The sequence below is a fragment of the Halomonas sp. TP35 genome, from assembly GCF_052375975.1.
GTDB lineage: Bacteria > Pseudomonadota > Gammaproteobacteria > Pseudomonadales > Halomonadaceae > Vreelandella > Vreelandella citrativorans.
Map to the genome: position 1 here is coordinate 1 of NZ_JBQSUZ010000022.1, position 46,774 is coordinate 46,774.

General features: G+C 54.4%; 39 protein-coding genes and 2 pseudogenes. 10 read left to right on the forward strand and 31 right to left on the reverse strand.

The features are described 5' to 3' along the window. Positions 1-15: 15 nt before the first annotated feature. On the reverse strand, positions 16-873 hold the full coding sequence (pssA, locus tag ACT3RU_RS16985) for a CDP-diacylglycerol--serine O-phosphatidyltransferase (protein ID WP_087107270.1): 858 nt from the start codon (positions 871-873) through the stop codon (positions 16-18). Between the two features lie 509 nt (positions 874-1,382). On the opposite strand from pssA, the gene ilvY reads away from it, so the two are divergent. Further along, a complete protein-coding gene (gene ilvY, locus ACT3RU_RS16990) occupies positions 1,383-2,270 on the forward strand; it encodes an HTH-type transcriptional activator IlvY (RefSeq protein ID WP_192528562.1) in 888 nt (295 codons plus the stop codon). An 85-nt stretch (positions 2,271-2,355) separates the two neighbouring features. Here the strand turns inward: ilvY and ilvN are convergent, their stop codons facing one another. The 5 genes from ilvN to rluD all read right to left on the reverse strand — a co-directional run bounded on the left by ilvN (position 2,356) and on the right by rluD (position 9,496). Further along, positions 2,356-2,847, reverse strand: coding sequence for an acetolactate synthase small subunit (gene ilvN / locus ACT3RU_RS16995; RefSeq protein WP_087107274.1), 492 nt, complete (start codon positions 2,845-2,847; stop codon positions 2,356-2,358). Then, positions 2,847-4,571: an acetolactate synthase 3 large subunit gene (locus ACT3RU_RS17000; RefSeq protein ID WP_192528563.1), complete on the reverse strand. Its 1,725-nt coding sequence runs from the start codon at positions 4,569-4,571 to the stop codon at positions 2,847-2,849. The genes ilvN and ACT3RU_RS17000 overlap by 1 nt, the downstream gene beginning before the upstream one ends. A gap of 471 nt (positions 4,572-5,042) precedes the next feature. Continuing rightward, positions 5,043-7,640 (reverse strand): ATP-dependent chaperone ClpB, encoded by a 2,598-nt coding sequence (gene clpB, locus ACT3RU_RS17005; protein ID WP_087107278.1) that lies wholly within the window; start codon positions 7,638-7,640, stop codon positions 5,043-5,045. 141 nt (positions 7,641-7,781) lie between these two features. Continuing rightward, on the reverse strand, positions 7,782-8,540 hold the full coding sequence (gene pgeF, locus ACT3RU_RS17010; RefSeq protein ID WP_441679375.1) for a peptidoglycan editing factor PgeF: 759 nt from the start codon (positions 8,538-8,540) through the stop codon (positions 7,782-7,784). Then, positions 8,537-9,496, reverse strand: coding sequence for a 23S rRNA pseudouridine(1911/1915/1917) synthase RluD (rluD, locus tag ACT3RU_RS17015; RefSeq protein WP_444628740.1), 960 nt, complete (start codon positions 9,494-9,496; stop codon positions 8,537-8,539). Before rluD ends, pgeF begins: the two co-directional genes overlap by 4 nt. A 158-nt stretch (positions 9,497-9,654) precedes the next feature. Here rluD and ACT3RU_RS17020 point away from each other — a divergent pair, with 158 nt between their 5' ends. Continuing rightward, positions 9,655-10,455: an outer membrane protein assembly factor BamD gene (locus tag ACT3RU_RS17020; protein WP_172118945.1), complete on the forward strand. Its 801-nt coding sequence runs from the start codon at positions 9,655-9,657 to the stop codon at positions 10,453-10,455. Positions 10,456-10,547: 92 nt separating this feature from the next. Here ACT3RU_RS17020 and ACT3RU_RS17025 read toward each other — a convergent pair whose 3' ends face one another. After that, positions 10,548-12,182, reverse strand: a complete 1,635-nt coding sequence (locus tag ACT3RU_RS17025) for an NAD+ synthase (protein ID WP_193054711.1) — start codon at positions 12,180-12,182, stop codon at positions 10,548-10,550. Between the two features lie 133 nt (positions 12,183-12,315). On the opposite strand from ACT3RU_RS17025, the gene ACT3RU_RS17030 reads away from it, so the two are divergent. After that, entirely contained in the window at positions 12,316-12,588 is a 273-nt protein-coding gene (locus ACT3RU_RS17030) for a PP0621 family protein (protein WP_193054712.1), read from the forward strand. Here ACT3RU_RS17030 and thiO read toward each other — a convergent pair. After that, positions 12,585-13,685, reverse strand: a complete 1,101-nt coding sequence (thiO, locus tag ACT3RU_RS17035) for a glycine oxidase ThiO (protein WP_444628739.1) — start codon at positions 13,683-13,685, stop codon at positions 12,585-12,587. The two genes, ACT3RU_RS17030 and thiO, sit on opposite strands and share 4 nt — an antisense overlap. A 101-nt stretch (positions 13,686-13,786) precedes the next feature. Between thiO and ACT3RU_RS17040 the strand changes: the two genes are divergently transcribed. Then, a complete protein-coding gene (locus tag ACT3RU_RS17040; RefSeq protein ID WP_444622207.1) occupies positions 13,787-14,317 on the forward strand; it encodes a GspH/FimT family pseudopilin in 531 nt (176 codons plus the stop codon). A 33-nt stretch (positions 14,318-14,350) separates the two neighbouring features. Here ACT3RU_RS17040 and trxB read toward each other — a convergent pair whose 3' ends face one another. Further along, positions 14,351-15,301: a thioredoxin-disulfide reductase gene (gene trxB / locus ACT3RU_RS17045; protein WP_087107294.1), complete on the reverse strand. Its 951-nt coding sequence runs from the start codon at positions 15,299-15,301 to the stop codon at positions 14,351-14,353. Positions 15,302-15,526: 225 nt separating this feature from the next. Between trxB and acnA the strand changes: the two genes are divergently transcribed. Beyond that, the gene (acnA, locus tag ACT3RU_RS17050; protein ID WP_172118940.1) at positions 15,527-18,274 is read left to right on the forward strand and encodes an aconitate hydratase AcnA; all 2,748 of its coding nucleotides are present in this window, start codon (positions 15,527-15,529) and stop codon (positions 18,272-18,274) included. A gap of 60 nt (positions 18,275-18,334) precedes the next feature. On the opposite strand, the gene ACT3RU_RS17055 is transcribed toward acnA, so the two are convergent. The 3 genes from ACT3RU_RS17055 to ACT3RU_RS17065 form a co-directional block, all read right to left on the reverse strand. Further along, positions 18,335-20,011 carry an NAD-dependent malic enzyme gene (locus tag ACT3RU_RS17055; RefSeq protein WP_172118939.1) on the reverse strand — a complete coding sequence of 559 codons (1,677 nt, stop codon included), beginning with the start codon at positions 20,009-20,011 and terminating at the stop codon, positions 18,335-18,337. Positions 20,012-20,179: 168 nt separating this feature from the next. After that, positions 20,180-21,391 (reverse strand): YeeE/YedE family protein, encoded by a 1,212-nt coding sequence (locus tag ACT3RU_RS17060; protein ID WP_483392920.1) that lies wholly within the window; start codon positions 21,389-21,391, stop codon positions 20,180-20,182. Between the two features lie 120 nt (positions 21,392-21,511). Next, positions 21,512-22,399, reverse strand: coding sequence for an AI-2E family transporter (locus ACT3RU_RS17065; RefSeq protein ID WP_483392921.1), 888 nt, complete (start codon positions 22,397-22,399; stop codon positions 21,512-21,514). A 60-nt stretch (positions 22,400-22,459) separates the two neighbouring features. Here ACT3RU_RS17065 and ACT3RU_RS17070 point away from each other — a divergent pair. After that, positions 22,460-23,754: pseudogene (locus ACT3RU_RS17070) on the forward strand (IS1182 family transposase); the annotation flags it as partial. Positions 23,755-23,984: 230 nt separating this feature from the next. On the opposite strand, the pseudogene ACT3RU_RS17075 reads toward ACT3RU_RS17070, so the two are convergent. Next, positions 23,985-24,179 (reverse strand): annotated as a pseudogene (locus ACT3RU_RS17075) (tryptophan--tRNA ligase); the annotation flags it as partial. Between the two features lie 554 nt (positions 24,180-24,733). On the opposite strand from ACT3RU_RS17075, the gene ACT3RU_RS17080 reads away from it, so the two are divergent. The 3 genes from ACT3RU_RS17080 to ACT3RU_RS17090 all read left to right on the forward strand — a co-directional run bounded on the left by ACT3RU_RS17080 (position 24,734) and on the right by ACT3RU_RS17090 (position 29,492). Beyond that, entirely contained in the window at positions 24,734-26,530 is a 1,797-nt protein-coding gene (locus ACT3RU_RS17080) for an NAD-dependent malic enzyme (protein WP_444622213.1), read from the forward strand. Positions 26,531-26,676: 146 nt separating this feature from the next. Further along, complete coding sequence (gene fumC, locus ACT3RU_RS17085) at positions 26,677-28,134, forward strand: class II fumarate hydratase (RefSeq protein ID WP_193054720.1); 1,458 nt, start codon at positions 26,677-26,679, stop codon at positions 28,132-28,134. 221 nt (positions 28,135-28,355) lie between these two features. Continuing rightward, positions 28,356-29,492, forward strand: a complete 1,137-nt coding sequence (locus ACT3RU_RS17090; protein WP_444631752.1) for a cupin domain-containing protein — start codon at positions 28,356-28,358, stop codon at positions 29,490-29,492. 81 nt (positions 29,493-29,573) lie between these two features. Here the strand turns inward: ACT3RU_RS17090 and ACT3RU_RS17095 are convergent, their stop codons facing one another. The 12 genes from ACT3RU_RS17095 to rpsT form a co-directional block, all read right to left on the reverse strand. Further along, positions 29,574-30,596 carry a tryptophan--tRNA ligase gene (locus ACT3RU_RS17095; protein WP_483392922.1) on the reverse strand — a complete coding sequence of 341 codons (1,023 nt, stop codon included), beginning with the start codon at positions 30,594-30,596 and terminating at the stop codon, positions 29,574-29,576. Between the two features lie 64 nt (positions 30,597-30,660). Then, the gene (locus ACT3RU_RS17100) at positions 30,661-31,170 is read right to left on the reverse strand and encodes a PilX N-terminal domain-containing pilus assembly protein (RefSeq protein WP_193054739.1); all 510 of its coding nucleotides are present in this window, start codon (positions 31,168-31,170) and stop codon (positions 30,661-30,663) included. Beyond that, the gene (locus ACT3RU_RS17105) at positions 31,167-31,643 is read right to left on the reverse strand and encodes a PilW family protein (protein WP_483392923.1); all 477 of its coding nucleotides are present in this window, start codon (positions 31,641-31,643) and stop codon (positions 31,167-31,169) included. Before ACT3RU_RS17105 ends, ACT3RU_RS17100 begins: the two co-directional genes overlap by 4 nt. Further along, positions 31,633-32,076 (reverse strand): type IV pilus modification PilV family protein, encoded by a 444-nt coding sequence (locus ACT3RU_RS17110; protein ID WP_483392924.1) that lies wholly within the window; start codon positions 32,074-32,076, stop codon positions 31,633-31,635. Before ACT3RU_RS17110 ends, ACT3RU_RS17105 begins: the two co-directional genes overlap by 11 nt. Then, a complete protein-coding gene (locus tag ACT3RU_RS17115) occupies positions 32,077-32,481 on the reverse strand; it encodes a type IV pilin protein (protein ID WP_483392925.1) in 405 nt (134 codons plus the stop codon). A 37-nt stretch (positions 32,482-32,518) separates the two neighbouring features. After that, a complete protein-coding gene (gene ispH, locus ACT3RU_RS17120) occupies positions 32,519-33,496 on the reverse strand; it encodes a 4-hydroxy-3-methylbut-2-enyl diphosphate reductase (protein ID WP_193054742.1) in 978 nt (325 codons plus the stop codon). Positions 33,497-33,557: 61 nt separating this feature from the next. Beyond that, a complete protein-coding gene (gene fkpB / locus ACT3RU_RS17125) occupies positions 33,558-34,004 on the reverse strand; it encodes an FKBP-type peptidyl-prolyl cis-trans isomerase (protein WP_172118959.1) in 447 nt (148 codons plus the stop codon). 80 nt (positions 34,005-34,084) lie between these two features. Continuing rightward, entirely contained in the window at positions 34,085-34,615 is a 531-nt protein-coding gene (gene lspA / locus ACT3RU_RS17130; protein ID WP_172118960.1) for a signal peptidase II, read from the reverse strand. Next, the gene (gene ileS, locus ACT3RU_RS17135; RefSeq protein WP_483392926.1) at positions 34,608-37,439 is read right to left on the reverse strand and encodes an isoleucine--tRNA ligase; all 2,832 of its coding nucleotides are present in this window, start codon (positions 37,437-37,439) and stop codon (positions 34,608-34,610) included. The genes lspA and ileS overlap by 8 nt, the downstream gene beginning before the upstream one ends. Positions 37,440-37,446: 7 nt before the next feature. Beyond that, positions 37,447-38,529, reverse strand: a complete 1,083-nt coding sequence (ribF, locus tag ACT3RU_RS17140; protein ID WP_483392927.1) for a bifunctional riboflavin kinase/FAD synthetase — start codon at positions 38,527-38,529, stop codon at positions 37,447-37,449. A 160-nt stretch (positions 38,530-38,689) separates the two neighbouring features. Beyond that, positions 38,690-40,279, reverse strand: coding sequence for a murein biosynthesis integral membrane protein MurJ (gene murJ / locus ACT3RU_RS17145; RefSeq protein WP_483392928.1), 1,590 nt, complete (start codon positions 40,277-40,279; stop codon positions 38,690-38,692). Between the two features lie 110 nt (positions 40,280-40,389). After that, entirely contained in the window at positions 40,390-40,656 is a 267-nt protein-coding gene (gene rpsT, locus ACT3RU_RS17150) for a 30S ribosomal protein S20 (RefSeq protein WP_009097974.1), read from the reverse strand. Between the two features lie 517 nt (positions 40,657-41,173). Here rpsT and cls point away from each other — a divergent pair. Further along, on the forward strand, positions 41,174-42,631 hold the full coding sequence (gene cls / locus ACT3RU_RS17155; RefSeq protein WP_483392929.1) for a cardiolipin synthase: 1,458 nt from the start codon (positions 41,174-41,176) through the stop codon (positions 42,629-42,631). 63 nt (positions 42,632-42,694) lie between these two features. Here cls and ACT3RU_RS17160 read toward each other — a convergent pair whose 3' ends face one another. From ACT3RU_RS17160 to ACT3RU_RS17185, 6 genes are all read right to left on the reverse strand, one after another. Then, complete coding sequence (locus ACT3RU_RS17160; RefSeq protein WP_441679804.1) at positions 42,695-43,267, reverse strand: PIN domain-containing protein; 573 nt, start codon at positions 43,265-43,267, stop codon at positions 42,695-42,697. Further along, on the reverse strand, positions 43,267-43,722 hold the full coding sequence (locus tag ACT3RU_RS17165) for an excisionase family DNA-binding protein (protein ID WP_441679806.1): 456 nt from the start codon (positions 43,720-43,722) through the stop codon (positions 43,267-43,269). The genes ACT3RU_RS17160 and ACT3RU_RS17165 overlap by 1 nt, the downstream gene beginning before the upstream one ends. A gap of 106 nt (positions 43,723-43,828) precedes the next feature. Beyond that, positions 43,829-44,584, reverse strand: a complete 756-nt coding sequence (locus tag ACT3RU_RS17170; protein WP_172118966.1) for an amino acid ABC transporter ATP-binding protein — start codon at positions 44,582-44,584, stop codon at positions 43,829-43,831. Further along, a complete protein-coding gene (locus tag ACT3RU_RS17175; protein WP_172118967.1) occupies positions 44,581-45,249 on the reverse strand; it encodes an amino acid ABC transporter permease in 669 nt (222 codons plus the stop codon). The genes ACT3RU_RS17170 and ACT3RU_RS17175 overlap by 4 nt, the downstream gene beginning before the upstream one ends. Before the next feature lie 80 nt (positions 45,250-45,329). Then, positions 45,330-46,106, reverse strand: coding sequence for an amino acid ABC transporter substrate-binding protein (locus tag ACT3RU_RS17180; protein WP_483392930.1), 777 nt, complete (start codon positions 46,104-46,106; stop codon positions 45,330-45,332). A 247-nt stretch (positions 46,107-46,353) separates the two neighbouring features. Then, on the reverse strand, positions 46,354-46,774 hold a 421-nt coding region (locus tag ACT3RU_RS17185), incomplete at its 5' end, for a hypothetical protein (RefSeq protein WP_483392931.1).

The window sequence follows — 46,774 nt, forward strand, 5'->3', positions numbered from 1 at the left end:
GCTCAGTTAAAAAGCTCAGCTTTTAGGTTTTGCCTTGCGCATAAGCGCATAAGCCGGGCCTGAGAGCACATAGGCACCGAACAGCAAGAGTAGCATTACGGACGGTTCGACCGAAATCATGACAAACCCCAACACAACGGCCAGCAACACCACAAAGGGTACAGGCTTTCTAAAGTCGAGATCTTTAAAGCTGTAATAGCGGATGTTGCTGACCATCAGAATGCCGGCGGCGGCCACAACGACCAACATTAGCAGCTTGAAGCCAAACGCATCCGCATCAAAGCTGTGGAAGGTCCAAACACACGCAGCCACTAGTGCAGCCGCTGATGGGCTAGGAAGGCCGATAAACCACTTCTTATCAACACTTCCGTTTTGTACATTAAAGCGTGCCAAGCGAAGTGCCGCGCAGGCGACATAGAGAAACGCGACCACCCAGCCGGTCTTACCGATATCTTGCAAAATCCAGGTAAACGCGACAAGCGCAGGCGCCATACCAAAGGAAATCATATCGGCCAGGCTATCGTACTCAGCCCCAAATTCGCTTTGCGTATTGGTCATACGCGCAACGCGGCCATCCAACCCATCCAGCACCATGGCAATGAAAATAGCGACTGCGGCCGACGTAAAATCACCGTTAATACCGGCGACAACGGCAAAGAAGCCTGAAAACAGAGCGGACGTAGTAAACAGATTGGGCAGTAAGTAGATTCCCTTGCGGCGAACTTTCTTGCCATCCTCTACCGCATCTTCGACGATCTCTGTGTCGCGTAGAAAGGCGGCAGCTAAATCCTCATTGTCGACCTTTTGAGTCTGGTCGTGGTTTTCGGGCTGGGGTGTACTGGCCTGCTCTTGATCGCGAGCGTCCTGAATCATAGGTGTCATCCGTTTAATAAAAAGCCACAAATAGTGAACACTTTCATTCTACACGGTGAGCTTTAGTCAGCCAGTCAATTACCGCACGTAGACAAAAATGCATGACGGCTAGCCCTATAAAACAAAACGGGGTGCGCCAAAGCGCACCCCGTTCACCAAGTTAATAAGCACCTACTGCTTGAAAACACTAACGCCTGGATTTGTCGACCAGCTGGTCGTGATCCAGAGCATCATGCAGTTTAGGGCTTACCTGGCAATTTCATATGAAGTGACTTTTGGTCTTAAACCGGAAAAGGTCACCATTTTTATCGTGACAACCGCGTAAGCGAGGTTTCAGAAAACCATTATTAAGTCATTACGTTGTTATAGTAGCGTGTCAGCGCTGATGGCCACCGCGCCGTCTAGTGCAGCGCTGGTAAAGCGTCAAGCAACTTTACGTTACACGCACCTTTGCGTAAAACGCTGTATTTGCAACAAACTATTTCACATATTGAAATGACGGTACTGGCATGGATTTTCGCTTACTGAAGCACTTTGTCACGCTTTCTGACACGCTCCATTTTGGCCGCGCCAGCGAGTTGAGCCACATTAGCCCATCGACGCTTAGCCGCTCTATTCAGCAGTTGGAGGAGGAGTTGGCCACTCGGCTATTCGAGCGTGACAACCGCCATGTCGCACTGACTCCCCAAGGGCTCAGTTTTCAGCACTACGCACGCGAAACGTTAGAACAGTGGGAAATGACCAAGCGTAGCCTGGCCAATGAAGCGACCATGCTGAGCGGTGAGATCAGCATCTACTGCTCAGTAACTGCCAGTTACAGCTTCCTGTATGAGCTATTAAGCGATGTACGAACACGTCATCCCGGCATTGAGTTAAAGCTGCATACCGGTGATCCGGCGAATGCCATGAAAAGAGTGATGGAGGGTGACGATGATATGGCGATTACGCCGCGCCCCCGTATCCCCCCTAATGCGCTGGCGTTTAAGTCATTAACACGTTCACCGCTGGTATTTATCGCGCCAAACGAACCGTGTGATTGGCTACCCAGCTCCCCTGAAAGCTCAACGGCAGCGCAGTGGCAGCAAGTGCCCATGATTCTTTCTGAAGCAGGCTTATCGCGGGAGCACGCCAACACCTGGTTTAAAGCGATGGGTATCACGACACGAATCTACGCACAGGTGGCCGGGCACGAAGCAATTGTTAGTATGGTGGGCCTGGGCTTTGGCGCAGGCGTGGTTCCCAAAATCGTGTTGGATAACAGCCCGCTTGCCAACCGCGTCCGCATATTAAACGTAAAACCTGAGCTGCCCCACTATGACGTGGGCCTTTGCGTTCTAAATCGGCGTTTAAAAAATCCGATTATTGAGGCGCTTTGGTCTGCGATTAGCGAACGTTAATCAATTATAAAAAAGCACCGCCTCGGTGAGGCGGTGCTTTTGGGTCGAGCAATACGACCTGGCTAAACGTGCGGTGAGCAAGTACTTAAATCGATAGCACCTTGTCACCACGCGCAATACCAGAAACGCCGGTACGTGCCACTTCAAGAATCCCCACTGGCGCCATGGCCTGCAGAAAGGCGTCCAGCTTGGCGGCATCACCGGTAATCTGCACGGTATACAGATTAGGTGTGACATCGACGATCTGCGCCCGAAAAATATCCACGGTACGCTTCACTTCATCGCGGGCAGCCCCCAATGCCTTTACCTTCACCATCATCAGCTCACGCTCAATGTGGCTGCCTTCGGTCAAGTCAACCAGCTTCACCACATCAATCAGCTTGTTAAGGTGCTTGGTGATCTGCTCAATGACGCGATCATCGCCAACCGTGGTCACCGTCAACCGCGAAAGCGACGAATCTTCCGTAGGCGCTACGTTAAGCGTTTCAATGTTGAAATTACGCTGGGAAAACAGGCCGACCACACGTGACAGCGCACCCGGTTCGTTTTCCAACAGAATCGAGATGATATGTCGCATCAGGTACGCTCCGTTTTAGACAGCAGCATGTCGCGCATGGAGCCTAACGGCACCTGCATCGGGTAGACGTGCTCGAAAGGATCCACCTTCACGTCAAGGAACACCAGTTCGTGCTTGTCGGCAAACGCACGCTCAAGCGCTGGCTCAAGCTCATCCTGAGTAGTGACGGTAATCGCGGTAAACCCATAAGCCTCAATCAACAGATGGAAATCAGGCAGTGATTCCATATAAGAGTGCGCATGACGTGACTTGTAGTTCAGATCCTGCCACTGACGCACCATGCCTAGCGAGGCATTGTTCAGATTGAGAATTTTGACACCTACGCCGTACTGCTTACAGGTGGAGAGTTCCTGCATCATCATCTGGAAGCTGCCTTCCCCGGTGACACACACGACGTCGTCGTCCGGGTAGTTCTGCTTGATCCCCATGGCGGCCGGGAAGCCAAAGCCCATGGTGCCAAGACCGCCTGAGGTAATCAGCCGGTTGGGCTTATCAAACTTGTAGTACTGAGCCGCAAACATCTGGTGCTGACCTACATCGGTCGTGACAAATGCTTCACCGCGCGTTATCCGGCACAGCGCTTCAACAACTTCCTGCGACTTTAACGCTTCGCCTGGCTTGGATGGCTCGTAAAGTTTGCCTTTACGCTCGGCACGCCAGCCGTCGATCTTTTCCCACCATTCAGCAAGTGCTTCAGGATGCGCAATGGGATGGCCCTGAATCAGGCTAATCATCTCATTAATAACGCTACCGGCAGGCCCTACGATAGGGACATCAGCACGCACGGTTTTAGAGATAGAGCTGGGATCAACATCGACATGAATAATTTTCGCCGTGGGGCAGAACTTTGATGTGTTGTTGGTAACCCGGTCATCAAAGCGTGCGCCAATAGCGATAATCAAATCAGCGTGGTGCATGGCCATGTTGGACTCATAAGAGCCGTGCATGCCCAGCCAGCCAAGGCTTTGACGATCACTTTGCGGATACGCGCCAATGCCCATCAGCGTGGTGGTAATCGGGAAACCCAGCTTTTTGACCAGATCGGTTAAGCCTTCACTGGCCTTACCGGTCACCACACCACCACCGGTATAAAACACCGGGCGCTTGGCTTTAAGCATTAGCTCAATGGCTTTTTTAATCTGCCCTGTATGGCCACGTGTCACCGGGTTGTAGGAGCGCAGCTTGACCTTTTTCGGGTAGATATACTCGTAGCGCTCGGTCGGCGCGGTCATATCCTTGGGAATATCGACCACCACAGGACCGGGGCGCCCAGTAGAAGCCAGATAAAATGCTTTTTTAAGCACTTCCGGAATTTCAGACGGATGGCGGATCGAAAAGCTGTGCTTCACGATAGGCCGGGTGACACCCACGATATCGGTTTCCTGGAAGGCATCTTCGCCAATCAGATGGCTGGCCACTTGGCCGCACAGCACCACCATCGGAATGGAATCCATATAGGCAGTCGCAATACCGGTAACGGCATTGGTAGCGCCAGGCCCTGATGTAACCAGCACCACACCCGGTTTACCCGAGGCGCGAGCGTAACCGTCGGCGGCATGCGTGGCCGCTTGTTCGTGACGCACAAGAATGTGCTTCACATCGTCCTGGCGAAACAGCGCATCATAAATATGCAGCGCCGCACCGCCGGGATAACCATAAATGTACTCAACGCCCTCATCTTTCAAGAAGCGGGCGATCATATCTGCGCCGGAAAGCAGTTCCACTGTATTTCTCCCCTAGAGGTCTCGAGTGCGATCCGCAGGACATCCTGCGGTGTCGAGTGCGGCGGTATGCCGCTGCCGGCCCATGCCGGCACCTGATGCCAAACCCTGGCATACGGCCCGGTTAGGGCCTGCACTCTCTGAGAGGCACTGATCCATGACGACATACATCAGTGACTCTCTTTCACGGCTGATTGCCGTGTCGGGGCGTTGGCCAGGCTGAGCGGTTAGCTCAAACCCGGAAGTCCTTCGGCGGGTAAAGGCTTACGCCTACCCTTCGCGCGGTGAAAAGGGGTTACCCGTAGGTCCGCGCCCGCAAATCAGGAACAGATAAGATTCCATTAGGCTCTTGGCATGTCAACCATCAATGCCCGATGAATGTGTAAAGAAGCGGTTTGAGACAAAAAAGCCCCGCCGGCAAGGCCGAGCGGGGCATATAGTTATAACCAGGAACGCCTGATTATCAGTGAGCGCTTAGCTATTAAACACAAGCTTACCGTCCGAGGCACTCACCCGAATGACATCGCCTGGTGAAAACTTGCCTGCCAGCAAGTCTTGCGCCAGCGGATTCTCGATCCGACTCTGAATAGCACGCTTGAGTGGCCGCGCGCCATAGACAGGGTCAAACCCAATAACCGCTAGCTGCGCCATGGCGTCATCGCTCACCTCAAGGCCTAAATCGTGCTCAGCCAAGCGGGCTCTCAAGCGCTCCAGCTGAATGCCTGCAATTGCCTGAATTTGCTCCTGCCCCAAGGCGTGGAAGACGACCACTTCATCTATCCGGTTGATCAGCTCAGGGCGGAAGTGATTACCCACCACCTCCATGACCTTGTTTTTCATGTCCTCATAGGCGCTTTCTTTATCAGCGCTGACGTCACCGCCCATGCGCTGAATAATGTCTGAGCCCATGTTGGAGGTCATCACGATCACGGTATTGCGAAAGTCCACCGTGCGGCCCTGGCCATCAGTTAACCGACCATCTTCCAATACCTGCAGCAGAATATTGAAGACATCTGGGTGGGCCTTTTCCACCTCATCCAGCAACAGCACGGAGTAAGGTTTACGACGCACCGCCTCGGTTAAATAGCCGCCCTCTTCGTAACCTACATAGCCGGGAGGCGCACCGATCAACCGCGCCACGGAGTGCTTCTCCATGAATTCCGACATATCGATACGCACCATGGCCTCTTCGGTGTCGAACAGGAAGTTGGCCAATGACTTGCAAAGCTCGGTTTTACCCACCCCAGTAGGCCCAAGGAACAGGAACGAACCGTTCGGCCGGTTAGGGTCGGACAACCCCGCACGTGAGCGCCGCACGGCGTTAGCAACAGCTTCAACTGCCTCATCCTGGCCAATTACGCGCTCATGCAAGGCATCTTCCATACGCAACAATTTATCGCGCTCGCCTTCCAGCATTTTGGACACCGGAATGCCGGTCCAGCGCGATACCACCTCTGCTATCTCCTCTTCCGTCACGTTGGAGCGCAGCAACTGGTGCTTGGTAATATCGGCTTCACTTTCACCGCTTTCGGCAATTTTCTTTTCCAGCTCAGGGATTTGCCCGTACTGAATTTCCGACATGCGTCCTAAATCGCCCTGCCGTCGTGCCTGCTCCAGATCAAGGCGCGCCTGCTCCAGTTCTGCCTTGAACTGAGCCGAGCCTTGGATACTGGCTTTTTCTGCCTTCCAGACTTCATCCAGGTCGGCATACTCGCGCTCAAACTCATGAATCTGGTTGTTAAGCGCCTCAAGGCGTTTTTTAGTCGCCTCGTCGGTCTCTTTTTTAAGCGCTTCCCGCTCCATCTTGAGCTGGATTAAACGCCGGTCCAGGCGGTCCATTGCTTCAGGCTTGGAATCAAGCTCCATACGAATCCGCGAAGCCGCCTCATCAATCAGATCTATCGCTTTATCGGGCAACTGCCGATCAGTGATATAGCGAGTGGAAAGCTTCGCCGCAGCAATAATCGCCGAGTCGGTAATATCCACGCCGTGGTGAACTTCATAGCGCTCTTTTAAGCCGCGCAGAATGGCCACGGTATCTTCTTCCGTCGGCTCATCGACCAGCACTTTCTGGAATCGACGCTCAAGTGCCGCGTCCTTTTCAATATATTTGCGATATTCATCCAGCGTGGTCGCGCCTACGCAGTGCAGCTCGCCCCGTGCAAGCGCAGGTTTGAGCATATTGCCCGCGTCCATGGCGCCTTCCGCCTTACCGGCGCCGACCATGGTGTGCAACTCATCGATAAACAGAATGACCCGCCCCTCTTCCTGGGCAAGCTCTTTGAGAACCGACTTTAAGCGCTCTTCAAACTCACCACGGAATTTGGCACCGGCTAAAAGCGAGCCCATATCCAGCGACAGTACGCGTTTGTCTTTTAAGCCTTCCGGCACTTCACCATTAACGATACGCTGCGCCAACCCTTCAACAATCGCCGTTTTACCGACGCCAGGCTCGCCAATCAGAACCGGGTTATTTTTGGTACGGCGCTGTAGTACCTGAATGGTGCGGCGGATTTCATCATCACGGCCAATCACCGGGTCAAGCTTGCCATCCAGCGCACGCTGAGTAAGGTCAAGGGTGTACTTGTTGAGCGATTCCCGTTGATCTTCAGCGTTAGGGTCATCAACGCTTGCCCCACCGCGCAGGCTATTAATCGCCGCCTCAAGGGACTTCCGGTTAACGCCCGCCTCTTTCATTAACTTGGCAAGCGGGCCATTCATTTCCAGCGCCGCCAGCAGCACGAGTTCGCTGGCAATGAACTGGTCGCCACGCGCTTGTGCTTCACGGTCGGTCAGGTTGAATAATTTAATGAAATCCCGTGATGGCTGCACTTCGCCATCGAACTGGCTTACTTTAGGTAAGTTATCAAGCTGCTGCACTAACCCATCACGCAGACGCGAGCTTGAGCCTCCGGATTTTTCGATCAGGGCTTTAATGCCCGTATCCTTGGTATCCAGTAGCGCAAGAAGAAGATGGGAAGGGTCTAACTGGTTATGGCCGCGGCCAACGGCCAAGGATTGCGCTTCAGCAATAGCGGCCTGAAGCTTGGCAGTAAACTTATCAAAACGCATAGTGAGCCTCTTGGATTAGCCCTGCGCCCGAACGCACGGCGTTTCGGAAAAAAATGCTGTCCACTTTCCTAATAAATATTAGCTTTGTAAGTTAAATGGTGCTAGTTCCGCCGTTTTCAAGAGGAGATAATGCCAACCTGGTTATTTTTTGACCCAGATCACACTGGCCATGCGCCCCGTCGTACCGCCATCACGACGATAAGAGTAAAAACGCGATTCGCAGGCAGTACAGAAGTGCCCACCGCTAATATGTTCAACACCGAGCGCTTCCAAGCGAAACCGCGCCAGCCGGTACAAATCGGCCATGTAGTGCCCCATTCGATAGGGACTATGGTCAAACGCTTCCGCCGTTTCTGGGTGTACGGCAACAAAGGCGCCATACACTTCCGGCCCAACTTCAAACTGAGCATTGGAAATAGCCGGGCCTAGCCATACGAGAATATCCTCGGGCTCGCTATTCATGGCGGCCACCGTCGCCTCTAAAACGCCTCCAGCCAGCCCCCGCCAACCGGCGTGAGCAACGGCCACCTGCGTCCCGGCTTGATTACAAAACATCACCGGCAGGCAATCTGCGGTCAGCACGACACAGGCGTATTCATTGGAGGTGGCGACGGCAGCATCGGCCTCTGGCACGTCGGCCTGGTAGCCCTGCTGAACGCGTGCGCCATGCGTTTGATTTAACCATAGCAGCGGGCGCTCATCGCCAATCTCTTTTTGCATCAAGCGGCGGCAAAGCGCCACATGCTCAGGGTTATCACCGACGTGAGAGGCGGGGTTAAAAGCGGCAAATTCTTCTTGGCTAGGGCCCGTTTCCCGGGTGCTCACAAAGGCCTGCACATTATCAGGCGCAGGCCAATCCGGTATTAGTAGCGTTGGCCGTAAATCAATGGCATCACTCATTGCATGGTCTCACTGTCTTCGCGCAGGTAGTCCAACAACATTAGTAGATCATCGGGCAGATCAGCGTGAAAAGTCAGCGTTTCGCCGCTCACCGGGTGCACAAAGCTTAGCTCGCGGGCATGCAGCGCCTGGCGAGGGAACTCACGCAGGATTTCCTTAAGCGGCCCGGCAGCGCCAGGTGGCAGCTTGGCGCGTCCGCTATAGAGCGGATCGCCAATCAACGGGTAACGGGCATGAGACATATGCACGCGAATCTGATGCGTGCGTCCGGTTTCCAGCTTACAGCGAACGTGCGTATGCGCGCGAAAACGCTCCACAACGCGAAAATGGGTCACGGCAGGTTTACCAGCGTTGGTGACAGCCTGGCGTTTACGGTCTTTAGGATGGCGGCCAATAGGCGCATCAATGGTGCTGCCTGCCACAGGCTTACCGATCACCACCGCATCATACTGGCGTGATACGCTGCGTGCCTGCAGTTGCTCAACCAGGGCCGTTTGCGCTTGAATAGTTTTAGCCACCATCATCAAGCCAGTAGTATCTTTATCCAAGCGGTGAACAATCCCCGCGCGAGGCACTTCAGCAAGCGCCGGGTGATGATAAAGCAGCGCGTTGAGCAAAGTGCCATCACGATTGCCCGCCGCAGGATGCACCACCATATTGGTGGGTTTGTTGATCACCATCACGGCATCATCTTCATAGACAATGCTCAGCGGTATGTCCTGCGCTTCAAAACGCAGATCTTCTTCAATGGTGGCCTTTAACACCAGCATTTCATCACCGTGCAGCTTCGCTTTCGGCTTGGCCTGGACGCCATCGATGGTTAGCTCACCCGCGTTGATCCATGCTTTCAGGCGCTCGCGTGAGTAATCGCTGAATAACTCCGCCGCTGCTTGATCCAACCGTGCACCTGCAAGTGTTGCGGGCACGCGCTGCATGGCTTCAACTATCCGGGGCATGACGTTATTTCCTTTGACAACACTCGACAAAACGCCACTAAGCCTGCGTTTTGCGTCGAGGTGATTTATAGTGGGCTTACTGCGACCTATTCTACCATTTCTACTTATGGCCATCGTCGCTTTTCGGTGATTGAGGCTTGTTTGCAACGAGGATGATGATGCGCGTTTTTTCTGCTGCCAACCGCTTTGGTGCCCTTGCTTTAAGTCTTGCCTTATTGGCAGGCTGCGCCAGTAATGACACGACCCCGGAAGAAGAAGATGAGTTTTCCGGAGTGCAAGAGCGTGAGCTCTACGAACTTGCTCGCACCGCGCTGGATAGCAACCGCTACCCCATTGCGATTGAGCGGCTGGAAGCGTTGGATACACGCTATCCTTTCGGCCCGCATGCTGAACAGGCGCAACTAGAGCTGGTGTACGCCTACTATGAAAACGGTGACTGGGAAGAAGCACGCGCCGCCGCCAGTCGGTTTATTCGCCTGCACCCCGACCACCCGCAGGTTGATTATGCCTACTACCTGCGCGGACTTTCTGCCTGGCAGGCGGGTCGTTTCAGCCTTGAGCGCCTTCGCTTAATTGATATTTCCAAGCGCGACATAGGCGCCTCGCGTGATGCGTATAACGACTTCCGTGAACTGATCCAGCGCTACCCGCAAAGTGAATACGCCCCGGATGCGCAGCAGCGCATTATTTATTTGCGCGACTTGCTGGCCCAGCATGAACTGCATGTTGCCGACTATTACCTGCGCCGTGGGGCTTACCTGGCCGCTGTCGAGCGTGGGCGTTGGGTGATCGAAAACTACCCCGAATCCAATGCCACCCGCGACGCACTGGCCGTTATGATCGAGGGTTATCAGGGTTTGGGCATGAACGATCGCGCTCAAGAAGTCATCATTGTACTGCGTGAAAATGCTCCCGACCACGAGCAACTTCAAGGCGACCGCTTTGTACCCAAGCACTAAAATGAACGCAATGGACTGATGACAGTACGGTTTACCCTCCCAAAAAACCACGCCTCGGCGTGGTTTTTTAGTTGGCGTTACGCTAATACCTGTTAATCGCCCGGCTGCCAACCGTTAACAATCGGGTAACGGCGATCACGTCCAAAGCCGCGCGATGTGACGCGCACGCCCACCGGGGCCTGGCGACGTTTGTACTCACAACGGTCTACCAGCTTGACCACTTGATAGACATCTTCATGGTCATAACCCGCTGCGATGATCGCTTCAGCACTCATGTCACCTTCGATATAGCACATGAGGATAGCGTCCAACACATCGTAATCCGGTAGCGAATCGCTATCCTGCTGGTCAGGCGCAAGCTCTGCGCTGGGCGGACGCTCAATGACGCGCTCAGGAATAGCAGGAGACTGCGTATTACGCCAGCGGGCCAAGCGGTATACCCAGGTTTTATAGACATCCTTGATGGCGTTATAGCCACCCACCATGTCGCCATACAGCGTGGCATAGCCCACCGCCATTTCACTTTTGTTGCCGGTGGTCAGTACCATCAGGCCTTTCTTATTGGAAAGTGCCATCAGCAGTACGCCCCGACAGCGCGACTGAAGGTTCTCTTCGGTGGTATCACGCTCAGTGCCCGTAAAGCTTTCCGAAAGCGTCGCCATAAAGGCATCGACCATGGACTCGATAGGCAAAACGTCGTAATGCACGCCAAGCATTTCTGCCTGAAGGGCAGCATCCTGCCGGGAGATATCCGCAGTGTAGTGGTACGGCATCATCACTGCCTGAACGCGCTGTGGGCCCAGTGCGTCTACCGCAATCGCCAAGGACAGCGCCGAGTCGATTCCGCCGGAAAGACCCAGCACCACGCCTTCAAAGCCACTTTTATTGACGTAATCACGCAGCCCCGTTACCAGCGCACAGTACAGGCTCTCTTCTGGCTCGGCATCCGGCTCAATTTCACCTGACTGCGGCTCCCAGGTAGAGGCGCTGGTTTGCAGCAGTTGCACCGGCATTAAGCCTGCCTGCCAATACGGAGCAAGCACTTTTAGCTGGCCCTGTGCATCCACACAACTGGAACCGCCGTCGAACACCAACTCATCCTGGCCACCAATGGTATTCACATACACAATCGGGCGGCTTACATCTTGCGCGCGCAGCTCCAGCAAGCGGAGCCGCTCGTCTGGTTTATCCTGATGATAAGGGGAGGCGTTCAGGCTAATCAGCACTTCCGCCCCGGCGGCGGTGGCAGCCCGTGCAGGCGCGCCTTCCCACAGGTCCTCACAAATTAAAAGACCGAGCTTGGCCCCCTTATGCTCATACACCAACGGCTCTGTGCCTGGGGTAAAGTAGCGCTGCTCATCGAAAACCTGGTAATTGGGTAGCGCTTGCTTGGCGTATTCGGCCTCCCACTGGCCGTTATACAGCACGCCCGCCATGTTATAGCACTTGCCTTCACGGGTCCCCGGATAACCAATAATCACCAGCACGTCGCGGGCGACCTTTTCTGCCATTTTGGCCCGCGCTTCGCGCAACCGTGCTTCCATGGAGGGGCGCAGCAATAAATCTTCCGGTGGGTAACCGGACAAAAACAGCTCAGGGAAGATAACAATATCTGCCCCATGCTCAATGCGCGCTTCGCGCACGGCTTCAATAGCGCGCGCCGCATTACCGGGAATATCCCCGACAAGCGGATCGAGTTGGGCCATTACCAGCGTTAAATCTTGCATGGGCGTTAAAATCTCTTGAGAATCCTTGGAACATTATTACCTGCGTCAATGCATTGTCCCGCAAGGACTGCCTGCTGGCAAAGCCCGCATGCGCATTGATCGTTTTCGGCTCCGTTTAGGAGGACTGGCAAGGATGAACCTTTTGATTATTCGCTTGATAATTTTCGCTGTGCTGTTTTACGCAGGCCTAAAGCTTTACGGCATGTATCGGCAGCACAAACTCGACCGCGACGCAAAGCGCAATGCCTTGAACCGTCACGAAGGCGGCCAAATGGTGCGCTGCCGCTGGTGTGAGGTCCATGTCCCGGAAAGCGAGGCACTGCGCGACCACGAACAGTGGTTCTGCTGCAGCGCCCATCGCGACCGTTATCTTCAAGAACAACAGGATAAAAACGACGGCGCTTAACTCTTTAACCGTGCTTGCGTCGGCAAGTAGGGCGTAGGGTCAATCAACGGCATCCGATCAAGCAGCTGGTCCACCAGCAAGTGGGTAGAAGCAGGCGCCAGTACGAGCCCATTGCGGTAATGCCCGGCGTTTACGTAGACGTTGGGCTGCTCTGGAAGTGCGCCAATAAACGGGATGCCATCGGGTGAGCCGGGGCGCAGGCCTGCCCAGTGATAAGCAACCGGGCAGTCCGCCAGCGCGGGAACAATACGCTCAGCGCTCTGCTTTAACGAGGCCAGCGCCTCCTCATCGGTAGCTTTATCAAACCCGGTGTCTTCCAGGGTGGAGCCGACAAGCAGCAGACCGTCGCTACGCGGAATTACATAGCGACCATCTTTCAAGACGACCCGCTGCACAAGCCCGGCAGGTGCCTGGTAGGCGATCATCTGGCCTTTCACTGGGCGTACGGGTAACGCCACGTCAAGCGTAGCCAAAAGCCCTGCACTCCAGGCACCACCGCACACGACCAACCGCCCCGCCTCCACCACGCCTTGCGAGGTGTTAACACCCACCACCTGGCCGCCACGGCGTATCACGCCATGCACCTCGCACTGCTCCCGTAGCGTTACATTGGGCATGGCGAGTAATTTAGCGCGCAGCGCCTGGCCAAGCCGTGGGTTTCGCACACTGCCAAGGGTTGGCATCCACAAGGCATTTTCATGGGCAATGGCAACATCGGGTTCTTTTTGTTGCACGAAATCAGCGTTAACCTGCACCAGCGGTTTGCCTAGCTGACGCGCCCACTGCAGTGCTTTATCGTCATCATCGACATTTAAATAGAGCAATCCCTTTTGACGATACTCAGGGTCAATGCCAGTTTCTTCCAGCAAACGTAGCGCAAGCGTTGGGTAAACTCCTTCCGACCAGCGAGAAAGTTGCGAAATGGGCGGTGCGTAACGCCACGGATAGAGCGGTGATACAATGCCACCACCCGCCCAGGAGGCCTCTTTGCCACACATGCCGCGCTCAACAAGAGTGACGTGTTGACCGGCATCCGCTAACTGCAACGCGGTCAGCATACCGATCACACCGCCGCCAATAATTAGAAAATCGCTCACAGGCATTGCCTACTCTGGCTTACTTGATGACCGGCCCAGGCCGGATACGGACAGTGAGCATAGCGAGGAGGCCGAGCAGGTCAAGTCACAGGGAAGACTGCATGACGCACAAGCACAGCGAATATCCAACCTACCTTCAAGGGTTTACGCTCATTGAGCTGCTGATTGTGCTGATTCTGGCAGGCATATTGGCGGCTTGGGGCATACCCGGCCTTCAATCACTGAGTGAGCGTACTGCAGTTACCAGCGAAGTGAACCGACTACAAACCGCACTCACGTTAGCTCGCAGTACCGCCATTACTCAGCACCGCGATATTACCTTGTGCCCCGCGACGGCCGACCGCAGCGCTTGTGCGCGTGATTGGGGGAATGAACTGATGGTGGTTAGCGCCGACAAGACCCGAGGCATCCATAAAGACGAGATAATCCGGGTGTTTCCATCCACCAACGGCGTTAACGTTAGCAAGAACGGTCATGCGCGGATCAAATACACCCCGCTCGGGCATGCCACGGGGTTTAACAGTACGTTCTCCATCTGCCCTGCCAGCACACACAGCAGCACTGAGGGGGCAAGCCTGGTACTCAGTACGCTTGGCCGGGCTCGTATTGCAGAGCCGCCTGCCAGCTGTTAGCGGCAGGCGGCTTTCCCTTCTTGAGCAGCTTAATTAGGCGATACCGTCCAGATAACGCTCGGCATCCAGCGCAGCCATACAGCCACTGCCCGCCGAAGTAATGGCCTGACGATAGATGTGATCCATCACATCGCCACACGCGAACACACCCGGCACGCTGGTGGCGGTAGCATTTCCTTCAAGCCCTGAATTCACCTTGATATAGCCGCCGTTCATAACCAGCTGGCCTTCAAACATCCCGGTGTTGGGGTGATGGCCGATGGCAATAAAGAGGCCTGGCGCCTGGATTTCTTTTACCGTGCCATCCCGTGTTGATTTCAACCGTACGCCGGTAACGCCAGTGTTGTCGCCCAGTACTTCATCAATTTCCTGGAACCACTCCAGCGCAATAGTGCCTGCTTCGACTTTTTCGAACAGTTTGTCTTGCAGGATCTTTTCCGCACGAAGGGAGTCGCGGCGGTGTACCAGAGTAACTTTCGACGCAATATTAGAGAGATACAGCGCCTCTTCCACGGCCGTATTGCCGCCACCCACTACAATGACTTCCTGGTTACGGTAGAAGAACCCGTCGCAGGTGGCACATGCTGAAACACCTTGGCCCATAAACTGCTGCTCAGACGGTAGCCCGATATAGCGAGCACTGGCGCCCGTGGCCACAATCAGCGCGTCACAAGTGTAAATACCGCTGTCGCCCTTGAGGGTGAACGGTTTTTCATCAAGGCTGACTTCATTGATATGATCGAACAGCACCTCGGTATTAAAGCGCTCGGCGTGCGCTTTCATCCGCTCCATCAGCTCAGGGCCTTGTACCCCTTGGGCATCGCCTGGCCAATTATCAACGTCTGTCGTGGTGGTTAACTGGCCACCCGCTTGCATTCCGGTGATCAGCAAAGGCTTTAAGTTAGCCCGTGCTGCATACACGGCCGCTGTATAACCTGCCGGGCCGGACCCAAGAATAATCAAACGTTCATGACGCGTTTCCATGACACCACCTTGTAAATGTCTAGCTGATAAAGTCGCAAAGAGTTTGCCTGAAATGGTGCCAAGTACAAGCTATTGCAAGGTTAAGTATTGACTATTAGGCGAAGACACCTTGAATCAACCTTTATAAACACCCATGTCCTACTACTATGTAAGCCATACTAAAAAGGAAGACTGTGACCGTTTCGCGGCGTGACATACCGTGCAACGCAATGAGAGGAGAAAGGCATGAGTAATACACCCGATACGCTTCAAACGTTGGAAGTAGGTAGCAAGCAGTACCGCTACTACAGCCTTCCCAAGGCGGCCGATGCGCTTGGCAACATTGACCGACTCCCCAAATCGCTCAAAATTTTACTCGAAAACCAACTGCGCTTTGCCGACGATGAAAGCGTTGAACAAGACGATATGCAAGCCCTTGTCGATTGGCAGAAAGAGGGCAAATCCAGTCGTGAAATCGGTTATCGCCCGGCGCGCGTATTAATGCAGGATTTCACCGGCGTACCCGGTGTGGTCGATTTGGCCTCCATGCGCGCAGCAGTAGAAAAACTGGGTGAAGACCCGGCCCGCATCAATCCTCTTTCTCCGGTTGACCTGGTGATTGACCACTCGGTCATGGTCGACAAGTTTGGTAACGCGACGGCGTTTGAAGAGAACGTCGAAATTGAAATGCAGCGCAACCGTGAGCGTTATGAGTTTCTGCGCTGGGGCCAACAGGCCTTTAATAACTTCAGCGTGGTGCCGCCCGGCACCGGCATTTGTCATCAGGTAAACCTTGAGTACCTGGGCCGAAGCGTGTGGACCAAGGAAGAGGACGGCACCACATTTGCCTACCCGGATACCCTCGTGGGCACCGACTCCCACACCACCATGATCAACGGCCTGGGCGTGCTAGGCTGGGGCGTGGGCGGTATTGAGGCGGAAGCGGCCATGCTCGGCCAGCCAGTCTCCATGCTGATTCCAGAAGTTATCGGCTTCAAACTGACCGGCAAACTGCGAGAAGGCATTACCGCCACCGACCTGGTACTCACCGTGACGGAGATGCTGCGCAAAAAAGGGGTTGTGGGTAAGTTTGTCGAATTCTACGGCGATGGCCTAAAAGACCTGCCGCTTGCTGACCGCGCCACCATTGCCAATATGGCCCCGGAATACGGCGCTACCTGCGGCTTCTTCCCGGTCGATGACGAAACACTGAACTATATGCGCTTAACCGGGCGCGAAGATGACCAGATTGCGCTAGTAGAAGCCTATAGCAAAATGCAGGGCTTATGGCGTGAGCCGGGCGATGAGCCGGTGTTCACCGATGCCCTGCACCTTGATATGACCGAAGTGGAAGCCAGTCTCGCTGGCCCTAAACGCCCGCAGGATCGCGTTGCCTTAAAAGACATGGCCGCCGCCTTTAATAAAGTCATGCAGGAGGATGCCAAGGCACAGCCCAACGCGGAAAAAGGCAAGTTCGACTCAGAAGGCGGCCAGACAGCCGTGGGCATTGAGCGCAGCCTTGAGGGGGACTTCAAGCACGCCTCCAGCCAGAAAGTCACCATTGACGACCAGGATTTCAGCCTAGACCCAGGCGCGGTGGTCATTGCTGCCATCACCTCATGCACCAATACGTCCAACCCCAGCGTGATGATGGCTGCAGGCCTGCTGGCGCGCAAAGCGCGTGAAAAAGGCCTAACCACCAAGCCCTGGGTGAAAACCTCGCTGGCGCCTGGCTCCAAGGTCGTCACCGACTACCTGGCCGCGGCCAACTTGAACGAGGATTTGAATGCGCTGGGCTTTAACCTGGTGGGTTATGGCTGCACGACGTGTATTGGCAACTCAGGCCCACTGCCTGAAGCGATCGAGAAAGCGGTAAACCAGGGAGATTTAACCGTCGCCTCGGTCCTTTCAGGCAACCGTAACTTTGAAGGCCGTGTTCATCCGCTGGTCAAAACCAACTGGCTTGCCTCCCCCCCCTTGGTCGTCGCTTATGCGCTGGCGGGCAATGTACAGCGTGATTTAACCCAGGAGCCACTCGGCCAGGACAGTGATGGCAACCCGGTTTATCTAAAGGATATTTGGCCCTCTCAAGCCGAAATTGCCGAGGCCGTCGAGAAAGTAAATACCGATATGTTCCGTAAAGAGTACGGTGAGGTATTTAAAGGCGATGAAACTTGGCAGGCAATTGACGTTCCTGAAAGTCAGGTCTACCAATGGCCCGAATCTACTTACATCCAGCACCCACCCTTCTTTGAAGGCATGGGACGCGAACCAGATGCGATCGAGGACGTCAGCAATGCCCGCGTTCTGGCCATGTTGGGCGACTCGGTGACCACTGACCATATTTCCCCCGCAGGCGCGATCAAACCGGATAGCCCCGCAGGCCGCTACCTGCAAGAACATGGCGTTAAGCCGGTCGACTTTAACTCCTACGGCTCGCGCCGGGGGAATCATGAGGTCATGATGCGCGGCACCTTTGCCAACGTACGTATCAAAAACGAGATGCTGGACGGTGTGGTCGGCGGCGAAACGCGCTATGTTCCCAGTGGCGAGCAAATGGCGATTTACGATGCCGCCATGAAATACCAGGAGGCTGGCACACCGCTGGTCGTTATTGCTGGTAAAGAGTATGGCACCGGCTCTTCGCGTGACTGGGCAGCCAAAGGTACCCGCTTGCTAGGCGTTCGCGCGGTTCTCGCGGAATCCTTTGAGCGTATTCACCGCTCCAACCTGATCGGCATGGGCGTGGTGCCGCTGCAGTTCCCGGAAGGTGAAACCCGCGAAACGCTGGGATTAACCGGCGATGAAGAGATATCCATTGCGGGATTAAGTGATTTAAGCCCCGGTAAAACGGTGCAGGTAGTGATTAAAACCGGTGAAAAAGAGCATACCGTTGATGCCAAGTGTCGAATTGATACGGTCAATGAGCTGGCTTACTACCGTCATGGTGGTATCCTTCACTACGTGCTGCGCAAAATGATCGGCGCCGCATAAGTAATACCTACCAATGCTTGTATGCCCCCACCTCGGTGGGGGTTTTTTATGAGCGCTCGTTTAAACGGCGCGGCGGCGATAGGTACGATACTCAGGTGACCAGCTTGCTTTCTCGATGTCTTCGCGCAGTTTGGTGCCACTGGTCGTTAGCGCAACGCCGTTATGCTGAGCAGTGGCGGCTACTTCAAAGGCAATCGACTGGCTGATTTCACGAATACGCGAAAGCGGCGGTAACAGCGCACCTTTACCCTCTTTAACGATGGGTGCTTCACGCGCCAGCGCACGAGACGCGCTCATCAACATCTCATCGGTCACCCGATTTGCATTCGAAGCAATGACGCCCAACCCGATGCCCGGGAAGATATACGCGTTGTTGCACTGGGCAATGGGGTATGTGCGCCCGTTATATACCACAGGAGCAAACGGACTACCGGTGGCGACCAGTGCTTGGCCGTCGGTCCAGCGGATCACATCGTCAGGAACAGCTTCTGCCTGAGACGTTGGATTAGAGAGCGGCATAATCACCGGATGCTCACAGCCTGCATGCATGGTTTTAACCACCTGCTCGGTGAATATCCCACGCTGACCGCAAACACCGACCAGAATAGTCGGCTTCATCTGGGCAATGGTTTCTTCCAACCCTTGGCCATTCCAATCCGCGACCAGCGCAGGATCGTGGGCCAAACGGCGCTGAAAATCGCGCTGCCACTCTTGATCCGTCGTCATCAAGCCTTCGCGGTCGACAACAAAAATACGCGCACGCGCTTCATGTTCGGAGAGTCCTTCGGCCTCCATGGCCACCACGACCTGCTCAGCGATACCACAGCCGGCTGAACCACCGCCAACGAACACCACGCGTTGCTGGGCAATGCTCTCTTCACGCGCCTGACAGGCTGCCATGAGCGTTCCCACGACAACGGATGCCGTACCCTGAACATCATCGTTAAAGCAGCACAACTCGTTGCGATAGCGCTCAAGCAGCGGTACGGCGTTGGCTTGGGCAAAATCTTCAAACTGCAGCAAAACATTCGGCCAGCGGCGCTTCAGCGCTGAGATGAACGCTGCCATAAAGGCGTTGTACTCTTCCTGACCCACGCGTTTATGGCGCCAGCCCATGTACATGGGGTCATCCAGCAGCGCCTGATTATTAGTGCCTACATCAATCACGATGGGTAGCGTATGGGCCGGACTAATACCGCCACAGGCGGTATAAAGCGCCAGCTTACCAATGGGAATCCCCATACCACCGATCCCCTGGTCACCCAGCCCTAAAATACGTTCGCCGTCAGTGACTACGATAACTTTAACGTTATCCTTAGTGGCGCTGCGCAGAATATCGTCCAGATGATCGCGGTCCTGGTAGCCGATAAACAAGCCCCGGTGATTGCGATAAATATTGGAAAATTCCTGACATGCCTGGCCAACGGTTGGCGTATAGATGATCGGCAGCATCTCTTCAAGATGCTCAGATACTAGGCGGAAGTAGAGCGTTTCATTGTCGTCTTGAATGGCGCGCAAATAAATATGGCGCTCAAGATCACTATTGCACTGCTGGTACTGCCGATAAGCGCGCTCTAGCTGATCATCAATGGTTTCGACATTTTGCGGCAGCAAACCAATCAAGTTAAACGCCAAACGCTCCTCTTGAGTAAACGCGCTGCCTTTGTTCAATAGCGGCATTTCAAGTAAGGAAGGACCGGCGTAAGGAATATATAAGGGGCGCTTACTCGTCGTCATAGGGGCTCTCTTCTTTTCCATTACCGCTGCATCGCAGCAATTTCAAGCGTTTACGGTTTATCGACATAATGTACCATGTCACTACGACAAAGGTGGCACAGTCATACTTCTCTAGCCAAAAAAATGCCCCGACATTTGCCGGGGCAGCTGAAAATCAATACGTTATAATTAGCAGGTTTTTGCCGCTGGCTGGCGCCCCGCCTCACCGGTAAAGAACAGCGGACGCAGCTTCACACCGACAATATTGCCCGCAAAGGCAGCCACCAGCCACACCCAACCGTGCAAGCTACCCGACGCGATACCACTGAAGTAAGCACCGATGTTGCAACCAAACGCCAGGCGCGCGCCATAACCCAGCATTAGGCCACCAATTACCGCAGCCACCACCGAGCGCAGAGGGATTCTAAAATTAGGCGCAAACCGACCGGCCAAATGTGCAGCCATTAAAGCGCCCAACATAATACCGACGTTCATGACCGTCGTCATATCACTCCACACGCTAGCTTCAAGCGCTGCCGCATTACCTGGCGCCTGCCAATATCCCCAACCCGTTACGCTACCGCCGAACAATTCATATACCTTGGCCCCCCAAAGCGCGAAGGCCGACGTAATGCCCCATGGGCGACCAGCTAGCGCAAGCGTTGCGAAATTCAGCAGCGCCAAGGCCACGGCACCCGCCAATAACGGCCAAGGCCCGCTTAACCAGCGCAGAGTAGCGGGCTTCTCAACCATGGGTACCTGTTCTAGTTGACCATGACGACGCTTTTCCATCACGAGCGTAAACACCGCAATCGCCACAAACAGTACCAGGCTGATGGCGATACCGCCCGTCGTACCTGCAATATCAATCAACGATATCGGCTCAAACGCTGGCAAACGCTGCCACCACGCAAAATGCGCCGAGCCAATTACCGAACCGATGATAAAGAAGGCAAGCGTAATCAACATACGGGCATTACCGCCACCCGCCGTAAACAGCGTGCCTGAAGCGCACCCGCCGCCCAACTGCATACCAATCCCGAAAAGAAACGCGCCCACCAGCACGGAAATACCGATAGGGGAGACAAAACCACTCACCGGCGTACCAAACAATGTACCGGCACCCAGCGCTGGAAAAAACAGCACCACGGCAATGGCCAGCATCACCATTTGCGCACGCAGCCCGCGGCCGCGGCGCTCAGTAATAAACACGCGCCAGGCAGAGGTAAACCCAAAGGCAGCGTGATACAACACCATGCCCAGCAGACCGCCTACAATCATTAGCAAACCGGTATTAGCGCCAAATATGACGCCAATCGTTAGCGCTCCTAATACAATCGCCGCAGTCGCCAGTAGTGGTACCCGATAACTGGCCGGAGTCGCGGCAGCCGTCGTCGACATAAATTCACCTATAGGTAACGCCAAAAGCGCCCGTGGATAGACAGGCGCTCTGGTCGATGTGGATAATCGTTATAAGCTTACCGCCCAGCCAACAGGGGGTAAATCATTTATGGCTAATCGTTACAGGGCTAACGAAGAATTACGGCTCTTTTTATCGTCGTCTTCATGCGCCACATAGAGACGATTCACCATTACGAATAAAACAACCGCCAAGGGTGCGGCCAAAATAACGCCAGGTAAGCCAAACAACGTGCTGCTTGCAAGGAGCGCAAACAACAATAGCGCCGGTGGCAGGCTGACGGCACGCTGCTGCACCAAAGGCTGCAAAATATTACCTTCAATCTGCTGAATAATAACGTAAGCCATCAGTACGAAGAGCGCCGTCTCAGGGCTGACCGTATACGCCAACAGCAGGGCAGGAATAGCGGCGGCAATGGGGCCGACCAACGGTACAAAGTCCAGAAGACCGGCAACTAGTCCCAGCCCTAATGGCGCTGGCACGCCCAGCAGCCACATGCTGATACCCACCAGTACGCCCGTTACCGTCATAGCGACTACCTGACCGCCTAGCCAATAGCGCAATGCCTTACCACTCGCATCCAACGCCTCGCCCAAGCGCGGACGGCTTTTAACCGGTGCCAGTAATAAAAGACCACGGCGGTATAAGTCCGGCTGAGCCGCAAAATAGACCATCCCAACAATCAACACGAACAAATTGATAATACTGCCGCCCATTGAAACCACGATCATGCCGACCTGAGACACACCGCCTTGCATGATGCTTGCATTTTCCACGGCATTATCGATCAAGGGCGCCAACTGCGAATCTTCAAGACGTTCTCGTAGTTGTTCCCACGCCTCAGGCAGCATGGTCGTAAGCGACTCCATTTCAGCTGCAATCTGTGCCCCGAACCCCCAGCTCATGAATCCCAATCCACCGCACAACACTACCAACACAATAAGCAACGATAGCCAACGCGGCACGCCGCGGTTTAGTAGTGGCGCCATGCAGCTTTGCAAAACACAGGCGCCCTTAAAGACCCTTCCCCATATCAGCACGAGCTTGAGATGGTAACGCTCGAAGAACTCGTGCCATCGAACCATCTGCTGCGTCAGATCGAGGCTGCGCTCGATTTCAGCTTTATCCGCGATCGAGTGCGTCATCTCTACTGTGCCGATAACGGCCGGCCCGCGCTTGACCCCGTACTGCTCTTCAAGGCGTTGTTTATCGGTTACCTGTTCGGTATTCGAAGCGAGCGCCAGTTGATACGTGAGATTCAGGTCAACGTCGCCTACCGCTGGTTTCTCGGCTTGCGCTTGACCGACAAGGTACCCGACGCCTCGACGATCAGTCAGAACCGGCGCCGCCGTTTCTCCGACAGCACGATTCACCAGGAGATTTTCGATACGGTGGTCGAGCAGGCCATGGTACAGGGTCTGGTGGGCGGCGACGTACTCTATACCGACAGCACGCATCTCAAGGCCAATGCCAACAAGCACCGCTTCGAGCGGCAAGAGGTCGAGACAACGGCACGGGACTATCTGGACGCTCTGGATGTGGCGGTCGAGGAGGACCGCGCCCGACACGGAAAAAAGCCCTGACGCCGCGTGTCGAGACACCGGCCACCGTAGAAAAGAAGGTCAGCCTGACCGACCCCGATAGCGGCTACATGGTGCGTGATGGCAAGCCGACGGGCTTCTTCTATCTGGATCACCGCACGGTCGACGGCAAACACGCCATTATTACCGATACCCATGTCACCCCGGCCAGTGTGCACGATAGCGTGCCTTACCTGGCGCGGCTCGATCATCAGTGCCAGCGCTTCGGCCTTGATCCGGTCGGTGTGGGTCTCGACGCCGGTTACTTTACGGCAGCTATCTGCCATGGGCTGGAGGAGCGTGGCCTCTATGGCGTCATCGGCTATCGCCGCCCCAGTAAACTCAAGGGCTATCTTCCCAAACGCGCCTTCACCTACGACGCGGCCACCGACACCTATCAGTGCCCGGAAGGTCAATCGCTGATCTACGCCACGACGGATCGAAATGGCTACCGCCACTATCGCAGCGATCCTGAGATCTGCCGCGGTTGTCCTCGGCTCGATACCTGTACACGCAACGCCAGGCAGATGAAAACGGTCACGCGGCACGTGTGGCAGGACGACAAGGATCGGGTCGATGCCCGGCGACTGACCGAGCCCGGCAAAAAGCTCTACAAGCGACGCAAGGAGACGGTGGAGCGCAGCTTCGCCGACGCCAAACAGTTGCACGGGCATCGCTATGCACGAATGAGAGGGCTGGCACGTGTCAAAGAGCAATGTCTGCTGGCCGCAGCGTGCCAAAACCTCAAGAAGATCGCGCAGGCGCGTTGGCGCCGGCTTTTTTACGTGTTTTTACGTCACCTAAGGGCTCATATGGCTTATCAGGGGGCGTCATGCCCGAGGATAACCAGAGAACGCTCGATATGGTCGTTAGCAAGGCGGCGGATGCGGGCATACTCTGAAAGCAATGAACCCACCGAAATCGGTGGGTTCGTCAGCAGTCTGAAATCCCTTCCAATTGGAAGGGTTTTTTAGTTACTCAGCCGCTAATAAGCTTAAATAAAACGCCCAAGGCCGACCGCTGAGCGCAGTTTATCCATGGTTATCGCAGCCTCCTCCCGAGCGCGCTGAGCACCTTTTTGCAGCACCGCTTCAATATGGGCAGGGTCATCCATTAGCGCATTGTAGCGCTCGCAGGGTTCGCTCAGTTGCGCATTGATATACTCAAACACCTGGTTTTTAGCATCGCCAGCATTCAACCATGTCTTCCCGAGGTGGAAAACACGAATTTCAAGGACGCTGAGAAGGCCATCTGATCAAGAGGGCAGTGCGCCAACAGTTTTTCATAAAATTCAACATGCATCCGTGAAGCGGCTTGACTTCCAGTGTTGAGATGATGAGCGAACTGATGGCGAAGCACCACGGGGCTCCGCCACCCACTCCATGATGACTGTTTTGTTGCTCACTTAGAAGCTGCATCCATCACTTTAAAAATAAATAAGCAATATTTTTTATAAAACAATATTAATATTAAAGGCTTATTTGTTTCTCTCATACCTATCCATAAAAAGCGTCAAATCATCCTAACTTTTATATTGTTTTTTTCATAAGCTAATCTACATTGATAAGTATCATTAATGACCTCTTAAGCAGTTTAAAAAGAAGTTATTCATGAGCAACAACCATTACAAGAACTATCAAAAGAACTATCAAGATCAGATAATGGGTAACTAATAACGCCTGTACTACAGGCTTTTGGCGAAAAAAGCGACGATGGGTCGCAACGATTAAACGGAGAGTTATAATGTTTAGCAGGCAAGCCAACATATCGAAAGATAGCTCTGGTCGCACGCGCATTACAACAGCAGCACGTGGGTACGCAGTACTTCGCGACCCATCTTTAAATAAGGGAACATCGTTTAGTCAGAGTGAGCGTGACGCACTTGGTCTTAACGGGCTGCTTCCCCCAATTATTACTACTGAACTTGAACCGCAACTCATCCGCGCTTATGCGGCCTATAGCGCGGCACCTACTGATCTCGCAAAACATATATATATGTGGGATCTCCATGATGACAACGTGACAATATTTTATGCTCTCCTTCAACGTCATATGATGGAAATGCTTCCCATCGTCTATGACCCTATCGTTGGTGAGGCAATTGAGAACTTTAGTGAGATCATGCACCGGCCACGTGGGATCTTCCTTTCAATCAATGAGCCAGAAAAAATCGAGGAGAAACTTGCGGCCTTCGGTGCAGGCGCGAATGACATTGATTTGCTTGTGGCATCTGATGCCGAGGAAATCCTTGGTATCGGTGATTGGGGGGCCAACGGCATCGATATTTCTATTGGTAAGTTGGCTGTTTACACTGCAGCTGCTGGCGTAGATCCGCACCGAGTGGTGCCGGTGATACTGGATGTAGGGACTGACAATGAGAAATTGTTGAATGCCCCCCAGTATGTTGGGTACCGCCATGGTCGTATACGAGGCAAGCAGTATGATGATTTTGTGGACGCCTATGCGGCCGCAGCGCATAAGTTGTTCCCTAAAGCAATGTTGCACTGGGAAGACTTCGGTTCCACCAATGCACGCCGCATTCTGGCGCGTCATCGAGATAAGCTGCCAACGTTCAATGATGACATGCAGGGTACGGGCGCAATCGTACTCGCAGGTCTACTAAACGCGGTAGAACGCACAGGAAACCCCTGGAATGAACAACGCGTTGTAGTCGTAGGGTCTGGTACAGCAGGGTGCGGCATTGCAGATCAGATTCGGGACCAAATGGTTCGCCACGGAGTATCTAAAGAAGAGGCGACTCGTAAAATTTGGTTGGTGGACCTTCCTGGCTTGCTTACTGACGACATGACGGACGGCCTACTTGATTTCCAGCGTCCATATGCGCGGCCCCTTGATGAAGTCACTAATTGGAAACGCACACCCTGTGAGCCAATTCCGGCCGACGAAAGTCGCTGGCCTGCAATGGAGGCTCTACGCGCAGCACGCGCTGCCGCTAGCGGAATTATCGACCTTGCGGCGGTAGTCTCCGAAGTGAAGCCAACTATCCTTATTGGAACGTCGACGACCCCAGGCCGATTTACCGAAAGCATCGTCCGTGACATGGCGTCCAATGTTGAGAGGCCCATCATCTTTCCGCTTTCTAATCCCACCTTACTGCATGAAGCAACTCCTGCTCATCTCATAGAGTGGACAGACGGCAAGGTACTTGTCGCCACCGGCGCTCCCTTCGATGACGTGCAGTACAAGGGTGTCAACTATGTCATTGGCCAGGCTAATAATGCAGCTCTCTATCCTGGGTTGGGCTTTGGCGCCATTGTTGGACGCGTGGCCAAGATTACGGATGAAATGATTTTTGCTGCCGCGCAAGCGGTCGCGGGCCAAGGTCCTGAAGATAAGCCCGGCGCTTCGCTTCTACCATCGAATGCAGAGCTGCGCACCACATCCAGTGCAGTCGCTGTGGAAGTAATTCGGGTTGCTCAGAGTCAAGGGCTGGTGCGCGCCAAGGATCTTTCGGACCCTGTGGAAGCCGTACGTGAGGCTCAGTGGTGGCCAGTCTATAACCCTGTGGAAGCTGATTAAAGTAGTGCGAACTGACAGTCTACCTTCACATAGGGGGCAGGCTGTCAGTTCATTGTCGCTGACGATATTTCAATGACGCCATCAGCGTCTCCCCCCATTCCAACGACAGCTACGCTTTTATATCTTTGTATACAGGATAATAAGCTATGACGACGAATAATCAAGCAGATGCCTTACGTGATCTCCCCATTGGCATTGAGGCCGACGGCACACGTTCTGAATTCGATTCTATGGGAAGTGTCGACGTGCCGGCGGATCGTTACTGGGGTGCCCAGACTCAGCGCTCGCTGATTCACTTTAATATTGGTGATGATTTAATGCCAAAAGAGGTATATCACGCCTATGGATACGTGAAAAAGGCATGCGCTATGGTAAATGCGGCGGCTGGTCGATTGTCTGACACTAAGCGCGACGCAATCATTCATGCCGCTGATGAGGCGATCACCGGTAAGCTCGACGCCCACTTCCCGCTGTATGTCTGGCAGACAGGATCTGGTACTCAGTCGAACATGAATGTTAATGAGGTACTTTCGAACCGGGCAATTCAGCTTCTTGGCGGTAGCATCGGTTCTCAGCAACCCGTTGCTCCAAACGACGACGTCAATATGGGCCAGTCGTCAAACGATACATTTCCTACCGCCATGCACATCGCCTCAGTATTCGCGATTGATGAGGTACTGTTGCCCCAAGTAACAAAGCTTGTGGAGACGATTGAGAGCAAAGCCAACCGCTGGATGGACGTAGTAAAAATTGGACGTACGCACCTGGAAGATGCTGTCCCTTTAACGGTTGGCCAGGAATGGCACGGTTGGGCCGGGCAGATTAGAGCAGCAATTGCTGACATTGAGGCCAGCCGCTCGGGGCTCTACGAGCTGGCTGTCGGTGGAACGGCCGTTGGCACTGGCCTGAATGCGCCTAAAGGCTTTGCCGTCGACGTTGCTGCAAAAATCGCCGAACTGACTTTCAAGCCTTTCATTACAGCACCTAACAAGTTCACCGCACAAGGCTCGTTGGATGCAATGGTCCGAGCACATGCAGCACTTCGTGGGCTTGCAGTAGCGTTAATGAAGATTGCCAACGACATGCGCTGGCTGGCTTCTGGACCGCGTTGCGGCTTCGCCGAACTCACCTTGCCGTCCAACGAACCTGGCTCTTCTATCATGCCTGGAAAGGTTAATCCAACCCAGTGCGAAGCAATCGTCATGATTGCTATCCAGGTAATGGGCAACGATACAGCTGTTTCCGTCGCTGGCAGCCAAGGCAACTTCGAACTTAACGCCATGCGGCCTGTGATCATCAATAACTTTTTGCATTCTGCCCGGATTATCGCCGATGGATGCGGTAGATTTTGTGAGTTTTCTGTGGAAGGCACGGAACTGAACGAGAAGAAAATCAAAGAATACGTCGCAGGAAGTGTGATGCTAGTAACGGCTCTATCGCCCGTGATCGGTTATCAAAATGCAGCGCACATAGCCGAAAAGGCAATCGCGGACGGCACAAGCCTGCGTGATGCTGCCTTGGCTTCAGGCAAGGTTAGTGCCGAACTCTTCGACAAGACTATTAAGCCGCTAGATATGGTTGGCAGTGGACTTGCAGGTGCCTAAGAAAAATAGCACACCACTTTATCTTTAAAGTTCAATGATAACGTTTCTAAAGCAGACATATCGAACCTGGAGTTTGATGCTCTGGCCGTACGGTTATATAGCGCGAAGGAGAGTGAGGAGTTCGTTTAATTTCTGAATAGCATCACCCGGCTGTTATCCACTTCAACTGTAACAATAGCTACATTGACCAATACGTTGTAAGTAAATACAGGAGCAAAGCCATGGCTGATAAAGACGCACCTCAGCCCATTCGCGGAACCCAGGGCGCTGACGACCCAGGCCCACGTAATGTTGTTCTGGACAAAATGAATCCAGATATCTTCCTGCCTCCAGAAACCGACAATGGCGGGATCCCGAACCTGAAGTTTCCGTTCGCCATGGCTCATAACCGTCTTGAAGACGGCGGCTGGGCGCGGGAAGTGACGCTGCGCGAGTGCCCGGCTTTGGAAGAGCTCGCTATCGTTAATATGCGTCTTGGCCCTGGTGTTATTCGTGAACTCCATTGGCATAAAGAAGCCGAATGGGCCTACGTAACGGAAGGCCGCGTGCGTTTCTACCTGGTTGACGAAAACCGCCAGACGCTGGTCGAAGACCTCGGGCCAGGTGATCTCTGGTTTGCCCCCGCAGGCGTTCCACATGCCATTCAGGGTCTTGAAGAAGGCACCGAATTCGTTCTGATCTTCAATGACGGTAACTTCTCCGAAAACGAGACACTGCTCGTCACAGAGCTCTTCGCACATATGCCGAAAGAGGTGCTGGCCAAGAACTTCGGTGTTCCGGAAAGTGCCTTCGACAACATCCCGCCTTCTGAAAAGTATATTTTCCGTCAGCCACAACCAGCGCCCATTGAGCAGGTTCGCGAAGAACTCGGCGCTGGTAACATGACAGGCAAATATGTGTTCCGGGGAGGCGATATTCCTGAAAACACATGGCAAGGCGGCGCGACCAAAATCATCGATTCGAAAAGTTTCGACGTCACGACCATGGCGATGTTGATGATTAAGCTTGAGCCCGGCGGTATGCGAGAAATTCACTGGCACCCGGATGCTGATGAAATTCAGTACTACCTGTCTGGCCAGGCGCGCATGACCGTGTTCAACGCCGTCAGCAATGCACGTACTTTTAACTACGGCCCCGGCGACGTCGGCTATGTGCCGAAGAACCTGGCCCACTACATTGAGAACATCGGTGACGAGCCAGTGTATGTTCTCAACGTATTCAACAAGGGCGACTACCGCGATGTTTCACTGAACCAATGGCTGGCACTGACACCCGCCAGCATTGTTCAAGGCCACCTGGACGTCGATGACACACTAATGAAGTCACTGCGCCGCGAGCGTTGCCCGGTAGTGAAGTAATACAGTTGGGCAGTCATTGAAAACCGCTAGCCAGCCTCTTTGAGGCTGGCTTTTTCTCACTATAAAGTGCGTAATCATCCATCAGACAAAACGCCCAAGGCCGACCGCTGAGCGCAGTTTATCCATGGTTATCGCGGCCTCCTCCCGAGCGTGCTGAGCACCTTTTTGCAGCACCGCTTCAATATGGGCAGGGTCATCCATTAGCGCATTGTAGCGCTCCCGGGGTTCGCTCAGGTGCGCATTGATATACTCAAACACCTGGTTTTTAGCATCGCCCCAGCCAATACCGGCGGCGTACTGTTCACGCAGAGCAGACGTTTCGCTCTCATTGGCAAATGCCGCGTATATCTGGAACAGGGTGCAGGTATCCGGGTCTTTCGGTTCGCCGGGCTCAAGCGAGTTGGTCTTGATTTTACGCACCAGCTTTTGAAGCTTTTTCTCGGGCGAAAACAGCGGGATGGTATTGTTATAGCTTTTGGACATTTTGCGCCCGTCCAGTCCTTTCAACACCTCGCCTGTCTCACTTACCACCGCTTCGGGTAGCGTAAAGTACTGCCCTTTATAAAGGTGGTTGAATCGCCCGGCCATATCACGTGCCATTTCGATATGCTGAATCTGGTCGCGCCCTACCGGCACCTTTTGGGCGTTGAACATCAGGATATCGGCAGCCATCAATACCGGGTAGCCAAAAAGCCCCATGGTGATGCCTTTGTCCGCATCCTGGTCGCCTGCTTCTTCGTTCTCAGCCACGGCGGCCTTGTAAGCGTGGGCGCGGTTCATCAGGCCTTTGGCACACACGCAGGAAAGCATCCACGAGAGTTCTTGAACTTCCATCAAATCAGACTGGCGGTAAAAAATGGCGTTGTCGGTATCCAGCCCAAGCGCCAGCCAGGTAGCGGCAATTTCCAGGCGTGACGCTTGCACGCGCGCAGGGTCCTGGCACTTGATCAGGGCGTGGTAATCCGCCAAAAAATAGAACGACTGTACATTGGGGTCCTGGCTTGCTTCTATGGCCGGTTTAATCGCACCAACGTAGTTGCCTAAGTGCGGTGTACCGGTCGTCGTAATACCGGTTAAGACGCGGGTTTTAGCAGTTTGACTCATTGTGTTTAGGCTCTTGGGCAAATAGGCCTATCATAACGCGCAGATTTACGCGTGGCGAATGCCATCAGCGTAATCCTGCCAGCCGCCACGTTGCTTCTTCTGGGCTTTGCCTCACAAAAACAGCGTGCGTACTGGCAGACGTACCACCGCTTCTGGCCGTGATGGCAACGCGCTGATCCGCCAGCCGTTCAATATCAATGATGAGGTCATCAAGTAACCGCCTTTGGCCCTCAGCTTGCGCTATTGGCAATGCCTCAAGCAGTGCGTTGAGCGCCTGGCGTGGCAACAACGCCTGACTATCATCGCTTTGCAGCTGTCGCTTATCGCCGATATTGAAGGCGGGTGGATACGTTAGTAAACGGTTCAAGAAGGCATCCCGCGATGCTGCATACTGGCGGTCCGACAAGACAGCCAGCAGGCTCTCATCCAGCATTTGGGCCTGAACGGCAATTCGAAAATTACCCGCCAAACGCTCATCGACTAACGCCGTCCGCATACTCGCTACGCCCAGCAGCAGCGCGGCAGAAAGAAGTGCCATGACGATCACCAGCGCAGCACCCTGCTGATGCTTCATGGGCTGCCCTCCATGGCGGGAAGAGGTGTACGACGCGCGATAACGTGATCACGCTGCATCACATGCCATACAAACGGTGTTTGGCGCTCGCCCGCAAATTGGAGCGTTACCCGATAAAGCCCTGTTATACCATCGGCGTCTTTCTCAAACAGGCTAAGCGAGTCGCATGCGTGACTGCCTTTATAAAGCCCTTCTATCAAGGGCTGGCTGTTATGACGTAATGCACAGGTGGTCGCATCGACCAGCGAGTCATTGATCTCATACTGGCCTGCCTTGCCTTTACGAATGTCCCGGGTGAGCGATTGAACGGCAAAAACAAGCGCTTCCTGCTCGCGACTGATGGCCTCGACGCGCTGAAAGGTCGTCACGGTGGTTAACAAAAGCTGGCCTGCACCCAAAATAATAATGGCGCCGATCACCATCGCGACCATCATTTCAACCAGCGTAAATCCCCCTTGGCGCTTATTGAGCATTAGGCGCCTCGCCAACATAGCGCGCTTCAATAAAGGGCAAGGTAAACACGTAGTCAAAATGGTCAGCCGCTTGATGGGAAGGCCGTGCACGCATCGTAATGGAGACGGTCAATTGACAGCCTCCGGATACAAAAGTGCTATCAACCGTGCCCGTTGCGCCGTTAAGCGGTGCTTGTGAAGGTGTAAACCACTCGGCCTGCCAGTCACTCTCCAGCCCCGCCGTGAGGTGTCGGCAGTTCTGTTTCGCCGCCAGCTGCGCCCAGGCACGCTCTTGGGCATCCAGGGCTGCCACACTTGCCACGGAGTATTGGTAGCCCGAAGCGGCACTTTGCAGCGACGTTAGCTGAATGGCGGCGATGCCGATCAGCCCAAACGCCAGCAAGGCCAAGGCAATTAACACCTCCACCAGGGTAACCCCCTCTTGGCGCCGCACTTACCAGCACGTCTCGGGCAGGCGTTCACCTTGACTACTGAGCGTTATGGCCTGGCCACAGCCATCTTTTCGCTCAGTCGACGCGCTTAGCACATAGCGACCGTCCTGGCGTTCAGAATAGGCAAGGCGATAATGCCCGCTTGGTGACAGGTGGGGCATTTCACAGTCTTGATAGGAGTAGGTTCGGGCGTGACAGCGCGCTAGTTCAGCCGCCGCCTGCCTTAACCCCGCATGCGCATCCGTGCGCAGGGATGTTTGCAGGTAGCGGGAGTAGGCAGGGTAAGCCATGCCAGCGATAAGGCCGAGAATGCCCATCACCACCACAAGCTCAAGAAGCGTAAAACCGCGCTGACGCTCTATCGAGCGGCCTGCGCGAATAGAGTAAGGATAAAGCGAAAACCTCACGTGATGCTCCTGCATCAGCCACCGCATACGCAGTGCATCAGCTGCTGACGATTACCTGCTCGCGCAGCTCTTTGGGCATGGAGAACGTAATGCTCTCCTCGCGGCCTTTTAGCTCTTCCGGCATGGAAGCACCCAATGACTGAAGCTTGCCAATTACGCCTTTCACCAGCACTTCCGGGGCACTGGCACCCGCCGTTACGCCGATGCGGCCGACGTTTTCAAGCCACGTTGGCTCAATCTGGTCGGCATTATCTATCAGGTACGCCGGTGTTCCCATACGCTCGGAAAGCTCGCGCAAGCGGTTAGAGTTGGAACTATTGGGGCTGCCCACTACAAGCACTAGATCACTGTCCGCGGCCAGTTCACGCACCGCATCCTGGCGGTTTTGCGTGGCATAGCAAATATCATCTTTACGCGGTCCACTGATCTCGGGAAACCTCTCGCGCAGCGCATCAATCACTTTGGCCGTGTCATCCATCGACAGCGTTGTTTGGGTCACAAAGGCAAGGCTGGAAGGATCCTTGACCTCCAGGCTGGCAACGTCCTGCTCATCTTCGACTAGATAGATGCGACCGCCATGCGCCGTGTCATAGCGTCCCATGGTGCCTTCTACTTCGGGATGGCCTGCGTGCCCAATCAGCACGCACTCGTGCCCCCGCTTGGCGTAGCGCAAGACTTCCAAATGCACCTTGGTGACCAGCGGGCAAGTGGCATCAAACACTTTCAGCCCACGCCGGTCAGCATCGGACTGTACGGCTTGAGACACGCCATGCGCAGAGAAAATAACGATCACGTCATCCGGCACTTCGTCGAGCTCTTCCACGAAGACAGCCCCACGCTCGCGCAGCGTTTCCACCACAAAGCGGTTGTGGACAACTTCATGGCGCACATAGATAGGCGGCCCGAACACATCCAGTGCACGGTTGACGATGTCTATAGCGCGATCCACGCCGGCACAAAAACCACGCGGATTGGCCAATTTGATCTGTATGGGCTGTGCTTGCGTCGATTGCATAGTAGTGCCTTGATGCGTTACCGCACCGTTTAGTGAATAAGAACCCGGCTAATGCTAAAGCCTAGTGCGTTGTAACCGGTTTTACATCCAGTACGTCAACCTCAAAGGTTAACGTGCGTCCCGCCAGCGGATGATTAAAATCCACCTCGACGCGGTCGCCTTCAATGGTTTTGACCACACCAGGCAATTCCGTTCCCGCTTTATCGGCAAACGACATCACCATACCAATTTCAGGCGTTTCATCGCCAAAATCAGCGCGCTTTAACGTCTGGATATTTTGCGGATTGTGCTGCCCAAAGGCATGCTCGGGAGAGACCTGAAAAGTACCTGTCTCGCCCGTTGTCATGCCTTTAATCGGGTGCTCAAAGCCGGGTGGCAAATTGCCGTCACCGTACTGAAAGGTGGCCGGTGCCTTCTCTTTGGTAGAGTCCACTACCGTGCCATCTTCAAGTTTCAGGGTGAAGTGCAGGGTCACTTCCATCCCCTCATCAATCAGGTAATCACTCATTACACTGCTCGCTATGTGGTAAGGCCCTGGCATACTGCCACCAGGGCCTGATTAATGCTAACCGAGTTAGAGGTCGCGGGTTACTTCGTTGAGTGGGCTTTTTTACGCCGCCGGTCACCCATCACTGACTCCCAAATCAACCCAATGGCCCCCAGAGTAATCCCGATGTCTGCCACGTTAAAGGCGGGATAGTACCAACCGGCCACATGAAACGATAAAAAATCGACCACGTAGCCATGCACCAGGCGGTCATAGAGATTCCCAAGCGCCCCACCGATAATCAGCGGCAGCGAAATGGCCAGCAGCTTTTCATCGGCTCTAACACGGGAAAGCCAGATGGTTAAGCCCACGCTTGCGCCAATCGCGATGACCGCAAAAAACCAGCGCTGCCAACCAGGGTGAGAAGCCAAAAAGCTAAAGGCCGCCCCCGTGTTATGCATTAAGGTGAAGTTAAAAAACGGCAGCACTTCTACCGGCTGCAGATACCCCAGCTGGCTGCTGGCAATCGCCTTGGTGGCCAAATCCAGCACAATCACGGCAACGGCCAACCACAGCCAGCGCAGCGGCTGGCGCATGGGCGGCCGCGCGTTGGACGAGACCGACTCAGGCATAGTGACGCACCTCACCCGGGCCATCCGGCAGATTAAGAATCGAACGCTTGCACAGCGTGGGATGCTCAGGATGCGTACCTACGTCAGGGCGGCGCTCCCAGCTACGTTCGCACTTCTCAAACGCACTGACGACCACCGCTACTTTGAGCCCTTCTAGCTCGCTGTAGGCAGATGCCTCGGCATCCGCTAGCGGCTTGAGAGTCGCTTCCGAGGTAATCAGCACAAAGCGTAACTCGTCGCCCAGTTGTGACAGCAACACATTGAGTTCGTCGCTGACGTAAAGGGTGACTTCGCTGTCCAGCGAGCCTTTGATGGCGCCCTCGCTACGCGCTTCTTCCAAGCGCTTATTCACCGCCTGCTTGACCTCTAGCACTGCTTCCCAGTATTCACGCCCCATCTCGGCGTCAGCATCAAGGGGCTTCAGGTCGGTATAGTAGGTTTCCAGCAGCACGCTGTCGCCACGCTTGCCCGGGATATGCTCATAGATCTCTTCTGCGGTGAAGGAGAGAATCGGTGCGACCCAACGCGAAAGCGCCTCGATAACATGATAGAGCGCACTCTGACAGCTGCGGCGTGCCAGCGAATCAGCCTGCGTGGTGTATTGGCGATCCTTGATGATATCCAGATAAAAACCACCCAGGTCGCGCGCACAGAAGGTATGCACCTGCTGATACACGTCCAGGAAACGGTACTCTTCATACGCTTTCTGAATGCGCTCCTGGAGCTGCAGTGCGCGGTCAACGACCCAACGATCCAGAGCGATCATATCCTCAAAAGCCACCATATCGCGCGCCGGGTCAAAGCCGGTCAGGTTGGCCAAAAGAAAGCGCGACGTGTTGCGAATACGCCGATACACGTCCGCTGTACGCTTGAGGATCTCATCCGACACGGCCATTTCATTGGAGTAATCCGTCGAGGCCACCCAAAGGCGCAGAATATCGGCACCCAGCTTATCCATCACCGACTGCGGCGCGATGACATTACCCAACGACTTGGACTGCTTACGGCCTTGCGAATCGACGGTAAAGCCGTGGGTCAATAGCTGACGATACGGCGCGTGACCGTCAATTGCTGAACCGGTCAGTAGCGACGAGTGGAACCAGCCGCGGTGCTGGTCAGAGCCTTCCAGATACAAATCAGCTCGCGGGCCGCTTTCATGGCCATGCGGATGAGAGCCGCGCAGCACATGGCGGTGCGTGGTGCCGGAGTCAAACCAGACATCCAGCGTGTCAGTAGTCTTGTCGTATTCGGCCGCTTCCGCGCCGAGAAGCTCAGCGGCGTCGAGGCTGAACCAGGCATCAATGCCTTGCTCCTGCACGCGTTTAGCGACTTCTTCCATCAGCTCAATGGTGCGCGGATGCAGCTCGCCGGTTTGCTTATGCAGGAAGAACGGAATCGGCACGCCCCAGTTACGCTGACGCGAGATGCACCAGTCCGGGCGATTAGCGATCATGCTGTGCAAGCGCGCCTGCCCCCAGGTGGGGGTGAACTGGGTCGCCTCGATGCCTTCCAGCGCGCGTTCACGCAGGGTTTTACCGTCTTTCCCCTGAATATCCATGCCCACAAACCACTGGGCTGTCGCACGGTAGATGACCGGCGTTTTATGGCGCCAGCAGTGCATGTAGCTGTGCACGATGGGCTTATGCGCCATCAGCGCACCCACTTCGTCAAGCTTGGCGACGATGTTGGGGTTGGCTTTCCAGATCATCTGGCCGCCAAAGAACGGCAGATCATCAACGTACACGCCGTTGCCCTGTACCGGGTTCAGCATGTCGTCAAAGCTCATGTCGTGGGCGCGGCAGGTATTAAAGTCATCCAGGCCGTAAGAAGGCGCGGAGTGAACGATACCGGTGCTGCCCACTTCCGACTCGACGTAATCAGCCAGGTAAACTGGCGACAGGCGATCATAGAACGGGTGGCGGAAGTTAATCAGGTCTAGCTTTTCACCGCGAGTGGTAGCGATGATCTCGCCCTGTAAACCAAAGCGTTCAAGACAGCTTTCGACCAGCTCTTCGGCTAGCAGCAGCAGGCGCTCGCCGGTATCGACCAACGCGTAGGTAAATTCGGGGTGAACGTTCAGCGCCTGGTTGGCAGGGATCGTCCACGGCGTGGTGGTCCAGATCACCACCGCCGCCGGTTTGGGCAGCTCGCTCAGGCCAAACGCAGCGGCCAGCTTATCGGCATCTTCCACCGGGAAAGCGACATCAATCGCGTCGGACTTCTTGTCTTGATACTCGACTTCCGCCTCAGCCAGCGCCGAGCCACAGTCAAAGCACCAGTTAACCGGCTTCAGACCTTTAAAGACGTAGCCCGCTTCGACCATGTCGGCCAGTGCGCGAATCTCGCCTGCTTCATTGGCGTAGTCCATAGTGCGGTAGGGATGATTCCAATCACCAATAATCCCCAAGCGCACAAAATCAGCCAGTTGTGTTTCAACCTGAGCGCCCGCGTACTCACGGCATAGCTCTCGCGCTTTTGCAGGCGCCAAGTGCTTACCGTGCGTGGTTTCTACCTTGTGCTCAATGGGCAGGCCATGGCAATCCCAGCCCGGCACGTAAGGCGCATCAAAGCCCGCCAGGTTTTTCGATTTAACGATAATATCTTTTAAAATTTTATTAACGGCGTGACCAATATGGATACTGCCGTTGGCGTAGGGAGGGCCATCGTGCAGTACAAACAGCGGTGCGCCAGCACGCGCTTCGCGCAGGCGCTGGTACAGGTTCATATCTTGCCAGCGTGAAACGCGTCCCGGCTCCTGCTTGGGCAACATGCCACGCATAGGAAAGTCGGTTTCAGGCAAGTTTAGCGTGTGCTTATAGTCCATGGTTCGGTCAGCCGTTGTTAGCATCGGCAGCGTCATCCGCCGAAGAAGGATCAGAAGAAATTGTCTTGGAAACCTGTGTCTTGGAAGCCTGAGCCTTGGAGGCCATAGCCTCACGCCCAAGCGGGGCCGAGGCTAGCGGCAGCGCGTTATGACAGCCAGTGACGGCCGTCGCAAAGTAGCGATGTGCCTGGCTCTGATCGCGCTCAATTTGCGCTTTTAGTGCATCAAAGTTGTCGAATTTCACTTCCCCACGAAGCCGCGCACAGGGAAATACCGTCATGCGTTTGTCGTAGAGGTCACCGTCAAAATCAAACAGATTGACTTCCAGTGTGGGCCGCTTGGAGCCAACCGTCGGCCGAAAGCCGACGTTAGCAATTCCGTGGTAGCGTTGGCCATTTTCAAGCGTCACCCCAACGGCATAGACACCGCGCAACGTTAAGGGCTGAGGCAACAGGGGCAGGTTCGCCGTGGGCACACCAATGGTGCGACCAAGCTGCTGGTCACGTACCACACGCCCATCCAGCGAATACGCCCGCCCTAACAGATTGGCTGCTGCGGCAAAGTTACCGCTGGCAAGCAAGGTACGCACGCGTGTGCTTGAAACCCGCTCGTTCTCAACCGTAAAGGTGCAGGTATGTTCAACCCCAAAGCCCTGCTCTTCGCCCACCGCGGCCAGCAGCGTAAAGTCGCCCTGGCGGTCACAGCCAAAACGGAAGTCATCACCAACGACCAGATGTTTAACACCCAGCCCTTCGATCAGCACCTGATCAATAAATTCGCGCCCGGTCAAGCTTCTAAGGGCATTATTAAACGGCAGGCACAGCACCTGTTCAGCGCCGTACTGACCCAACAGACGCACCTTTTCACGCAAGCGCGTTAGCCGTGGGGGTGCCTGGTCACCGGCAAAGTACTCACGCGGCTGGGGCTCAAACACGACCACGGTTAGCGGCACGTTTAGGCGTGCGGCGTGCTCGCGGCACTGCTGCAAAATTGCCTGATGGCCACGATGCACACCGTCAAAATTTCCAATGGTAGCGACGCAGCCACGCTGTGCCGCTACCAGATTGTGCAGTCCTCGAATGACGCGCATGGCACCTCAGCCGTTAATAATTTGCCGCTCCCAAGCCTTGTTGGGCTTGGGTGAAGCTTAAAAAGCTCTGATTATAGCGAACCTACCGTGATATATGTCTAACTCTCTGCCGATTCAACGTGACTTTTAAGCGTTCGGCCACGCATTGCCGCTGTAGGGTTTAGCTCTGCATTTTAAAATGCCGTGGCCGCAGGCCCAGCGCGGTAAGCCAGACAACATAAATCCCGCCCCCTAAACCTACCAGCCCGGCCACCCAGGCAACACGCTGCCACAGGCTAAACGCAAGCCACGCGTGCCACTCTGGCGACACCATATAGAGCGCAGCACACATCAAACCGCTACCGCCCAATAGTTGCACCGCGTACCGACCCCAGCCCGGCTGGAAAACCAGCACGCCCTGCCTGTACAGCAATACTCCCAGCATACCCGCGTTCAAGAATGCCGACAGCGCCGTAGCAAGCGCCAACCCGGCATGGGCAAGCGGCCAAATCAACATCAGGTTGAACACCATATTAGCGACCATGGCGATAATACCCACCTTCACCGGCGTTTTGGTGTCCTGGCGGGCAAAAAAACCAGGCGCCAATACCTTAATCAGCATAAAGGCGACCAGGCCAAAGGCATAGGCACGCAGGCTCATCGCGGCCATCTGAATATCGTGGTCGGTCATGGCGCCATAGTGAAATAGCGTGATCAATAGCGGCTCGGCCAATACCGCCAGCGCCAGTGCGGCAGGCAAGCCTACCAAAAGCACTAACCGGATCGCCCAGTCGAGCATGGCGGCAAAATGCGCCTTTGACTGTTCAGCGTGGCGCTTGGAAAGTGCGGGTAATATCACCGTTGCTATCGCCACGCCAAAGACCCCGAGCGGCAGCTCTACCAAGCGGTCAGAGTAGTAAAGCCAGGAGACACTGCCCGCCACCAGCAGTGACGCTAACACCGTATCCAGCAGCAGGTTAATTTGCGAGACCGAGACCCCAAACAGCGCCGGGCCCATCAGCTTTAAAATGCGCTTAACGCCTTCATGAGCGAAGTTCGGCCAAGGCGTGGGCATCAGGCCCAAACGCATTAAAAACGGCACCTGGAAAATCAGCTGGGCAGCACCTGCAATCAGCACACCCCAGGCCAGCGCCATAGCGGGCTCATCCATTAACGGCATTAAAAAGAGCGCGGCGCCAATGAGTGACAGGTTGAGCAAAACCGGCGTAAAGGCAGGCACTGCAAAACGGTTCCAGGTATTTAGCACGCTGCCAGAAAAAGCCGTGAGCGAGATCAGCAGCAAATACGGAAACGTGAGGCGCAGCATATCGGCGGTCAAGGCATGCTTGGCGGGGTCACTGCCAAAACCGGGCGCAAACACCCAGATAAGCCAGGGCGCGCACAGCATCGCAAGCGCGGTAATCAGAGCCAATAGCGCGGTTAAACTACCGGCTACGGCGTTGAGTAACTCGCGAATTTCCTGCTTACTGCGCTGGGCCGAGTACTCGGAAAGCACCGGCACAAAGGCCTGGTTAAAGGCACCTTCAGCAAACAGGCGACGCAAAAAATTAGGAATTTTAAAAGCGACAAAAAAGGCATCCGCGCCATTCCCGGCGCCCAAAAGCGTCGCCACCACCACGTCACGGATCAGGCCCATCACGCGAGAAAGCATGGTCATGGAGCTGACCACCAGCCCCGAGCGCATTAGCCCGCGGCGTGGCGGCGCGCCAGGCGCGGCGGAAGTTTCATTCGGCGGCGTGTTTGAGGTCATTTTTGGATCCATAGGCGCGGATGGCCAATACCCATCATAGAGTCATTAGATAAAACCATCAGACACAAAAAAACCGGCCGTAGCCGGTTTTTTTTATGGCGCCTGCCGGCTTACGCCGCCAGTGCCTTAATACGCTTGTTCAAACGGCTTTTCAGGCGCGCTGCTTTCTTCTTGGACAGCACGTCTTTATCAGCAATACGGTCAACGACCGGCTGCATTACCTTGAACTCTTCCATCGCCTTGCCGTGGTCGCCGGTGTTGATCGCTTTGATCACACGCTTGATATAGGTGCGGACCATGCTGCGCTGGCTGGCTTTCAGGACGCGACGAGTCTCGGCCTGGCGGGCGCGCTTGCGTGCTTGCTTGCTGTTCGCCACAGGTATCTCCTTGGAGAATAAAGGTTGCCGCAAATTCGGCAACGGATTAACTATGTGTTCGCCACGCTCATGTTCACTCTAAAAGCTGCCCATAACGCGACTTTCCTTAACAACCAATTGATTCGACAAGCCTTTAAGCTCTGTCAAATAGTGTGACCGGCAGTCAAATTGCCTGCCCGCCCACGGGTCTTGTCTGAGAGGATGGCGTAGTCTATCACGCACTATTCTTGCTTGCCACACGTTGTCAATGTTTTATTGCATCAGCCGGCTAACCGAATGGTTTACAAGGCGCTCTCAAAAGAAGCGACATGGACTTTGCCCAGCATCTTCTACATTATTGCCATTAAATATAAAAAACCGGTGTTTGCAGCGGCGTTCTTTGGCGGCCGATCCGCTAGCTTATTTACCTCTGAGGCCTGCGTTAGCCGCACAGCCCCCGTGGCTACTAATGGAGGCTCCATGGCGTTCAGGGATAGTCAGACTCTCGAACAACTTCACTATTAAAGACGGACTCACTATGTCGGATTTTTCTCTTTGGTTTGCCGCTCATATGCTGGCCTACGTCGCCCTGGTGATCCGCGTGCTGACGGTAGAGGGCAAAGAGCCCGCCTCCCGAGCCGCATGGATATTGATTCTCTCGTTTCTACCTGGTTTAGGCATCATTGCTTACCTGCTACTTGGCGAACCCTGGATATCGCGCCGGTCACGACGCAAAGCAATTGGCACCGTCACACGGTTGGTAAAAGCCTATAACGTAGGGAAAACATCGGCTCTGGAGCATGTGCCAGATCGTTTTCGGCCCGCCTTTCGCGCCTGTGAGCATCTGGCGCATAGCGGCGTCACTAACCACAACACCGCCACGCTAACCGCCGACTCCAATGCAGCGATCGACGCGATGGTGGAAGACTTCGATGCCGCCAAGGAGAGCATTCATATCTCCTTTTATATTTGGCTTACTGACAACAACGGGCTCAAGATTGTAGAGGCCGTTAAGCGCGCGGCTGAGCGTGGCGTGACATGCCGCATCATTGTGGACGGTATTGGTTCGCGAGCGCTTACCCGTTCGGAGCACTGGGCCGCAATGAAAGCCGCCGGTGTTCAACTGTGCGTATCGCTGAAGGTCTCTTTTGGGCTTGACGCACTGCTTGGAAACCGCGCAGACCTTAGAAACCATCGCAAGATCGTCGTGGTGGATAACCGACTAACCTACTGCGGAAGCCAAAACTGCGCCGACCCCGAGTTTCGTGTCAAGGCGAAGTATGCGCCGTGGGTAGATATCATGCTGCGTTTCGAGGGGCCAGTAGTGATGCAAAACCAGTTGCTGTTTGCGGCCAACTGGCTGATCGAATCCAACGAGCACCTTGATGTCGCCTGGGAGGCACCGCCGCAACCCAAGACAGAAGCCAGCACGGAAGCCATGAACAGCGCCAGCGCGGCTATTGCCTTTGGCACCGGGCCGCTGTCACCTAAAGGCGCCATGTCGGATGTGTTTTCCAGCCTTCTACACTGCGCCCAGCATGAAGTAGTAATTTCGAACCCGTACTTTGTTCCGGACGCCTCGTTGCTTTCGGCGCTGATTGGCTGCGCCAGGCGCGGCGTTCAAACCACTCTCATCCTGCCCCAGCGCAACGACTCCTTCGTGGTAGGCGCCATCAGCAAAGCCTATTACGCGCAGCTTGTTGCCGCTGGCGTGAAGATATTCGAATTTCGCGGCGGCCTTTTGCACGCAAAAACACTGGTGGTGGATGAAGCAGTGACGCTAGTCGGCTCGGCGAATATGGACCGGCGCAGCCTTGAACTTAATTTCGAGAATAATATTCTACTGCACTCACCCGACCTAGCGAAAAGCATTAGAGAACGCCAAAACACCTGGCTTTCCGATGCCAATGAAGTGGTCCCCGACCAAGTCATTCATCGCTCGTTGTTACGCCGCATCGGCGATAACGTTGCCACCATTTTCAGCCCGGTGATGTAATCGATGCTCATCGGTTAGTGCCCCGCTGCCCACGACGGGCAGCGGTGAGCTGCTGAAAAGCGCTTATATCAAAAGTTTCATGGGTCGCAAACTACCAACCAGGTTGGGTAGTCTTTGATTCAGCAACACATCCAGATATTCATCAGCGGTGAAAGCCGGATTATTGAGGCTTTTACGATGCTGCTGTAGCGCTTGAATGACGCTACCAGGATTCAAAGCAAGCATATCTACTAAAAATTCATCAGGGTGTATGGCTCGAATGTCATAGGAGTTGAGCATTTCACTGGGGAAATCCTTAAGATTAAACGTGATAATTGCTTCAGCGCCGCAGTGAATAGCGCATGCAAGTACATGCCTATCATCCGGGTCTGGTAGTTTTAACCCATCAATCAAAAGCTCAAACCCTTCAACCAGCCCGTCGCGGGTATGGCTATCCATCAATTCACGCACGCGTTCAAGCTGCTCTCTCGTGATATCACTACGCTGCGCCAGCAAACTGCGCATCCACTCCTCATGTATTTGACGTGACCAGCGAGCTCGATATAGGTCTGTAATAGCCAAATACATCAGCAGGCTTCTGAGTGGTGCGGGATATAATACACAGGCATCATATACCACTGTGTAATAAGAACTCATTAATACCCTAGCCCCATGGATTGATCGAGCCTTGCTAACTCAGCCAGCGACTCAAGGCGTTTTTGATCGAGCTGCTGCTTGTACGCCATGACATCCGAATATTTAACTTTACGTCGATTGCCGACACGATGAAACGGAACACGCTGCTCATCAAGTAGCTTAATGAAGGAGGGACGCGACATATTCATGACATCCGCCGCTTCCTGGGTTGTCATCTCCGCATGTACAGGAATGAGCTTGACCATGTTCCCATCGCCCAATTCGGTCAAGATATCCACCAATAGACGAAGCGCGCTGGCCGGCACCTCAACCTGATGCGTTTCGCCGTCTTTATTGATAACAGCGACTTTTTGGGTAGGCGCTTTTGTCTCAATGTAAGCGGCAAGCTCACGGCTTGATAGCTTGGCCAGAGCGGCTTCTTCGGCATTAGGTAACTGACTAGCTAGCGCGTGCATCGGTTTTCTCCATAGGTGCTTCGATACTCAACGCTATAACTCTAGCACTATTCGAATTATTCGAAAACCGATATTTACATTTTACAGCATTCATAACCACATGCTGTTAAGGCAGTGGCTGGCCCGTTGGGGCAAGGATTTTGCGCAGAAAATGCTGCGTGCGCGGGTCCTTGGGGGCGGTGAACAGCTCCTCGGGCGGTGCTTGTTCAATAATTTGCCCTTCATCCATAAATATCACGCGATCCGCTACGTCACGCGCAAACTGCATCTCGTGGGTAACGATAATCATGGTTTGCTGCTCGGCGGCAAGTTGCTTCATCAAGCTCAGCACTTCCTCCACCCATTGCGGGTCCAGCGATGACGTGGGCTCATCAAACAGAATGACATCGGCGTTCGCGGCCATGGCGCGGCCAATGCCGATACGCTGCTGCTGCCCGCCAGAAAGCGCCGCCGGGTAAGCATCGGCTTTATCTGAAAGCCCAATCCGCTCAAGGATTTCTCGGGCGCGTGCATGGGCCTTTTCCTTGGGGATTTTATCAACGACGATCATGCCCTCGCTGATGTTCTCAAGCGCCGTTTTGTTGGCAAACAAACCATAGTTTTGAAAGACAAACGCAGTACGCCGACGCAGCTTTAAAATATCGGCACGGCTCGCCTGCTGCGCATCCACGCGCACATCGCCGACGGTAATACGCCCAGACTCAGGTCGCTCTAAAAAGTTAATGCAGCGTAATAGCGTTGACTTACCCGTGCCTGAAGGGCCAATGATGACAATGATCTCGCCCCGCTCAAGCGACAAATCAATATCGGTGAATACATCTTGTTTACCAAAGCGCTTGGTAACAGCCTCAAGCGAGATCATCGTTGGTACGCCTTATTCAGGTAAATTTCCAGGCGACGCTGCCCCCAGGAGAGAATTTCCACTATGACCCAGTAAATCATCGCCGCGAGTAAAAAAGCCTCCAGATAGAGAAAGCTACTGGCGGCCTCTTTTTGTGTGGCCCCCATCAGCTCCGTCACACCTAGCGTAAAGGCCAGCGACGTCGCCTTGATGATATCAATGAAGTAGTTCATCAATGTGGGCGTCGCCACACGGGTCGCCTGAGGGAGAATAATGCGCCGCATTAGCTGCGACTGCGTCATGCCGATAGAGAGCGCTGCTTCTGTCTGGCTGCGGTCAATCCCCACAATGGCCGCCCGAATAGACTCAGCCATATAGGCGGAAAAGTGCAGCGTCAGGCCCATGACAGCGGCGGTTATGCCGTTAATCGACACCAACGCCTCTACCAGTTGGGGCAACCCGTAATAGAACAGAAAAAGCTGAACCAACAGCGGTGTCCCGCGAAAAAACGAGATAAACAGCAGCGAAAAGCCGTTCAACACCGGCACACGGGTCACGCGAATCACGGCCAGAAGACAGGCAAGCACCAGCGCCAGCAGCATGGCGAGGGTCGCCATTTCAAGCGTGAGCGGCACATAGCTTAAAAGGACCGGTAACAGCCCCCACATATAATCCAGGTTTAGCATGTCAGCATCGCTTATAAGCAAAACGGCCGTGGATTACCCACGGCCGCGTTCAATACAGGCTTCCGTTTACAGCGTAGCGGTTATTCCGGCTGCTGCGTGATATCGGTATCAAACCATTTTTCGGAAATTTCACGCAGCGTGCCGTTATCGCGAAGCTCAGTTAGCGCTTCATCCACACGGTCGCGCTGGGCATTGCCTGCCTCGTTGTCACGAAACGGCAGCGCATTCTCGATAACCGTGAAGGGCTGGCCCGCCAGTTCCAACGGTAAGCCGCGCTCCTTAATCACCTGAGTCGCACTAACGCGGTCCATAATAAAGGCATTGGTGCGCCCCAATGCTACGTCCTGCTCTACGTTGGATTCGTAGGTGCGGATATCAATTTCGTCGGCGTTCGGCAGCTCGCGCAACAACTGCTCGTAGTTGGAGCCCAGGTTAACCGCAACCGATTTACCGGAAAGATCCTCAACGCCGTTAATAGAATCATTACCCTTCCGGACAACGACTTGCGCACCGTCATACACATAGGGCGCCGTAAAGACATACTTGGCTTCACGCTCCGGCGTCATCGTAATCTGGTTGGCAATAGTGTCGATGCGTCCGGAATCCAACATGCCCGCTAGCCCCGAAAAACTCGCCGTTACAAACTCGACATCATCACCGGTGACCTCCCCCACCGCGTTCATGACATCGACCTCAAAACCCTTGAGTTCGTCGCGCTCCACAAAGGTAAACGGGAAATAGCCGCCCGACATGCCCACTCGCAGCGTATCTGCCTGGGCCTGAACCGCAGCAAAACCACCTGCCACACTGAAGGTAAGCGCGGCGACTAACGTGTTTAAACGACGTGATCGAGTCATCAGAAGCATCCTCGTCGGCAAAGATCATTTGCCTGTTGCAGTGTGTAGGCGTGGCAGGCGCAAAGGCAGCATAGCCGTTATACGCACATCATAAACACAAAAAAGAATATTAAAAATAGTTTTTATGCATTGAGGTTATTAGAATTTGGCCAGCGAAACCAACCTACGCCATGTGTTTGATAGCAGGCGCTAATAGAAAGGTAGCTACAAATTACCACCACGCTTAATAGCGCAGTCATAATGGGCATTAACCGCCAGTAATATCCCTGATGGTTTTACGCGAAGCTGGCTGGCGCTCTTCATCAAGCAAGGCCCCACCTAACGCGGCAAGTTCTTCACTCAATTCCACCATTTTGCCCAATTGCACTTTGTCAAAGCCACGTTTGCGCTTGGGCTTATTGAGGATAATGCTGACCCCGCCCAGCAGGTGGTCCTCTTGTTGGAACACCTCTTCTGTCGGCATCAAGCCAGGCGGATACGCATTGGCAATACGTAAGGGGTTTTGTGGGGTAACGCCCAATGCCACATAAATTTTCAACTCTGCATCGAAGTAAGCGTCCCATTTATCCAGGACTAATTGCACCTTCTGATTAAGCTCAATGCTCGGCTGTTGGAACATTACGTAAAATACATGCGTAGGTACCTCTTCAGGCTTGCCAATGGGCTCC

Excerpts from the sequence above, each read along its gene's own strand:
- pssA (WP_087107270.1), bottom strand. The coding sequence starts at position 873 with ATGATTCAGGACGCTCGCGATCAAGAGCAGGCCAGTACACCCCAGCCC.
- ilvY (WP_192528562.1), top strand. The coding sequence starts at position 1,383 with ATGGATTTTCGCTTACTGAAGCACTTTGTCACGCTTTCTGACACGCTC.
- ilvN (WP_087107274.1), bottom strand. The coding sequence starts at position 2,847 with ATGCGACATATCATCTCGATTCTGTTGGAAAACGAACCGGGTGCGCTG.
- clpB (WP_087107278.1), bottom strand. The coding sequence starts at position 7,640 with ATGCGTTTTGATAAGTTTACTGCCAAGCTTCAGGCCGCTATTGCTGAA.
- pgeF (WP_441679375.1), bottom strand. The coding sequence starts at position 8,540 with ATGAGTGATGCCATTGATTTACGGCCAACGCTACTAATACCGGATTGG.
- rluD (WP_444628740.1), bottom strand. The coding sequence starts at position 9,496 with ATGCCCCGGATAGTTGAAGCCATGCAGCGCGTGCCCGCAACACTTGCA.
- ACT3RU_RS17020 (WP_172118945.1), top strand. The coding sequence starts at position 9,655 with ATGCGCGTTTTTTCTGCTGCCAACCGCTTTGGTGCCCTTGCTTTAAGT.
- ACT3RU_RS17025 (WP_193054711.1), bottom strand. The coding sequence starts at position 12,182 with ATGCAAGATTTAACGCTGGTAATGGCCCAACTCGATCCGCTTGTCGGG.
- ACT3RU_RS17030 (WP_193054712.1), top strand. The coding sequence starts at position 12,316 with ATGAACCTTTTGATTATTCGCTTGATAATTTTCGCTGTGCTGTTTTAC.
- ACT3RU_RS17040 (WP_444622207.1), top strand. The coding sequence starts at position 13,787 with ATGACGCACAAGCACAGCGAATATCCAACCTACCTTCAAGGGTTTACG.
- trxB (WP_087107294.1), bottom strand. The coding sequence starts at position 15,301 with ATGGAAACGCGTCATGAACGTTTGATTATTCTTGGGTCCGGCCCGGCA.
- acnA (WP_172118940.1), top strand. The coding sequence starts at position 15,527 with ATGAGTAATACACCCGATACGCTTCAAACGTTGGAAGTAGGTAGCAAG.
- ACT3RU_RS17055 (WP_172118939.1), bottom strand. The coding sequence starts at position 20,011 with ATGACGACGAGTAAGCGCCCCTTATATATTCCTTACGCCGGTCCTTCC.
- ACT3RU_RS17060 (WP_483392920.1), bottom strand. The coding sequence starts at position 21,391 with ATGTCGACGACGGCTGCCGCGACTCCGGCCAGTTATCGGGTACCACTA.
- ACT3RU_RS17065 (WP_483392921.1), bottom strand. The coding sequence starts at position 22,399 with ATGGCGCCACTACTAAACCGCGGCGTGCCGCGTTGGCTATCGTTGCTT.
- ACT3RU_RS17080 (WP_444622213.1), top strand. The coding sequence starts at position 24,734 with ATGTTTAGCAGGCAAGCCAACATATCGAAAGATAGCTCTGGTCGCACG.
- fumC (WP_193054720.1), top strand. The coding sequence starts at position 26,677 with ATGACGACGAATAATCAAGCAGATGCCTTACGTGATCTCCCCATTGGC.
- ACT3RU_RS17090 (WP_444631752.1), top strand. The coding sequence starts at position 28,356 with ATGGCTGATAAAGACGCACCTCAGCCCATTCGCGGAACCCAGGGCGCT.
- ACT3RU_RS17095 (WP_483392922.1), bottom strand. The coding sequence starts at position 30,596 with ATGAGTCAAACTGCTAAAACCCGCGTCTTAACCGGTATTACGACGACC.
- ACT3RU_RS17100 (WP_193054739.1), bottom strand. The coding sequence starts at position 31,170 with ATGAAGCATCAGCAGGGTGCTGCGCTGGTGATCGTCATGGCACTTCTT.
- ACT3RU_RS17105 (WP_483392923.1), bottom strand. The coding sequence starts at position 31,643 with ATGCTCAATAAGCGCCAAGGGGGATTTACGCTGGTTGAAATGATGGTC.
- ispH (WP_193054742.1), bottom strand. The coding sequence starts at position 33,496 with ATGCAATCGACGCAAGCACAGCCCATACAGATCAAATTGGCCAATCCG.
- fkpB (WP_172118959.1), bottom strand. The coding sequence starts at position 34,004 with ATGAGTGATTACCTGATTGATGAGGGGATGGAAGTGACCCTGCACTTC.
- lspA (WP_172118960.1), bottom strand. The coding sequence starts at position 34,615 with ATGCCTGAGTCGGTCTCGTCCAACGCGCGGCCGCCCATGCGCCAGCCG.
- ileS (WP_483392926.1), bottom strand. The coding sequence starts at position 37,439 with ATGGACTATAAGCACACGCTAAACTTGCCTGAAACCGACTTTCCTATG.
- ribF (WP_483392927.1), bottom strand. The coding sequence starts at position 38,529 with ATGCGCGTCATTCGAGGACTGCACAATCTGGTAGCGGCACAGCGTGGC.
- murJ (WP_483392928.1), bottom strand. The coding sequence starts at position 40,279 with ATGACCTCAAACACGCCGCCGAATGAAACTTCCGCCGCGCCTGGCGCG.
- cls (WP_483392929.1), top strand. The coding sequence starts at position 41,174 with ATGTCGGATTTTTCTCTTTGGTTTGCCGCTCATATGCTGGCCTACGTC.
- ACT3RU_RS17160 (WP_441679804.1), bottom strand. The coding sequence starts at position 43,267 with ATGAGTTCTTATTACACAGTGGTATATGATGCCTGTGTATTATATCCC.
- ACT3RU_RS17165 (WP_441679806.1), bottom strand. The coding sequence starts at position 43,722 with ATGCACGCGCTAGCTAGTCAGTTACCTAATGCCGAAGAAGCCGCTCTG.
- ACT3RU_RS17170 (WP_172118966.1), bottom strand. The coding sequence starts at position 44,584 with ATGATCTCGCTTGAGGCTGTTACCAAGCGCTTTGGTAAACAAGATGTA.
- ACT3RU_RS17175 (WP_172118967.1), bottom strand. The coding sequence starts at position 45,249 with ATGCTAAACCTGGATTATATGTGGGGGCTGTTACCGGTCCTTTTAAGC.
- ACT3RU_RS17180 (WP_483392930.1), bottom strand. The coding sequence starts at position 46,106 with ATGACTCGATCACGTCGTTTAAACACGTTAGTCGCCGCGCTTACCTTC.